The organism is Siphonobacter sp. SORGH_AS_1065, from assembly GCF_030818595.1.
Classification (GTDB): Bacteria; Bacteroidota; Bacteroidia; order Cytophagales; family Spirosomataceae; genus Siphonobacter.
In genome coordinates this window covers 57672-115342 of the sequence record NZ_JAUTAM010000008.1, presented here as the reverse complement: position 1 = coordinate 115342, position 57671 = coordinate 57672, and the positions used below count along the sequence as shown (strand labels likewise).

The following is a 57671-nucleotide window of genomic DNA, read 5'->3' as shown; positions in this document are numbered from 1 at the left end:
GCTCCGCCGTTGTTGGTGACACTTTTTCAAACACCAACAACGGCATAACACCTTCTATGTCTTACGATCCAACAACATCTAAGAGCTTATTACCAAAGCTTCACCAACGTTCTTCCTTCCGTTTGGCCTGCTAACATTTGGTCTATTTGCTCCGGCAGCTCCTCCAGCGTTAATTGTTTAGTAAAGCTCACTAGCTGTTCGGGTTTCCATTCGTTGGCTAGTAAGTTCCAAACCCGTTGCCGGACTAGCATGGATGCCTGAACCGAATCCACGCCTAATAAGCTCACGCCATTAAGGATAAAAGGGAAAACCGTCAGGTTTAAATCACCGGATTGAGCCATTCCGCAGGCAGCCACTACGCCATTATACTGAAGTGAGCGTACCAGCGTGGTTAATACACTTCCACCAACGGTATCAATGGCACCCGCAAAACGAGGTTTCAGCAAAGCCCGTTTACTTTCGTCCGTGAATTCCTGCCGATCCAACCACTCCGTTCCGTTTAATTGTTGTTGTAAATCAGTATTTTTCTTGCCTGAAATACCTACGGTCTGGTAGCCCAGCTTACTTAACAGTTGCAGACTGATACTTCCTACGCCACCCGTCGCTCCACTTACGGCGATTGGGCCATCGGAAGGCTTAATTCCAGCCTGAACAAGTTTGTCAACGCAAAGTCCGGCAGTAAAGCCCGCCGTTCCCAAAGCCATGGCTTCCTGAGGTTGTAAGTTTGGGGGTAAGGCTACTATCCACTCGCCCGGAACCCGGATGTACTGTCCGTACCCGCCCCAGGTATTCATTCCCAAATCAAAACCAGTTACTAAAACCTGATCTCCTTTTTTCCAGAGCTTTCCTGAAGATTCCTCTACCACGCCTACCGCATCAATGCCCGGAACGTGCGGAAAAGTACGGGTAACTCCCTTATTACCAGTCGCGGACAGGGCATCTTTATAGTTTAAAGAAGAATACGTTACCCGAATCAAGGTATCGTGATCAGGTAAGGAGCTTAGCGGTACTTGCTGAACTTGTTTCAAAAACTGGCCGTTTTCTTCCCTGATGAGTAGAGCTTTGAATGTATTTTCCATGAGCGTATGTCTGGTAATGAAGCCGAAACCTAGAAAAATCCGTTCTTGCAAGCAAGTTATTCCTCAGACTAGCCCTGATTACCTGCCTTTCTCTTATGCCAAGTAAGGAAAATCAATTAAGGAATGATTACGTATAAACAAAAGCCCGACTCGCGACTGGCAGGCGTAATTGATCACTTTTACGCCGTTCAGATTCCGATCCATTCAGAACCTATCATTCAGCATTTATCTCCCAATCTGGAGTTAATGCTGGTATTTAATTTCGGTGATCCCATCCGTTATTCCTTTGGGAATAAGGCATTAATAGAGCATTCATTTAGCCAGGTTACCCTGATTGGCCCCCTTCGACAAATGCTGAATTATGAACTAAAACCTGGTGATGATCTACTGGTTATTGGGTTTACGCTGGATGGATTTTTTCGCTTTTTATCCCTTGAAAAAATTACTATTGAAAGCTTAACCGAAAGCGAATCCGTTTTAGCTTTTCCGAGTTTGAATGCTCTCTACCTTTCGCTAGCGGATATTCCTGATTTTGACCCACGCGTAGCCTATCTTACCTCGCATATTTTACGCGAATTAAGTCCTTCGGAGGATGCAGCTTCAACGCTATTGGAACATGCTTCCCTGTTTCATCAAGACGTACTGAATCCCGTTAAGGTCATGGCCGATCAGCATTCACTTTCGGAGCGAACGGTTCAGTTACGTTTTAAGAAATACGTAGGCTATTCACCCAAAGAACTGCTTCGTTTTCTGCGATTCAAAAAAGTGATTCAACAGGTAATCAATCAACCCGATACCCCCTGGTTTGATCTCATCGAAGCGTTCGGGTATCATGACCAGAGTCATTTCATTAAAGACTTTAAACAGTATACGGGCCTGAGTCCAAAGGAGTTTCGCAAACTTCAGGAGAACGGCAATTTCTGTATTAGTTTTCCTGATCGACTCTATTAGAAAGCTTATTAATTCGTAATTACACTGCCCAGCCCTGTACTGAAAGACTTTAGCCGAGCATAGGCCGCTGACGTATTTTCTTTTTTATCAAACTGCAAATGAAGCTCTCCTTTGGAGGCTTCAATCCTGAATTTAGTGTGATCTGGCAGTGTTACTGCATAAGTAACGTCCGAAGAATTCAATGGGATTACCTGAACTGGTTTATAATAATCATTGACGTATTCCCTAACCTTCGCGGTTCGGGAATTGTCAAATTTTGCATCTAGTTTGTAACTAGTATCGTTTTCAATAACTGAAATTTTCGTTTCGTTAGAGCACGAAGAAAGGGCCGTCACGCCCACCAGTACTAAGATTGAAAGTGATTTCATAGATATATTGCATTACAAGGTACTATGTAATATAAATATACTTAATTACTTGATTGCTAATTTATTTACAAACGGTTATTATCCATCGATAAACGGAACTAGTACTTATAAAAGTAAAAAGCCTGGGCTAATAAATAACCCAGGCTTTTCCAGAAATGCCATTCTTATAGTTTTGGCTCCCAGCCTTTTTCGTAGTCCCGACTCCAAAGTTTCATGGCTTCTTTGTCCTGAATACGGCCATTTTTCGAATCCACTTTGAAAGATTTGTTGGTACGGTAGGCAATGTTAGCTAAGTGACAGAGTAAAGTACTTTTCGCTCCTTCGTCGATGGGTGAATTTTGTTTGGCTTTTCCCCGAATGGCTTCGAAGAAGTTAACCATATGGCCCGTTGTCATGTCGCCACCACCTCCTAATGCCGTACCCGCTTCAGAACCTTTGGCCTTGCTGTCTTTCAGCAATTTACCTTCGCGACTGTATAACTTATAGCCATCCCGATCTACGTATACACTACCCGTAGAGCCATAGATGATCGTTCCGCGATCAGTACCGTACGTTTTATACCCGCTGCGGCTTTTTCCATCCCACTTGATGATTTTATTACCACCAAATTTGAAAGTTGCATCCATCGTATCATATACCGCCCAACCATCGTCCAGGAAATGACGTTTGGCCGCCTCTACCTCTACAAATTCCGGGTATTCAACCTGCAAGGCCCAACGGGCTATGTCCAGTTCGTGGGTAGCGTTATTACCACTTTCTGCCGTACCGTACGTCCAACCGTACCAGTGCCAGTTATAGTCCCAGGTGTCGTGTGTATAGTCCGTGCGAGGAGCGGGCCCCTGAAATAAATCCCAGTCTAAGCCTTCTGGAATCGGTGCTTTCTTCGGAATGGGCACTTCCCCGCGAGTGGCTGAGTAAAAAGCCACCGCTTTATAAGGGGTTCCAATCGCTCCGTTATGAATTTGATGAATAATATCGATGGTTTCAGGAGACGAACGCTGCTGATTACCCATCTGAATTACCTTGTTATACTTCTTCTGAAAAGCAACCAGTAACTCGCCTTCATGGGGGTTATGACTGCAAGGTTTCTCCACATACACATGTTTACCCGCCTGAACGGCCATCCAGGTTCCCGGAGCATGCCAGTGGTCGGGCGTAGCATTGATTAATACGTCGATATTCTTGTCTTCAATCACTTTCCGAATATCATTTTCCAGCTTTGGGGTGTAATCAATGTGTTTGGAAAATTGCTTCACGGCGGATTCCCGCTGCTTTTTCATCACGTCACAAAGCGTAATGAGTTGCACATTACTGTCTTTACGGGCAATGGGATCAAAATAAGCTCCCAGTCGACGACCTAAACCGGCAATTGCCAGATTTAAACGGTCATTAGCACCTATAATGCGGGAATAACTTTTGGCAGACATGCCCTGGGCCAGACCACCGAAAGTGATACCAGCGGTTCCTAGTGCGGCTTTGACAATAAAATCTCTCCGTGATTTTTGCATGGAAATAGAAGGTTAATAGAGGCGTTTTCAGTAAGAAGTAAGTCATTATTTTCATTAAAGCTACTTCTTCTCTGAGTCATGTATTCTTTGCAAACTTTTCAGTATAAAGAATTCATGATTCAATTTATACCCAAACATTCCTAAAATTATCCTAAAAGTGAGATTTAAATAAAAGTGAGTTAACCTCTCCCTCCGTTCGAGCGAGCCGTGGGAAGAAGCCTTATTTCCGACCTGTCGTCCAGAGCGAAGCGAAGGATCTTTTGGGTTTTATTAACTTATCTCGGTCATGAGGAAACTTTAGCCGTGCCGTTTTACAGAAGGTCTTTCTTCGTTCGAGAGGACAGGTGAGGACAGTAGCTGCGAAGAAACGTCTTCTGGTTTTGAAAGGATAAAGACGCGACTTCCTCGTGGTTGGTGAGACACCAACCACGGCATAAATAGCAACCCTGTCCCCGGTTTCATCCCGGGAAGCAACCAAGTCAGCTCCTCCGCTTCGCTCTCGATGACAGATGGCAGCATAAATTCTCACCCTACGGTTCTCCCGAAGTGGAGAGGCTTACTTCTTTTTCACGCCATGGCTGGTGTCTCACCAGCCATATGTACGCAAATCGTGGTAGGTGAGACACCAACCACGGTTTGGAGAGGCTTACTTCTTTTTAACCAATCTCTTCACTATCACTTCATTTCCACCATCTTCTTCGCGGCTTTCATGTCTTCCATATTGCCTCTAATTCTCATGTTTAACTTGCTGTTTTTGAGCATATCGTTATCTGATATTATCTGCGAACGAAGATGGACGGTGAAAGGGAATTTTTTACCCTGAAACAGCATTTGTGTTCCTGCACTAATCATTTTTCCGAGTTCCACCTGCACCGGAATCTGGTACACTTTATCACTTTTGGCAGGAACACGGGTAACTCCCGGTGATTGACCATTGATTGTAGTTTTTTCTTTACCCAGGTCGATGGAATACCTCATGTTTTTAAACTGAATGGCGAAGTCATTTTTATTAATAAACCGAAGGTCTACATTCAGTTCAGATTTTTTGAGCTTGAATTTTTCCAGGTCAATGCCTACTACTTCAATTTCTGGAAGGTGATACAAAGGCAATCGTTTTTCCATTTCGATTCGAAGTGTATCGTGACCCAGCACTGGTTTCGCCAGTTTTAAGAAGACTTCAAACTGGTATAAAGCACTATCCTGACCCGCCGCTTCTCCTCTTTTTGCCACTTTAGAAAACGTATCAATCTTTAACTCCGTAGGAATATCAATCGTAACGCTGTCTCTGGGCTCAATCTTGAGCGGCTTCATGTAATCGCTTTCGATAATCTGAACCCCATCCACTTTTACCTGATAAACAAAATTTTCAATATCCATTCCCAAGGGTAAGGGATTGTCAATCAGCATTTTCATGGACATTTCCATCGTAGAATCGGTAATGGACGAAATTTCCGCCAAACTCATTTCTACGCGTGGCTTCAGACCAGAGACCGGATTCGCATTTTTACGTTCGTATCGCTTGAATAGAAACCAACCTGTTCCAGCCAGAATGATAAGAATTACCAGGGTAATAAAAACCTTTTTCATAAGGGTGTGTCTAAAAATAAGCCACAAAGCCTTAGAAAAGCATGCCTAGGGCAGGCTGGGCAAGGTCTGAATCATTTCCTTCAACCGGGGAGTCAGGTGTTCAGGATGGTAGGCAATGGCGTATTCAATTTCTAAAGGATGCTGATCTGCGTCCCACTGAATGTTTTTAACGAGAATGTCAGGGTAACGAGTCCAGTCGAAGAGGATGGGTACCAGAGCAATTCCCTGGTTCATACTTACCAGTTCACCCACTAAGTCCAGCGAAGAAACTTCCTGAGTTATAGAGGCTTTACGGTTAATTCCTGCTTGCTGAAAAATGGATTCTACCTGCGTATAAAAAGGATGAAGTGTAGCCGGAATTTCAATCCATTTTTCCTTTTTGAGCGAATTCAAATGAAGTTCAGAATCAGACGCAAGCCGATGGTTTTTAGGTAAAATCACACAAAGATGCCCTTTTCGATACACGTGTCCCTGCAAAGCATCCAGCCGAAGAGGCCAAAGGGTCATTCCTAATTGAATGGTCCCTTCCACCAGAGCCTCCTGTACGCTTATGTAGGTCGGTAACTCGACGAGCTGGATGTTCACTTCGGGAAAATGTTCGGAAAAGAGGGTTAGTATCTCCACTATCCGTTCGCGAAGTAACATTTTGTAGATACCCAACTTGACAAGCGTTCCTTTATGGGCCGTTTGACGAGTTGACTCTACTGCCCGTTGAGACGCCCGAATTACTTTATGAGCTTCATTGAGAAACACCTGTCCGGCGGGGGTCAATTCTGCCCTACGGAATTGCTTACGTCGGGTCGAGTCGAACAGCTCTACTCCCAGCTCACTTTCCAGCAATTGAATCTGCTGACTTAGTGCGGGTTGTGATACGAAAAGATTCTGAGCAGCTTTGCCAAAATGCAATTCTTTCGCGACTTCAATAAAATACCTTAGCTGACGTAATTCCACGAATACAGGCGTTCATAGGGATAATGCCCTACGAAGGTACTGGATTTGATTTTCAGGAACCGCTTACAGGCTGAAGATTTCTCCGGGCTAGTTTCGGAGAGATTAATAAAAAGTAACCTAAGGTCGAAGAAAGGGCCATTCCTACCACCATCGGCAGGGCGGTACCATTATGGAAGTAACTCACCAGACCCGAAGCCGCCGCCCCGATTAACATCTGAATACAACCTAATAACGCCGAGGCACTACCCGCGTAACGTTTGAAGGGAAACAAGGCCGTCGCGGCTGCATTGGGGCTAATAAATCCGTGGAAGAACAGATATATGAACATAATACTTAACAAACCCATGGCATTGAACAGGTTCAGCACGGTACCCATGATCAGTAACAGGGCCGTGATCCACTGAAATGCACTGATCTTCTTCAGGATCTCTTCACTTTTGGCACGTTTCAACCAAAAACGGTTCACCTGACTTCCCAGTATCATCCCGCAGGCATTAAATCCAAAAGCCCAGCCGTATTCGGTTTGAGAAAGGTTATGCAATTTCATGAACACAAAAGGCGAACCCGCAATGTAAGAAAACATGCTTCCCGAAGCCATACCCGCTACCAGGGAGTGAATGGAGAAAATCGGTTCTTTTAACACCGTTCCATAATCCTTTAAAATACGGGCAGGTTTTAGGGAAATACTGGGATCAGCGGGTTTACTTTCGGGTAAATAGCGAAGCACCAGCATAATCAACGTGACTCCAACCAAAGCCAGAAATCCGAATATATACCGCCAGCCAGCTACTTCTGAGATATAACCGCCAATGGTGGGTGCGATGATGGGAGAAACGCCCATAATCAGCATCAGAGTAGATAAAACGCCCGCCATTTCCTGCGGAGTAAACAAATCTCTAACCACCGCCCGACTCGCTACCATCCCTACGCAACCCCCTAAGGCCAGCAGAAAACGAATGGCAATCAGCCAGTTCACACTTTGTACACTGGCACAGGCTATAGCGGCAAGCACGTATAAGCTTAATCCAATCAACAGGGGTTTCTTTCTACCAAAGCGATCCAGTAAGGGACCGCACAGAGCCTGACCTAAAGAAATACCAATGAAAAAACTGGTTAGTGAATAGGCGACATAACTAATATCGGTCTGAAGATCCCGGGAAATAACGGTAAAGGCTGGTAAATAAGTATCAATTGAAAATGGAGCAACCGCAGTTAGTAATCCAAGTGTAATAATAAGTCCCTGCTTCTGTTTCATCGTTTCTAATTGTCTTATTTCCAGATTTAAATACAAAATTCGCTATATCTATTATCTTTTTCCAATATCTATTACTTATATTTTAATAAGATAAAATTATTGGAGGTAGTCTAAAACATAGGATTGTTGAACCTATGCTTAGAACTTGTATAGGATTTGAGATAACCTTTTCTGATTGAAGGTACCGTAAGTATCTTCGCTCTGGCTAACAGGCTCGGAGCATAACGGCAGGTGGGAACCTGCCTTATGAGTAGGAACGAGATGGAATCTCGCTCCAGTCGTGATCATCCGCATTTCCAACGCGGACTAACGGAGTTTCCTAGGGCCAAGCAACCTGTCAAAATCTATAAGGTCCTTCGCTTCGCTTGGGATGACAGATCTGGGGATAAATGACCACCTCCTAACTATTCTCCGCAGTCGCTCGGCTCTGCCGAGTGACCACATAACTGTAGGCCTCTGGCCGTCTCAGGCAAAGAAATACTACCAGAAAGCGAAAGGCTTGTCTAACCTAAACTGTTTTGGCTCCTATCGGCCAGAGGCCTGGACTCCATTTTGTCACTCGGCAGAGCCGAGCGACTGCGGGGGTAAAGCTTACTTTCAGTCTCTGTATTTTATTGAAAATGTCCTTCTTGAACCACTACTTTGGATCAGCAACAAAAAAAGCTGACCTAGATAGATCAGCTTTTCTTTGAAGTAATGCTCTATTTTACTAACTCAATACGCCAGTAGGGTCTTTCATCGCTAATTCAGAAGCGGCTTCTTTGTCGAGGAACCACATCAGAAAACCGTTGGACGGAACGATGAGCTGAGCCGGATATTCGGCAATATTAATGGGATCTTCAATGACATGCCGCACGGCTTCTGCTTTTCCTTTACCGTACACCAGAAAAGCCGTACGGCTCGCCTGATTAATTAAAGGAAACGTGAATGAAATGCGATACACTTTTTCTTCGGGCAGGAATACAGATTTTACTGATACACTATCGTCTTCCAAAATATCCGTATGGGGAAATAAAGAAGCCGTATGAGAGTTATCCCCCAAACCCAGTAGTATTAAATCAAAGCTGATTTTTTCTCCGTTAAAGAACTTCTCAATCGTCTGGGTATAAGCCGCAGCGGCAGCCGCTGGTTCCAGACTAGTATCCACGGCGTAAACCTGGCTGGGATGAATCGCTAATGGCGTGAAGAGTGTTTTCTTCGCCATTAAGTAATTACTATCGGCATGATCCTGAGGAACATAACGCTCATCGCCAAAAAAGAAATGAACCTTTTTCCAGTCTAAGGCCATTGCGTACTTTGAGGCCAGAATTTCATACACCTTTTTGGGAGAGCTTCCACCCGACAGGGCCACGGAAAAACTTCCTTTTTTGTCAATGTTCCGAACCGCCGTATCGACAAAATACCGGGCGGTGTTTTCCAGGGTTTCCTCTACGGTATCACCAATCGTAATTTTCATAAGGGTGTTCTAATATGCAATGGTTTACAGGCATTTAATCGCTTCATACCGGTGTAGCCCATTAGTTGCTAACCATATTCACAGTAACCATAGAATACGAAAATTCGTATTCTATGGTTTTAACAATCAGACAGCCTTTACTGTTTCTTTGTTTTCAACGGAAGAGAAAACCAGTGAAATCCATCACGAGCAATGAGTGCTTCAGCAGACTCAGGGCCCCAGGAATCAGCAGCGTAATTCGGGAAGCTCAGACTAGGTTTAGAAGCCCAGGTATTCAATACCGGCATCAATAAATCCCAGGCCGCTTCTACCTGATCGCCACGCATGAAGAGCGTTTGATCGCCCAGCATGGTGTCGAGTAATAACGTCTCGTACGCCTCGGGTGTCTGGTGCGTATACGTACCCTGATAGTCGAATACCATGTCTACCGTGTTCAGTACCATATCCAGCCCAGGGCGTTTCGCCTGCACTTGCAAACGGATGCTCATTTCAGGTTGAATACTGATAATCAGACGGTTTTGTGGAAGACTGTCTTTGATGCCCGAAGGAAAAATATCGTGAGGTACTTCCTTAAACTGAATCGAAATTACCGAAGCTGACTGGTGCATGCGTTTACCCGTTCTGAGGTAGAAAGGTACACCTTGCCAACGCCAGTTATCTACAAAAAACTTGATGGCCGCAAAGGTTTCCGTATTCGAGTTTTCCTCTACTTTAGGCTCTTCACGGTATCCGTTTACTTCTTTTCCTTCCATCCAGCCACCGCCGTATTGACCACGTACAGCCGACAAACGAACGTCTTCTGCCGAGAAACGACGCATGGCTTTCAGCACGTCTACTTTACGGTTACGAACTTCATCGGCATTGAAACTAACGGGGGGTTCCATTGCCACGAGGCAGAGTAACTGTAACAGGTGATTCTGAATCATATCCCGCAGAGCACCCGCTCCGTCGTAATAATCGCCACGTTCCCCTACCCCCAACTGTTCCGTTACCGAAATCTGAACGTGTTCGATGTGATTACGATTCCAGAGTGGTTCAAGAATGGAGTTCGCAAAGCGGAACGCCATGATGTTTTGTACCGTCTCCTTACCTAAGTAATGGTCAATGCGGTAAATCTGCTTCTCCTGGAAGATGCTCGCCAGCAGGTCATTTAGCTTCTTAGACGACTCCAGATCATGCCCGAATGGTTTTTCAATCACAATTCGAACGCGTTCAGTATCTGAAGCCAAACCTGCTTTGGAAATGTTTTCGGCAATGATAGGGAAGAAATTAGGCGAAACTGCCAGGTAATAAATTACATTGGCTTTCTCGCCCCAGGCTTGCTGGTATTCGTCAATCCGGCTACTGAATTCCTGATAGGTTTCTTCGGCATTCAGATCTGAAACCTGATAGACTACGTGTTTGGAAAACTCCGCCCATTTTTCTGGAGAAGCTTTTCCGCTACGGGAAAACGAATTAATTCCTTCAAGAATTTTATCGTTGAAAACCTTATCCGTCAGTTTAGTACGACCCGTGCCAATAATGGCAAATTGCTCGGGCAGGTACCCGTCCAGATACAGATTATATAATGCGGGGGCCAGTTTCCGGGAGTTCAAATCACCCGTACCACCAAATATCACAAAGATGGTTGGCCTTGTAGTTGATTCCATGGGGTTAATAGATAAAAGGTTTGACTTTTACGGACCGACAGTTAATGCCGCCGAGTTATTAATAAAAACAGACACAATCCCCTAATCCGTCTGAGTTTATTATTCTTTTGTCTGAGCTATCCTAGACCAGGTTTACGTCTTCCTTACTTACCCATTCAGTATGGAAAACACCCTCCTTGCCAATAAGCTCGTAGGTGTGTGCTCCGAAGTAATCCCGCTGGGCCTGAATCAGGTTGGAAGGCAGGCGTTTGGTGCGGAAGGCATCAAAGTAACTGATGGCTGAAGTATAAGCCGGAGCGGCAATACCGCTCTGAATTGCAGCCGTTACAACGGTACGCGTACCCGGAAGAGCGGCAATGATTTGTTGCTTAACGTTTTCGTCCAGTAGCAAATGCTCCAGCTCAGGATTTTTCTCGTAAGCGTTGGTAATATCCGTCAGGAATTCGGAACGGATAATACACCCACCCCGCCAGATTTGAGCAATAGCGGCCAGATTGAGGTTGTATCCGTAAGCAATCGAAGATTTGTACAGCATGTGCATCCCTTGAGCATAGGTAATTACCATGCTCGCAAAAAACGCCTGCTCTAGTGCATCAATGAATTCTTCTTTGACAGCATCAATTCCGTGAGCCTGAGTGCTGTACAGGTCCGAAGCCTGTTCGCGGAGTTTTTTATACTTCGACAAATCGCGTTGTTCAACGGCGGTATCAATCGTAGCAATGGGTACTTCCAGATCCATAGAAGCCTGGGAAGTCCACTTACCCGTACCTTTGGCTTTTGCTTCGTCCTTGATGTCGTCGAGTAACTCGCGATCCGTTCCTGGAATTTTATACGCAAAAATATCTTTGGTAATGTCAATCAGGAATGACTTCAGACGGCCTTCGTTCCACTTGGCAAAAATCTGTCCGATCGCCTCATTTTCAAGCTTCAGGCCGTTTTTCAGTAACCCGTAGGTTTCTGCAATTAACTGCATGATCCCGTATTCAATCCCGTTGTGAACCATTTTCACGAAGTGACCGGAAGCTCCGGGGCCAATGTACGTTACGCAAGGAACGCCGTCTACCTTCGCCGCAATGGCTTCGAAAACGGACTTCATAACTTCATAGGCATGCTTATCGCCACCGGGCATCATACTAGGACCGCGACGGGCACCAGATTCGCCCCCCGAAATACCCATTCCAAAGAAATGGATTCCTTTGGTTTGCAGGTAATCTACCCGGCGATTAGTATCCGTGAAATGCGAGTTACCTGAGTCAATCAGAATATCGCCTTCTGAAAGTAGAGGCGTAATGTTTTCAATAACGCTATCTACAGCCTTACCTGCTGGAACCAGCATGATAATCGTACGGGGGATCGTCAGGCTTTGTACGAATTCAGGCAGGGTTACGAAACCCTTCACTTTTTTGCCTTCGCCTTCTTTTTCCAGAAGGTCGGCTTTGGATTGATCGGTATCATGACCCGCTACAGACACGCCATGATCCGCCATATTTAACAGGAGGTTACGGCCCATCGTACCCAGACCGATCATCCCCATAGTATACTGCTCAGTGCTCATGAGTTTGAGTTTTGAGTTTAGGGTTTTGAGTTACGTGTTTGGGGTTTTGAGTTCGGGTTGTTAAATGTCTCCCAAACCCAACAGGAATGAGAACAATAACCCAAAACTCTAAACCCTAAACGCCAAACACATAACTTAAAACAGATTTAGAAAGAAGCCACTTTGTCGGCGATGGCTTTGAGGAGTTTTTGGTAAGGTGCGATGAATTTTTCGATACCCTCTTCTTCGAGTTTCATTGTAATTTCATCGAGGTTGATTCCTAAATCTTTCAGAGAATCAAGGGTTTGCGTTGCCTCATCCAGACCACTTTCCAGAGTAGATGCCGCATTACCATGATCGCGGAAAGCCACCAGCGTTTCCATCGGAACGGTATCAACCGTGTTAGGACCAATCAGGGCTTCTACGTAATACGTATCCGCGATAGCAGGATCTTTGCTGCTCGTGCTTGCCCATAACAGACGCTGAGGTTTCGCTCCTTTTTCTTCTAATTTCTTGAAGCGTTCGCTAGAGAAAATTTCTTTGTAGATTTCGTACGATTTCTTCGCTGAAGCAACGGCTACTTTCGCTTTCAGGTCGCTGCCTTCGGGTAATTTAGGATCAACGGCTACATCAATACGGCTCAGGAAGAAACTAGCTACCGAAGAAATATGATCTATAGGCTGACCAGCGGCCAGACGATCTTCCAATCCATCGATATATGCATTTGCAACGGCAGCGTAACGATCCAGGCTAAACAGCAGGGTAACGTTAATGTTAATACCTTCGCTGATGGCTTTGCGTATCGCAGGAAGACCTTCGGCTGTTCCTGGAATCTTGATCATTACGTTTTTACGATCTACCCGCTCCCAAAGATCCAGAGCCTGCTCAATCGTTCCTTCGGTATCACGAGCCAGTTCGGGAGAAACCTCCAGACTCACGTATCCGTCCGCACCTACAACTTTATCATTATAAACACCATCAAACAAGTCCGCAGCGTCCTGAATATCCTTGATTGCTAAGGCATAAAAAATATCTTCTTCGCTCTGGCCCACCAGCTCTTTCATTTGCTCATCATACTCGGAGCTGCCGCTGATGGCTTTTTCAAAAATGGCCGGATTGGAAGTAATACCCCGAACGCCATCTTCGTCAATTAATTTTTGTAATTCGCCAGATTTAATAAATTTCCGTTCAATGAAATCGAGCCAGATGCTCTGTCCGTGTTCATAAATTGCTTTTACACGATTGGTTGCCATAGGTGATAGTAACTGTTTAAATGAAAACTAAACGATATGTTCTAAAGAGTGAACCTTTTGAAGACGACGAAGGTGCCGCTCGGCCCCAGAAAATTTTGCATTTAAGAATGCATCGACATATTCCTGAGCTGCCATAAAGCCCGTAATGCGGCCTCCCAGGCATAAAAGATTGAGGTCGTCGTCCTCAACGCCCTGATGAGCCGAAAAATGATCATTAATTAAAGCCGCCCGAACGCCCGCGATTTTATTAGCCACTACGGAAGCTCCCACGCCACTACCGCAAACGGCAATACCCCGATCTACTTCCTGATTAGCAATTGCTTTGCCTAGGGGAATAACAAAATCAGGGTAATCATCCTGCGTGTCGAGCGAATGGGCTCCGAAATCAACTACTTCATATCCTTTCGCCAGCAAAAACTGGTAAAGGGTTTGTTTGAGGTCGTACCCTCCATGATCGGCTGCAATTCCTATTTTCATAGCGGTGTTAGTTAAAGAAAAGGCTGATACGTTGTGTACCAGCCCCCTCGTTCCTTACTTATTCAGCAAGGCCTTAGCCCGGCTTACAACATTATCAACGGTAAATCCAAACTCCTTAAAAAGATCTTTTGCCGGTGCGGACTCGCCAAAGGTAGTCATAGCAATGACATCTCCCTCATCGGAGACGTATTTATGCCAACCTACGGGTGAGGCGGCCTCTACCGCGAGTCGTTTTTTCAGAGATTTAGGCAAAACACTTTCTTTATAAGCCTCGTCCTGTTTCTCAAAAAACTCCCAGCAAGGCATACTCACTACCCGTGCCTGAATCGATTCTTCGGCTAATTTTTGCTGAGCTTCCAAAATTAAGGAAACTTCTGAACCCGTTGCTAATAAAATCACATCTGGTTCGCCTTCCGAATCAGAAAGGATGTAAGCTCCTTTACTCAGGTTCTCCGCCTTAGCGTATTTATTCTGATCTAAAATAGGAATATCCTGACGGGTCAAAACAATAATTACCGGTCCTGTGGTATGCTCGATGGCCGCTTTCCAGGCCTGAGCTGTTTCGTTGGCATCGGCTGGACGGATAACCACGATATTAGGCATCGCCCGTAAGGCAATCAATTGCTCAACCGGCTGGTGCGTAGTCCCATCTTCTCCCAAACCGATACTGTCGTGCGTATACACCAGTATGGTTCGTATTTTCATAATAGCCGCCATCCGAATGGGAGGACGCATGTATTCCGAGAAAATCAGGAAAGTAGCCCCGTACGGAATAATGCCTTTCGTCATGGCCATGCCATTCAAAATCGCCCCCATCGAATGCTCCCGAACGCCGAAATGGAAGTTTCGTCCCGAACGATCTTCCGCCGAAAAGGATGGATAATCCTTTAGCATAGTATCCGTAGACGGGGCAAGATCGGCAGCTCCACCCGTCAAACTAGGCAAGATCGGAGCCAGTGCATTTAACACCTTACCCGAAGCTTTACGAGTGGCCATTTTACCCTCTTCCGCACTAAACGTCGGGATAGCATCCTGCCAGTTTTCGGGTAATTTCAGCGTGCGTTCCTGTTCATACTGAGCAGCTAAATCGGGATATTTTTCTTTGTAGGCAGCAAACAACTCGTCCCAGCTTTTCTCTAAGTCTTCACCTTTGGCTCCGATGCTGCGGTAATAGTCAAGCACTTCATCGGGAACGTAGAATGATTTTTCCGGATCGAAGCCAAAATTCTGCTTCACTAATTTTACTTCCTCTTCTCCCAGCGGTGATCCGTGCGAACCGGCCGTATTTACCTTATTCGGACTTCCGTAGGCGATCTGCGTACGAACTTTAATGAGCGAAGGTCGCTCAGTTTCATTTTTGGCATTCTCCACGGCCTGAGAAATGGCCTGAATATCATTTCCATCTTCTATAGACTGTACATGCCAGCCATAGGCTTCGAAACGCTTGGCCACGTCTTCGTCAAAGGTCATCGCCGTATTCCCTTCAATCGAAATATTATTGTCGTCGTAGAGGTAAATCAAATTACCTAACTTCAGATGCCCAGCGATGGAAGCGGCTTCGGAGGTTACCCCTTCCATTAAATCACCATCGCTACAAATGGCGTAGATTTTATAATCAAATAACTCAAAATCAGGCTTATTATAGCGAGCCGCTAACTGTTTCTGGGCAATGGCAAAACCTACCCCATTGGCAAAGCCTTGACCCAGAGGCCCCGTGGTAATGTCTATACCATCCAGTAAGCCATATTCCGGGTGACCCGCCGTTTTGCTATGTAACTGACGAAAGCTCTTAATATCGTCCATCGTCAGGTTATATCCTGTTAAATATAGGTAACTATATTGAAGCATACACCCATGTCCGGCGGAAAGTAGAAAGCGGTCACGATTCGGCCATTCGGGATTTTTTGGATTATAATGCATATGATGAGCCCAAAGCACATGTCCCATCGGAGCGGCCCCCATCGGCATGCCGGGGTGACCAGAATTAGCTTTCTGAACCGCATCGGCGGACAGAACTCTGACGGTATTGATACCTAATTGCTCAATGTCGGTTGTTGTTACTGTCATCTTCTTAAAAATTTAGGTAAACACCGAGCAACAAACGCTTGCTGCGGTGAACTTTACACAGGTTTAAGTCTACCTTATCCGCAAAAGAATCATACAAGCCGAGAGATTTTGAGAGATAATTTCCTGATTTTAAGTGGAATTAATTTTTAATTAAAAGCAAAGTCATTTTTCATTAACTTCAGTTAACGATTATTTCGCCCTTACCGACCATGCCTTCTACCCAATTCGCCATTTATACTGCCCTGGCCGCCAATCTAGCCATTGCTGCCACCAAGTTTGTCGCCGCAAGCGTCAGCGGAAGTTCTGCCATGTTGTCGGAAGGAATCCATTCGCTGGTAGATACATTGAATGAATTTCTATTACTATTGGGCATCAAACGCAGCCAGAAACAACCCGATGAAAACCGACCTTTCGGGTATGGGAAAGAAGTCTACTTTTATTCCTATATCGTTTCGCTATTGATTTTTTCGGTGGGTGGCGGCGTTTCTTTTTACGAAGGCATCACGCACATTCAACATCCTCACGCCATTGAAGATCCGTTCTGGAATTATGTTGTTCTAGGAATTGCCTTTGCCCTCGACGGTTTTTCACTCCTTACCGCCTTTAAAGCCTTTAATGCCCAACGAGGAAGAACACCCTTTTGGAAAGCCGTAAAAGACAGCAAAGACCCTTCCACTTTCGTCGTTCTTTTTGAAGATGCTTCGGACGTATTAGGTTTACTAATTGCCTTTTTAGGAGTCTTTCTGGGGCACGAATTACAAAACCCGTACATCGACGGAGCCGCCTCAATCCTCATCGGTTGTATACTGATGGGCGTAGCCATTGTATTAGCCCGCGAAAGTAAAAGCTTATTATTAGGCGAAGGAGCAGATCCCGAGATTCGAAATCAGGTCAGGGCCGTTACGCAGGCATTAAAAGACTCGGAATCGCTAAAAAATCAGTTAACTTTTCAAATGGGGCCCGAACAAGTAGTCGTTATTCAACAAGTTTGCTTCAATTCAAACCTGAATAGTGAAGAATTAATCAAAGCCGTGGCCGATCTTAAAGAGAATATTATTACGCAAGTAACTCCCGTAACTCATGTGTTTATTGAACCAGTGAAAGAGTAATCAGTGAATCTTTCACTGGCTAAACAGCTGACTCTTGATTTGCCTACGCTTTGCAATACTAGGTAAATGGTAGCAGGTTCAAAGAGATTTGAAGATGTGTATACCTTGATTCGCATCGGAAAACGATACTATAATATCTATATTAGAAAAGGAATGACTACCTAATTGTTAATTAAATAGTCATTCCTTTTCTATAAATAACCTTATACTATTACCTAATTACTGAGAAATACTTAGGCCTAAGTAGATAATAGTTTTCCTTTTCGATGAATTCATTTTTATCAAATAACATGTTTATGGTTTGATAAGCAAAGTATAAATCTTTTTGTTTGATTTTTGCAAATTCATTATCGCTGGTAATAGCATCAGCGTATATAGGTAAGTAATACCATTTTGAGTAGTCTATATTAATTTCATCTTTACGATTCTTATTTATAAGATGAGAAGTTTCTGCTACTTTTTGTTTTATATAAACTAAAATTGAATCCATTGTACTACCTTCTATCAATAAGGAGTCAATTTGATAATTCTTTGAATATTTAAACTTAACTAATAGATAATCCTCATAATTATAGCTACCATGTTGTATATTGAAAGGTAGTTGTATATTTTGAAAATAATGTGATAAATGATTAACAGAACTAATTTTTGTAGGAGATTTTGGGTATTTCTGTGCCTGAGAAGTGCAGGAACAAGCTAGTATAAAAAAACAAGTGAATAGCAATGCTATCAATGAATGTTTAGGAGCAATAATGGCCATGTTGTTTTTTATAAGAATTTTTTTTGTTTTTGTATTGCTGATTCACTATTGCGATTGCTCTTGTTCTCATCAGATCTACTTTTTCAAATTCCTTCCAAGCAGTGGTTTCCTGCAACCCGCCCCAAGCTAATGCTTCAGCATCAGATTGACTTAAATTTGGGAATAATCCCCTTAACGCATCAGCCATAGGAATAACAAAATTATTTGCCATCAAATTATGATGTGTATCTCTTAATATACCGGTATCTCTTAAATATGAATGTAATACCTCATGGTAAATGGTAGCTGCAATATATTCTTCGGAAGCGTACGCCAAATCACTAGAATTAAGAGTAATTTGACTAGAAGTAGCATTGGTAGGAATTTCATCCGCATCTGTGCCATCTTCTAAAATCCCTTCGGCAAAAGTTATTTCCCTAGTTCCTGCTTCTTTAAAATTTCTTAATATTATTTGCACTTCACTTTTAAAGCTTGCATTAAGCATGTCGCCAAGTACACTTTTAAAACACTCATTGTTTAGATTGTTTATAATATCAAAAATAAATGCTCCTGGCTGCTCGTACCATTTCCAATTAGGTTGACTAGGATCATTGATATCACCTCCTCCTCCGTTATTTGGATCAGTAGGAGTTTCAGGTTCACTCCAACAAACAACATCCTCTCGAGGCCCCTCGATAATTTGAAAATTATCACATCGCATACCAGGTTCAAACGTCCATTGTGGAATTATTGGTTCATCACAATTACTGATATACTCCTTAGCAATAACTATCACCGAATTACCTAGTTGGCAGCCAGCAGAAAATACAGCTCGTCTTTTACATTCACACCCGCCACTATTAGCACGTCCTCCCCTATTATTACCAACAGAAAGTTTAGCAATAATTTTGCCATTCTCATATTTATAACCTTCTATGGCAGTTCCGTCACTATTTCTTAGGTACCATTCACCTGTAAAATCTTTTCGGTAAACACTACCACTGTGTTTCTTGTAAAAATTATATTCTGGTATTACTTCTAATATTCCAGATTTATACTCTTTTGCATGGTCATCAAAGTAGATGACTAATTGTGGTTGGGGTAATTTTACTACTTGAGTATCTTCATAGACACGGTATTGATCAACGGCTTGTATGAATGGTATTTGAAGAAGATATTTTTCCTGTTTTTCAAATCTTATTGATGCAGCATTTTTCCAGTCAGGCGTTAGTTTACTAAAAATGGATTTACTTCTCGTTCCCTTATTTATTTTATTATACCATTCCTTCACAGAGTTAACATCTAAAGGGCCTGAATGCTCAGAAAGCAAAGATTCAGAATTCTTACTACAGGATAAAAGTAAAATGATGCAGGAAATAAAAAAGTAATTAATATGTTTCATATGAATGGTAGGTTAAAAATCGCTCAATTATAAATACAATAAACTAAAATCACTAAAAATACTTATTAATAATTTTTTTAATAATTCTAATAACATTACTTTATAGTAGTTCAATTTAAAAATGTATAACATATGTATACAATTTAACTACTAATAGTACTTTTATAGTTATCCAAAACTCCTTACCTTTTACTATAAGGTTCCGTAGAGCCTGGCTCAATTAAATAGCCGTCTTTTATTTTCAAGAGTCCTTTTGAATTGTAAGGTAATCGAAATAATACATTATAGGTTAACTTAAGATTTGTTTGAGAAGCATTACCCCGAGTAAAGCATCCTGAGGCCTCCGGGTCAACAAACTGATAAAACGGATACGTAAACCAGTAGGATTTTAGATTTTCTTTTAAGTGAGTAAATTTCCACCGCCCAGAACTAGACCAAATACGATCACTTATTTTTTTAACAACGAATGGTCTTAGATTTCCATTTAAAATAAGAGAATCTACGATACCTTTTTCATTCACTCTAAATTTAAATTCGCCATATTGAGTCTCACAATTTTTAGCTATCTCTTCTGTCACAAATACGTATTTTCCCAAATAGTAGGATATAGGTTTTCTTAATTCACTTTGATGTAAGCTTTCTGTCAATGAAATCTCAAAATCTGGATAGAGATCATTGCTTTGAGGAAAAGCTTTAATACTCGTCAATAGAATGATACTTTGGATAAATACTATTCGTTTAACATTCATAATTGTCTTTATTCTAAGTAGTACTTAAAGATGTAAAATTTCTACCATTATCAATTTTATACTTTGGCTTAGTTAGAAATTATCTACAACTTACATACTACGAATCATAACTACTAAGATCTTTATTAGTTGAGAAGCGGAAGCGTTTCCCTAACTTCTTTGTACATAGCTATTTCTGGGTACCATCTGCCATTTATATTTATAACATAGTTACCAAACAGTGCTGTTCTCTGTGACGCCTAACATAGAATGCCTTACGTATCTTAACTCTAGAAGAATAGTGGTTTAATGATAGAAGAAGTAGTCTGATTATATAGCTCTGAGAATCCATCTCACGTAAAATTTCCGGCGTTAGTTTAATACAGCCCATTCTCAAGGCCGATTAGAATCTACTTTCAGATTGTAACATTTTACAAAGGTTCCTTTAAAAAACGTTATATTCGTCAGGAAATCACTACTTTTAGGGTTGTTAATCGATCAGTTTTGCTTATCACCCCATGCAATACGTTGCTTATTACCGCGTTTCGACGGTTTCTCAGGGAAAATCGGGATTAGGGCTTTCGGCTCAGCAGGAAATTGTTCGCCGCTTCGTGCGTGACGGCGAAACTATTTTAGAGGAGTTTACGGAAGTCGAATCAGGGAAAAAATCAGACAGACCTCAGTTAAAAGCAGCTATTGCCTTTGCCAAGGAAAAAAGAGCCCGTTTGTTAATTGCCAAACTTGACCGGCTTTCCAGAAATGCCGAATTCATTTTTACCCTCAGAAATGCCGAAGTAGATTTTGTGGCCTGCGACATTCCCGATGCCAATACGCTTACCATTGGCATCATGGCCGTGTTGGCCCAGCACGAACGCGAGTTGATTTCGGAACGAACCCGTAACGCCCTCCGGCAAAAGAAGCGGTTAGGCTTTACCTTGGGTAAACCCGAAAACCTAACGGAAGAAGCCATTAGCAAAGGCCGGGAGCTACGTATTGAAAATGCCAAAACCCATCAGGCGAACCGACAAGCCGCCGAATTAGCCCGACTCTACAGAGCCCAGGGACACACCTACACAGTCATTGCTGAAAAATTGAATAATAACGGTTTTCGCACTCGAAGGGGAAAATTGTTCCATGCCATGACGGTGCAGCGGCTGGTACTACGTTTTACATAAGGTATGAAACGTTTACACTATACGTAAGTTTCAACGCTAAACACCGTAAGCATATGAGTGTTCCACACAATGATCTTCACGGCAATGTACCCGATAGCTGCCCTGTCGCCCTAGTAATTATTGATATGATTAATGATCTGGAATTTCCTGAAGGCGAAGAGTTTGTAGGTACTTCTATACAGGTTGCAGAATGTATTCGGGATTTAAAGAAACAAGCCCGAAAGCTTAACATTCCCGTTATTTATGCAAATGATAATTTTGGTCGCTGGCGTTCTGATTTCAATGAGGTGATTGACCACGTTCTTCAAGATCAGGTAAGAGGGCAGGCACTGGCGGAAATTCTCAGGCCCGAAGCGGACGATTACTTCGTTCTTAAGCCTAAGCATTCCGCCTTTTTTGCTACAACACTGTCAACCTTGCTAAGTTACTTCAATGTGAAGCGTCTGATTTTGACGGGAATATCTACCGATTCCTGCATTGTGTTTACGGCAACAGATGCGTACATGCGGGATTATGAAATCTACGTTCCTTCGGATTGTACCACGGCCCGAAACGAAGACTATACGCAAAATTCACTCACGTTTTTAGAGCGAACGGTGCATGCTAACCTCACTCCTTCGTCGAAACTAAGTTTGCAACAATTAATGGAGTGATTATTCCATCGAATAAACATTAAAAGTATTGATTAGCTGGTGTAATCGGGTAGAACGAAATTTGAAATATCTATCAGCGGGTTGTCTATTTATAGTTTTGAGCTCCTCACCTAATACAGTTGAAGAGAATCTTAAGAAGCTCATGAGCCTTGCCGGATGAAACGGTTTTCCGGCAAGGCTCATGAACCATCCAGTTGTGACAGGCGATCATTAACATTTCTATTCATCAAAATCGTTCGCGTATACTCTACCACGTAATTTCCTTTCGCCGATGGTTGCCAAAGCATTTTAGGTTAGGCATGGCTTTCGCTCTCTATTCGTTTTCTTTGCCTCAGACGGCCAACGGCCTACATATTAGGTCGTCACTCGGCAAAGCCGAGCGACTGCGAAGAGAGGAATTCGCATATACCCTAAGTCTGTCATCCAGAGCAAAGCGAAGGACCTTATTACCTTTGCGAGCGTACTTGGCCTCGGGAAGGTTATGTTAATCACAGGCGTAAGACTTCTATCTCGTATCCGTTTATTTCTTTAACTATACTCGCTTCCCCGGATTTCATCCGGGGCTATTCGTATTAAACCCCTCCGGGGTTTTCTTTATAAATCTATTTTAATCATAACCCCAGCGGGGTTGAACATGGGTAGCCCCGGATGAAATCCGGGGAGTACTTATTTTACACCTAAAGGATATATCAATACTTTACCATCAAATCCGTCATTTTTCCAATAAGACTTCACTAGCCCGAAAAGCACACTTTTTCTATCTCTATTAAGGATTAGACAGAACCTTTCGGTTTTTAAGATCATATTTCTGACCTTCACTCAGCAAAATAAAACCACCATTGGAAGTGGTGAAATTCTCTTTCGCATTAGAGTCGTGCGAAGGGCTCTTTCCTAGTATCGTTTGATAATCATAAACCGCCACATACGATTTGCCTACCACTTCAAAAGTATCCTGCTGAACAACAATGGCGGTAGATTCATCCAGGCCAATGCCAATCAGTTCGGGAGCATTTTTGATGAAATCTATTAAATCAAATTGCCGATTTCTTTTCAGTAAATGCTGGTCAATGGCGGAGTTCTTTAAAAAGCCAAGTCCCTGCGTGTGATCGCCGACCAGAATCTGAGCCCCTTTGGTATCGCCCCGCCATAAAAATGATCCCTGAATACTCGCTCCCGCTGAACTTCCGGCAATAACCCCTCCCCGATTTAACACCTCAAAAAAGGCTTGATGAGTCAAGGTATTCAGGTACGAATCGGCTAGCCGCCATTGCCTTCCGCCAATGAAGTACACGCCCGTTGCTTCTTTCAAGGGAGCGATAAAAGCCTCACTATTTGCTTCCGTAAGCTTCTTGGTGTGCAATAACGTTACCTTCGCAACGCCCGATTGTTTCCTGATGCTTTCCACATGCTCAGGTTTTAACGCTTCTTCATCGCCAGCAGCAGCAGTAACCACCACAATCTTAGCCTTTTCCTTTCCACCCGCTAATGTCACAAATGTATTCCAGATTTCAGGGCCGACTTTGCCTCCGCCAATGATGAGGAGTGATCCTTTTTCGGGACCGTGTCTAGTGGTACTTTTTTCGTTGATAACAACAGGCGTCTGAGCCAAAGCAGACCAGGTGATGATAGTAAATAACAAAAAGTAAATCTGACGCATGGGTAAGGTATTCTGATTGATAAATAAATCTACCTTTCAATGGCAGTTCATCCAAGTAAAGAGCGATTCAATTGCTGTTAACCGCGACCAAAGGCATACTTCTACCTGCTTTCAGGCATCTGTTCCTACCTTTCACTTCCATCGTTAACTACTTTTAACGTCGCAATTACTTGGCTGACTTTTTATTCATGCTTAGTTTTCTAACCATTCAATCAATGCTCAAACGCCATGAAACACCTCAGCCTTTTTACACTTCTATTTTTCGTATTCACAATGACCTATGCTCAGGAGCGGCCTGATTATGACAACCTAAAGAAAGCCGAAATCGAGCAACATTTAAGTAAAGAGGGCTTTATCTCTAAAACAGGCTGGGTTTTAAAAGAAGGGGAAGAAATTACCCTTGGCAACGGAACCATGCCCAATAAATTTTTTGCATTTATTTACGAAACGCCCGCCTATCAGCACAGCGATGAACGGGAGCGGCTTACATCCTTCTCCAATGGAAAAAAGGCAAAAGTTAAATCTTTGTTAGTGAGAGGTTCTAAACGGACAGGTTATCAAGTCATTGCCCGAATTGGCATTGGTACCCTAACGAACTACTGGGTAGAACTCGACAATGCCATTGAGGCGGGCGAGGTAACGCTTCCCGAACCCTATGCTTCTCATCTGCAAACACCCGTGGCAAAGCCTTTTAGCGTAGCCGATGAAATACGAAAGTTTAAGGAACTGATGGACGAAGGGGTCCTGACGAAAGAAGAATTTGAAACGCAGAAAAAGAAACTACTGAATCAGTAGCCGATGAAAAATCATTTTTAGCTAGGCTGCAAGTACCTGGCTTTTACTTTTGTAATGATAATCATTCATGTTAAAAAAGAGTTATGGTTTTTTCAGTCATTGGCACCGGAGCAATTGGTGGATTTTACGGAGGAATGCTTGCCGGGGCCGGGCAGGACGTTCACTTTTTATTGAATACCGATTACGACTGGGTCAACGAACATGGTTTACAAATTAACTCCGCCCATCTGGGAGGGCTTCATCTTCCGAAAGTTCAGGCCTACCAGAAGGCCACGGATATGCCTCCATCGGATGTGATTTTGGTGGGTTTGAAAAGCATTCAGAACGAAAAACTATTACCCGATTTATTACCGCCCCTTTTGAAAAAAGATAGTCTTGTCATCTTGATTCAGAATGGGTTAGGCGTAGAAAAGGACGTGGCCGATCTCTTTCCGGGCGTTTCCATCGCCGGAGGCATTGCCCGGGTCTCGGCCAGCAAAGTAAGTCCCGGTGTAATCAGGCATTTTGATAACGGTCGATTGGAGTTAGGTTCCTATAACCTCCCGGATTTGAATCGTCTCGAGGAAGTCGTAAGCACTTTTCAAACTACGGGTTTACCCATCGTTACCATTCCTGATTTACAATTCATTCGCTGGCGTAAATTGGTTTGGAATATTCCATTCAATGGGCTTTCTGTCATTCTTAATACTACTACAGATCAGTTAGTGGGAAATCCGGAAACGGCTCAGCTATCGAAAGAAATCATGCGGGAGGTGATTGCCGGAGCTAATGCCTGCGGGATTCATCTTCCAGAAGCTTTCGCCGACGAAATGCTGGCGTACACCCAACGTATGCAACCGTATTCCCCTAGCATGAAACTCGATTTTGAGCAGGGTCGTCCGCTGGAGATTCGCTACATTTATGAAAACCCCGTTTCAGCGGCTCAGGCAGCGGGTTACTCCATGAGTCGGGTGGATACGCTGGCCCAACAGCTAACTTTTCTGGAACGTCAACGAAACTCTCAGGCTGAAATGTAATACCGTAAATGACTACTAAAAAAGGCGACGAATGCCTGATCCGCCGCCCCTTAGGAAGATGAATTCCCTACCTTTCTTCTTCGGTACCAACAAAAGATTGAGTCATGGATTTTTTTCGCGGCAGCATCCAGTAATAAATCGGAATACCGACGAGAATAATACCCAGCCCCGGAAGGGTGTATTCGCTTTCAAAGATTAATAAAAGTACAGCTAATGTACTGGCAATAATCAGGTATAGGGCAGGCAATACGGGGTAACCCCAGGCTTTATAAGGCCTTGGTATATCGGGCCTTTTGATACGCAGGATATAAATTCCGGCAATGGTTAATACGTAGAAAATTAACACCCCAAAAATTACCAGAGCCAGAAGTCGGTTGTATTCTCCACTTAGGCATAACAGACAAGCCCAGCCGCATTGAATCCATAAACTATACGCCGGCACCTGAGCTTTATTTAGTTTCCCAGCTTTGGGGAAAAATAAACCATCCTGAGCCATCGTGTAGTACACCCGTGCCCCGGCTAGAATCAGTCCGTTATTACAGCCAAAGGTGGAAATCATGATCAGGACCGCCATTACGGTCGTTCCTGCGGGACCAAAAATGTATTCTGCCGCAACGACTCCGACCCTTGCATTGGGAGCGAAAGCGATGTCTTTCAGAGGAATAACTGCCAGATACATGACGTTAGTCAAGACGTACAGAACCGTAACGATCAGCGTTCCTAAGATCAAACTCAGGCCAATATTCTTTTTAGGATTTTTCACTTCTCCGGCGATGGCGGTAATGGAATGCCAGGAATCGCTGGAAAATAAGGTTCCCTTCATGGCAATGGCAATGGCTCCCCAACTAGCCAATCCGGTTAGTAAGGTTCGTTGCAAGCCGCCGTCGCTTGACGGGCTTAACTGAGCCAGCGTCCAGGCTTGTTGCCAGTTTTGTTCCCAGATTTCGGCTTTTGCTCCCCAGATTAACCCAGCGGCAGTTAATCCCACCAACGATAGTATTTTGATACTCGTTAATCCCGTCTGAACGATGACACCATTTTTTACCCCGCGACTATTCAGATACGTTAATCCAACAATGATGGCGATGGACACCAACTGAGCCGCCGTTAGTTGAAAATGCGATCCTTGATAGAGGTAATTGGTTTCACTGAAAGCCGGAAACACATACGCCGCAAATTTGGCAAAAGCCACTCCCACCGCCGCAATAGTACCCGTCTGGATAACTGCGAAAAAAGCCCAGCCGTACAGAAACCCGACCAAAGGCCCGTAGGCTTCCCGAAGATACACGTATTGTCCGCCAGCTCGCGGAAACATCGCCGCTAACTCTCCATAACTAATAGCCGCAATGATGGTCACCAATCCGGCCAAAACCCACATCAGCAACATATAACCGGCCCCGCCAATGCTGGATGTAATTTCAGCACTGACGATAAAAATGCCCGAGCCAATCATTGACCCTGCTACCAGCATGGTGGCATCGAGCAGAGTTACGCGTGGTTTAAAACCCGGTTCGCTGAGATTTTCCATAGAATTAGATCATAGAAGTTTATACGGCAATTTTCAATAAAAGCCATAGAATATAAGTCTTAATAGACTATATATGTAAATAAAATAAGCTAAAATCAAATATTTACTTACACGTTAGAATAGTATTAATATTTGCGAATCAGCGTCGTAAAACCGCATCAGGTTTTATCCGAATTTTGTGGTGGACTTAAAAAGTATAGTATTTGATACTAAATCGGCTCTTATTCATTCAGAATTTAAGATCTAACCTATATCCATGAACGCTTACCATCAACTATCGAAGCTATTCCTGGCCCTTGTTCTGGTCAGTGGAAGTGCTTTGAGCCAATCACTGGCCCCCGAATGGAAAAATAGTAAAGTCAAAGTTTCGCCGGTAGTACCTGTGAAAGCCTATGTTTTTCCGTTAAGTCAGGTGGAGTTACTCGACAGTCCGTTTCGGCAGGCGATGCAGGCGGATGTTAACTTTTTGAAAGAACTTCAACCCGACCGCTTGTTATCCGAATTTCGGAGTCACTCGGGCCTGAAACCTAAAGCCGAAAAATACGGCGGCTGGGAGTCTTCGGGTTTGGCTGGGCATACGCTGGGGCATTACCTGTCGGCCTGTGCCATGCATTACGCCAACACGAAAGATCCAGAATTTCTGAAGCGAGTCAATTACATGATTGACGAATTGGATGAATGTCAGAAAGCTCGTAAAACGGGTTATATCGGGGCTATTCCAAAAGAGGATACCGTCTTTGCTGAAGTTTCAAAAGGCGATATTCGTTCGCGTGGCTTTGATTTGAACGGTGCCTGGTCGCCCTGGTATACGGTTCATAAAGTAATGGCCGGATTACTGGATGCTCACCTGTATTGTGATAACAAAAAAGCTCTGGACATCAACGTTCGGATGGCAAATTGGGTTGGCGAAACACTGAAAAACCTAACCGACGAGCAAATTCAGAAAATGCTTTTGTGTGAATACGGCGGGATGAATGAATTACTGGTAAATACCTACTCGCTGACCAAAAACAAAAAATTTCTGGATTTATCGTATAAATTTCACGACCGCTGGATTCTGGATTCGCTGGCTCATCATAAGGACATTTTACCAGGAAAACATTCAAACACTCAAATTCCTAAACTCATCGGAACGGTTCGTCGCTATGAATTGACGGGGAATAAAGAAGATTATGAAAGTGCGGCCTTTTTCTGGAATACCGTTGTCAATCACCACTCCTACGCCACGGGTGGAAATAGTAACTACGAATACCTGAGCACGCCAGATCAGTTGAACGAAAAACTGACCGAAAACACGATGGAGACCTGTAATACCTACAATATGCTGAAACTAACCCGGCATTTGTTCGCTTTACAGCCCTCTGCTCACTACATGGATTACTACGAACGCGGCTTGTATAACCACATCCTGGCTTCGCAAAATCATACGACGGGTATGATGTGTTACTTCGTACCGCTTCGCATGGGGGCCAAAAAACAGTTCAGCAGCCGTCTTCACGACTTTACCTGCTGTGTGGGATCAGGCATGGAAAACCACGTGAAGTACAACGAAAGCATTTATTTTAAAGGAGCGGATGGCAGTTTATACGTGAACCTCTTTATTCCTTCAAAACTGAATTGGGAAGAAAAAGGGCTACAGGTTAACATGGAAACGCAGTTACCCGCCGATTCTTCCATTCGATTAACCTTACATCCTAAAAAAGCTATTTCGTTACCCCTCCGCATTCGCAAGCCGCACTGGGCCGGGACCGTGCTGGTTTTACTCAACGGAAAACCCGTTTCTGACTTGAAAGAAGAGGAAGGTTATCTGGTGATTAACCGGAAATGGAACGCAGGTGATCTAGTGGAAGTGAGCTTGCCGAGCAAACTTTACACCGTCGCCATGCCCGATAATCCCGACCGTAAAGCGTATTTCTACGGTCCATTAATTTTGGCAGGAAATCTGGGGCCCCAAGAGACCGATCCGGCGGTGGGGATTCCGGTTGTGGTCAGTAATGATTCAGATCCTAACCGATACATCAAATCCACCGGAAAACCACTGGAATTTCAGACAAGTCGATTGGGTAACCCGGGAACGCTGACGCTGCAACCTTTTTATGCGTTACAGGATGATCATTATAGCGTGTATTGGGATGTATTTACCAGTAAAACCTGGCAGGAGCAGCAGAAACGCTACGAAGAGCAACGCCGACAAGCCCGCGAACTGGAACTTCGGACCGTTGATAACCTCCGCGTTGGTGAAATGCAACCCGAGCGGGATCATGACTTCTCAGGGGAAAATCTCGAAACGGGTGAATCACACACGCGTAAGTTCCGGGTAGCGAATGAGGGCGGATCTTTTCAATTTACGATGAAAACAGACCCTAATTCAAAAAATACGCTGGTTGCTACTTATTGGGGCATGGATAACCGGGGTCGGCAGTTTGATATTCTGGTGGACGGGAAAACCATTGCCAGCGAAGATGTTAATAAATACAAGGAAAGTCGCTTTTACGAAATTTCTTATGAGCTACCGAAGGAATTAACTACGGGAAAAAGGTCGGTTACGATCAAGTTTCAGGCGAAAAAAGGCAATCAGGCGGGGCCAGTCTACGGCATTCGAATGTTGAAAGATTAATAGCGAAAAGGGGTACTTCACAAAGTATCCCTTTTTTTATGCACTGGGGAACAACGGTTTACTTCATAAATTCCTCCTCCATACATTCCACTTTCCTACCCCCCAAAAAACACCTGTTTTGAAGAACACGTGTATACGGTCTGTTATTACCTTTTCTCATTTCAGACCTTTGTAAAAGAAACGCCTAGCAATTAAATGCCTCCCGGTTCATTTTACGCTTGTGTATTAGGATTAACCCACTGCCTTTAATTAAACCCGGCACAATTCCGGGAGCGAAATAAGGCTCTATTGTGTGTTGTGCAATCTGTGAAAGAAAAGACAGCTAGCGGCAGGCTCTTTAATGATGTGGATGGCGGTCCCAGAACTAAAGTCGTCGAACGTTAGCTGTCTTGATTTCCAGATTAATTCAGATTCCGGTTTTAATCTGCTCTATATATCACCGCTAAGTTTAATTCATTAAATCTTATCCCGGTACTATGAAACGTAACTCCCATTGCTCAAGATTCCTGTATTTACGAACCCAACATTTCATACCCAAACCCGTGTATCGCGAACGAGCGATGCCTAAACCACTGAAGGAAATAAAAGGAGACACGCGGTTTCCTTTTTCGTTGATACTGACGTAAAAGTTGTCGTCAAAAGAAGCGTTTGAGCTTTTCAAAAAGCTGCCTATTAAACGCATAGCCCGAAGAATTAACCCTCCCTTTAATAGATTAGGTTCAACAGTCGTTCTTCATTGAACGGCTGTTGGTTTTCAGAAGATCAATCCGGTTTTATACCGTCCAGAGTTTGTTTCTAATGGCATACACCACCAGACTTACGGAATTATTAGATCCCGTTTTTTCGAGTAAATTTTTCCGGTGCCCTTCTACGGTGCGGTAACTAATGAAGAGGCGGTCAGCGATTTCAGCGGTATTTAATCCCTGGCATAGCAATTCCAGTACTTCCATTTCCCGACCCGTCAAAAGCCCTTCGCCGGTCGTTTTTTTAGCGGAGTCTTCGGGATGCTGAAGCCCCTGACGCAATGCCTGAGCGGTATCGTCATTCATGTAATACCCCCGCGTACTGACGTCTTCGATGGCCTGTACGAGCGTATTGCGGTCAATATCCTTGGGTAAATATCCGTGAACGCCTACCCGCATGAGCTTCATAATGTGCTCCTGCGAGTAACTCATAGACAGAATAATGATTTTTATTTCGGGATAATCTTTCAGTAAAATCCGACTGATTTCTTCCCCATCCATCCCCTTCATGTGTAAATCCAGCAGGATTACATCGACAGGATTGGTAGGTAACTGATCAAATAAGTCTTTTCCGCTACTGGCCTGTAAGACAATTTCGTACTGCGGAAATTTCTTTAATATCTGGGCGACTCCCAACCGAAATAACTGATGATCATCAACTAGAGCTAGTCTACGATTTTCCATACATACTAACTAAGTTTCACGCCCTGCAAAGGTATGAGCATTTCTACACGAGTTCCTTGTCCGGGAGCAGAGTTGATGTCGAGTTTGGCATTCAAAAAATTGGCCCGGGCTCTAATTCCGCTTAGGCCAATGCCACTGGCGGGCGACTCTTTCGAGTGCTCGAATCCTTTCCCGTCGTCTTCCAGCCAAAGACGAAGCGTTCCGGATTCCTGAGTCAGACTCAGGGTTACCTGCTGAGCCTCAGCGTGCTTAATAATATTTACTGAAACTTCCTGTACAATGCGGTAAAGAGCCAACTGTTGTTCATGGGAAAGGGCCGCTTCCTGAAATTGAAATGAATGCGTGATTTGTAGTCCGTTGACTTCCAGTTGCTGGAATAAAGCTCGCAAAGCCCCGGTAAATCCCAGTTTTTCGACTACCAGCGGAGAAAGATGATGCGAAACTCGACGAACCTCCTGCACCAGCGTTCCCAGAACGCCATGAGCCTGTTCGGCAAGTTCGATCATATCCGGCAGGGTTTCTTCGTACTGAATCTGATTGATAAACAGCCGGGCGGCAGATAGCGAAGCCCCCACTTCGTCGTGCAAATCCTGAGCAATGCGTTCCCGCTCATTTTCCTGAGCCTGAACGATCCCTTCGGTAATTTCCTTCTGATGGCGAATTTCCTGCTGGTGCATCTCCCGTTGCTGCTGAAAGAATTTCCGCTGGTAAACCAGAACAAAAACAACGACGGTTAGTGCCAGTAAGAACATTACTCCAATCCCCGCCAGCAGAAGATAAGTAAACGCTACTTCCTGGGGAGCTTCCATAGGGCTACTGAGTAAGCTGAATACAACAAAACATTCAGGGCCGCATGAAGCACCCAGAACGATTGGTTAAATTCCTGAGAATACCTCCGAACGAAATTGGCGAATAGATACAGAATAATCGTACAGGAGAAATAAATGAGTAACCCACCAGAAACCCAGAAAGCGGGTTCCTGATGGATATAAGGAGTCTTTATTTCTCTGAATAACTTAAAAAAGTAAGCAATTACTAACGCGATAACGATTCCTCCCTCAACGACCCGACTTAAACCATCAATCAGGTTGTGATTGATAAAATCCTGAAAAGAGTTTAATTTAAGATATTTACTACCAACGACCACAGCTAGTAGCAGTATCAACCAGACTCTTGCCTTCTGTAACCAGGCAGATTCCAGCATCAAACTATACATCCAAATGAACAAGCCACCTTCAATGATCGTATAAATGGGATATAGAAATAGATTAGTTATTTTCCTATACCATAAAATATACGAATAGGTCTGGGTAGCAACTGCAAAAAACTGGATGCAACATAAAACTTTAACCCAACCACTTGCCCACTTGAATCGAATTCCAGCAGTAATGGCAGCTATCAAAATAGGTACAGATACAAATAAGATTACAATCTGTTGTACAGAATAATGCATTTTACAATATCCTATTTACAAGTCGGCGGACAGGGACTAACTAAATCAAAATACCCGTCATCATCGTCGTCATCACCTGTTTGCTGAATATCGGTTTCTGCACGTAATAGCAAACCAAACGTATATATGGCTGGATCTCCTTCCTGATAAGAAGCATTGAGGTGTTCATGAAGTCCGAAATTAATACGTACATCTGTCGCCTTTCGGTCAATCAGAAGGGCTTCCATGAATTCTTCCAGTTCATAGTTATACCCTTTCAAAAATCCATGGGGTACCTGGAAGTTACAAGCACTGATTAGATTATCATTCGCTTTGGTAAGCCAGTAAAACCGCCATTGCTTTTGTAACTCTGCCGGAACTTGTCCCCCATTAGATTGATCGGGACGCTTCTCAAAAATTGGGTCCTTCGCGTGGTAATAAGGGGTGATTCGTTGCTCTAACTCATCCGTTCCCCAGAGTATGACCTGAAAAAAGTTTTCCTCTTCTTTCGAGAACCCGAATCTGATTTTAATGGTACTCGTACCAGGCGTAGAAAGCAGATACTCCAGGGTTTTCTGATTCAGAACAACTCCCGTCTGGATGCTGGTTTCGTTGGCAAAAAAGGAGAAATGGTCGATTTCAGTTTCCAGGGTCTTCCAGTCGGACGTCCAGGTTTTGAATACTTGTTCGGTGATAGTGTGGACATTCATAATCTTATGAGTAAAACAGCGGATAATGGGCGAATATAAGTAATTATTTGAGTCCATTATCCGCTGTTTTACCTCAAGATTATTCTTTTGTTTAACAAGCAGATTTTGAATAGGTACAGACCTGGATAAGCTTCTGCTCTCGCAGCCATAGGTAATCTATTCATAACCAAATGTTAACGACTCATACAGTTATCTAATAAATCCGTGTTACTTCGGGTTTGGAATCAGTTCTAGCTCCAGTGCATTTTCCTTCAGAGGAATCGCAAAGGCTTCCCGTTCCTGAGGATAGGATTTCTGTAATTTATACCTCTGCGATTTTTTCTGGGCTGGATATTCCAGTCGCAGGTAGGCGGTTGGTGTAATTTCGGAAGCAGGTTGTAATCGAATTTTTACTGCTTTAGTTACTGAATTGTAGGCAACCTGCTCAATCATTCCGGCATCCAGACTAACCTGAAGTCCAATGGGTGAAAGATACACATTCGACCGGGCCGCCGTGGTGGGTTTGAGTATCACTTCATTCCCCTGCTGACTGACATTACCTCCAAAACTCAGCCATCCCAATTCGGGATGTTGCGTTAAGTACGATGTGGTGTTAACCGCATAGCCGAAGAATCCACAACCATAATCGCCGGACAAAGCATCTATTTCCAGCGTAGAGGGATAGGAATGAAACGCCGCCGGGCCGAACCCATCTTCGGTGATATTGGCAATAGCTCCCATCAATCCACCGTAGCCGACGCGTAGCAGGTAAAAATCATCCGGCTGATCGCGATACGCCATTAACACTGGAATGGCATTGAGTCCAGAACCATAATGGTGAATCTGCCGCTCCACGCGAGACAATTTTCCGCCGTATAAAAAGTCCCAATAGCGACGGGCATTTCCATTGTAAGCCCAGTGAGGAATGGTTGGCATGTACCCTAGAATCGCATTAAGGGTAACTTCCGCTTTGTCACGGTACCCAAAGTAATACGACCAAACGTAAACTTCTTCCTGACCCGTTGAATCCCAGGGCATTTCGCTACCAAACGGATACTCCAGCGAACGCCAGAGATCGGCCCGTTTTTTCATGGTGCTTTCCAGTTCGGCGGCCAGCTCCGTTAATCCTTCCCGTTTTAAATCTTTCAGAATCAGATAAAATACGGTTCCCTCCATTTGACCAAACTGAGCGTAATAAGGAGCAAGTTTCACCATGCCCAGAGCCGTTTGAGCGGCATTCTCCAGGTAACTTTTCCAGTTCCCCTGCTTTACCAGGTGCTGATGATTTCGCTGCAATCGGTATAATACCCAGTGAGCCGCCGCCACGTGCGGGTAGTTATACGAACGTCCCAGTGACTCGGCTTCTTTATGGGGCCAGGCCGACCAGCTTTTGTAGTTCACCGTCGGGCTGTAGGTATGGGGAGGCATAGAATCTGGCTGATAATAAAACAGACTCTTCCGAACGCCGTATTGGTAGGGGCCTTCTTTATGCTGAATGTTTCCCCACAGGGTTTCATTCACAAAACGTTCCAGCTTTTGTACTTCTTCAGGTTTGGGCAACACGAGTTGTTTCATGGTCGCTCCGAGCCAGCTTCCAGCTCCGCCTTCGTCGCTCAGGCCCGCTACCCAGGCTCGACTGTCCTGCGTTACCTGTTGCTTGGTTTCGTAATCATAGCTAATCACCGATGGGCTTCGATGAAATGTATCTTTAGGTACTTCGAACCACTGCTTTGTCGTTAGGAAATTCCCAAAATCGGCAATGGTTTCGCTTTCTGGTTTAATGATTTTATAATGGATCGTTTGCTTCAATCCATCCTGATACTGAATGGTTAAGCGAGCACGTCCCCATTTTTTACCCCGAATCAGGTAACTCTGAAGATTCTTCTTTTGAGAGGGAATGGATTGCCAGCTTAGAGCTTCGGCAGGCTCCACTTCCATTGATTTTACTTTACTTGAATGCTGCAAAAACAGCTTTGCTTCTACGTCTTGTGGGACCACATAACCCGGAATTCCTACCGCAACCGGACGTTTATGAGCAATCAACGTTTTTTCAATCTCCCGAATGCTGGGAGCCAGTACCAATTTCAGACCATAACTTTTCGTTTCGCCGGGTTTTAACGTAACGGAAGTTGCGGTATTCCAGGGTTGAGCCTTCGCCCAATCTTTTTCAGCGTGAGCTTTACTATGAATCATCCATTCATGAAAACCCTCAAAGACAATTCCTCGCGGCGTAGGATCATCAAGCAAAGGGTTATAGGCCTCAAATGGCGTGTTTCCTTCGGGTAGTACCAGTAATACCGACCCTTTGCCATGCAAACGAGCTACCTGTAAGTATCCGGCATCGGCCCCAATGTAGGGATCAAAAAAGACGTTTCGAGCATGAGCCTGCTCGAGCGTATTTCCTTCCAGAATGTTATTGAAAATCAGAGGAATACCTAACGAACCTAGTTCTATCGCTTCTTTACCGGGATTTTTGATCTGAAAGCGAAGGATTACGCCTCCATTCGTTGGCTCCCAGGAACGTTGAATTTCCAGGGGGAAATCAGAAGGAAAACTAGGCGAAAGATTCGCTAAAGCCCAGACCTGTTTAGACTTTGGCGTTAATGCTTTTACTGCTGAACGTTTGCTCGCTGAAGAGAACGATTTCCACTCATTCCCTACCTTCAGGCGAAGATTAATATCCCCCAGTTGATACAGTCCGTCACCACTACGCACTTTGAGTCGATCGCCTGGTGTAAAGTCGAAACTCTTCTCGCTGACCGGATGTAAACCTGCCACCGTCTGAGAAGACTTTACCAGCTTTAGTTCCAGCTCCGGCGTAGCAAAGGTTTGATACCCCTGCTCCAGATGAAGCGTGGACGGTTTTTCCTCCAGCTTTTTCCAAGGCGATTGCTGAGCCCAGCTCAGTTGAGTAATACTTAGTAACCCAGCGATCAACAGACCCCGGTGCTTTTTTAGGTAGGTAGCAGTAGTCATAAGGGGGGGAAGTCTTCCGGGTTAGGATTTCCCCGGAAGACCGTTTTTATTTTTGAAAGGCACCGTCCACTAAACGGAAGATATTCAGCGGATTACTGTCTTTTAATTCATCGGGTAAAAGTCCTTGCGGAAAACCCTGGTAACACACCGGACGGGCAAAACGCTTGATGGCATTCGTACCTACGGAAGTGCTCCGTGAATCCGTTGTAGCGGGGTAAGGCCCCCCGTGTTGCATGGCGTGGCTTACTTCTACGCCCGTTGGGAAGGCATTGATAATTAATCGACCTACTTTCTGTTCCAGCTCGGATAATAACTCGGCATTGGCCAGTAACTCCTCTTCAGTACCAAACACCGTAGCCGTCAGGTGACCTTCCAACGAACGTGCTACCTGTAGTAACTCTTCACTGGTTTCAGCCTGCACAATAATACTGCTCGGCCCAAACACTTCGTGAGCCAGTAAAGGATTAGCCAGCAAAGCCGTTACCGAACTTTTCAGTAACACCGGACGACCTGCCGCGAAGCCTTCCAGCTCCTGAGCTTCGGCAACAACCTCTACGTTAGCCTGCTCTTTTAATTTAGTGATTCCCTGAGCAAAAGCCTTTTGAATGCCCTGCGTTAGCATGGCCGTGGGCGAAAGTGTAGTTAGAGACTCCTGAGCGGCCTGAATAAACGCCTGCGAATCTTCTGATATAGGCAGAATACTTAAACCGGGATTGGTGCAAAACTGTCCCGTTCCCAGCGTTAGGGAAGATACGTAATTCTGGGCTAACGTTGCTCCCTGCTGTTTCAGGATTTGGGGTAAAAAGAACACAGGGTTCGTACTGCCCATTTCTGCGTATACCGGAATGGGTTCGGGGCGTTGATTGGCCGCATCGAACAGAGCTTTACCACCCTGAAACGATCCCGTAAAGCCAATGGCTTTGATGGAAGGATGACGAACCAGATCTAATCCAGTAGCCGTGGTACGGCCCTGAATCAACTGAAACGTATCTTTCGGAACACCCGTTACTTCAATCGCTTTATGAATGGCCTGAGCTACCAGTTCAGACGTGCCGGGATGGGCTGGATGAGCCTTCACTACGACGGGGCAACCCGCAGCCAGAGCCGAAACGGTATCGCCACCCGCTACAGAAAACGCCAGAGGGAAGTTACTAGCTCCGAAAATACCTACCGGGCCGAGTGGCCGCAGCATTTGCCGCAAATCAGGACGAGGCAGGGGCTGACGCTCAGGCAGGGCCGGATCAATGCGGGCTTCTACCCAGGAACCTTCCCGCAGGTAACTGGCAAACAGACGTAACTGCCCCGTTGTACGGCCTCTTTCTCCCGTCAGACGGGCTAGCGGTAAAGCCGTTTCGGCGTTTGCCCGTTGTAAGAGCTCATCGCCCAACGCTTCGATCTGCCGGGCAATTTCTTCTAAAAAATCAGCTTTCGCTGACCCGGAAAGTAATCGGTATTCGGCAAAAGCTTGTGCCGCCCGAAGTCCGGCTTCGTTTATTTCCTGAGACGTAGATTCCTGAAAAACGCCCGGTAATAATTCGCCCGTAGCGGGATTAATGGCCTGAAAACCAGATTCGTTCATAAGTTCAGATGATTACTTATTAATCGTATAAAACCGCCAGCTAGTTTTAAAATCCTGCTGAAGCGGTTGTTTTGTAAGCAAAGCCCGAATTAACTCAACGGGCAATTGATTGAGTTGCAATATAGAATCATGAAATTTTTTGTCCGTCATTTTTCCGCTGTCTACCAGCTCTTTTCGCAGGGCTACAAACTGCAAACCACCCACCATATAGGCCAATTGATACAGCGGTTCGTACCCTCCAATGAATGAACGACGAACTTCCCCCTCGGCATTCGCTCGCTCGTGCCCTACCCGATCTACCAGAAAGTTGATGCACTGTTGAGGCGTCCATTTGCCGAGGTGGTAATTAAGTGAAAAAATAATCCGGGCACAGCGGTGCATTCGCCAGAACAGCATCCCGATTTTGTCTTCGGGTGACTGCGGGAATCCCTTATCCCAAAGTACCATTTCCCAGTACAATGACCAGCCTTCAATCCAGAATGGCGAGTTAAAGCGACGGCGATGCGTCTCGAAGCGGTTATTCATAAACTGTTGCAGGTGATGACCTGCGATGAGTTCATGGTGAACCGTCGAACGGGAAAAATGGGGATTATTACCCCGCATACTCATCAGCTTATCGGCGTGTTCCATACTTGCCGTCGGGTACGAAATCAGGATTTGTTCTCCGCCCAGAAAGAAGGGATTCACCAGTTGACGCTCCGGCGTCATCATACCCATTCGCCAGGTTTCTTCGGCCAGCGGTGGAATGGTTACCAGGTCATGTTTTTTGAGAAAATCAACCGATTCGTTATACAATCGCAGAATTAACTCGGGTTGTTTACCCACAGGAACGTAGCTGTTCTTTACTTTCTCCTGAGCCGCCCGCCAGTTTTCGCCAAAGCCCATTTCCTTACTGGCTTTCAGTAACTCCTTGTCGCACCAGGCAAATTCCTGATTAGCGATGGCTAGTAACTCTTCGGGCGAATAAGGGATGTATTCAAGCTTTAACTGACGGATTAACTCATCACGACCTACCGCAACACCTTGAATACCGCTGCCATCATTAGCCATTGTACCTAGCTGGCCTTTGGGCTGAAAGAATTTCGTTAATTTCTCCAGTTGTTCATTCAATCGAGGATAGGGTTTTTCCATCCACCACGTGAACATCGGATCGTATTGATTGTAAAACTCAAAAACGCTTCTAATGGCTTGTTGTAGTCCCTTTGTTGTTTCCTCAGCCCGACTCGCCAGTAGAGGATTCATCGTTTTCATCTCCCCTAATTTCTTCTCAGCCTGGGCAACCTGAGTCGTCCAGCTTTCAAAATCACGGGCCAGTTCTTCTGAGTTCAGGTAAATGCCTCTCCGGCGTTTTTTCTCCAATGCATAAATCGGTTCGGCAAATGGAAACCAGTCTTTAATTTGCTCTGATTCTTTTTCTGCCGTAGCATATTCACGCAACTCGTCCTCCAGATCCCGGCGAAACAGTAAGTAATCCACCTGATTGTTAGGCGTTAACTGCTTAAAATTCAATGCATTTAACCGGGCGATATACTGCTGATTCAGTTCTTTCAGCCGTTGGCGGCGTTCAGGCGAATTCGCAATCACGTAAAAGCGACGCAAACTGCCTTTGTCAGCTTCATACTGGATAATATGTTGGCTCAACTGCGTAGGATCGGTCGGCATTTGAGCCTTACTTGAAAAACTTAGCAAAAGGCCAATCAGCAGAAGACAACGTGCCAGAGACATAGGTTATGGATGGTTAAGAGTAAAAAAAACTACCGCTGTTGACGAGTCGTTTTCGCGGATTTTTCAGGTGCTGGCACGGTGGTATCTTTCGCATTCCAGTGGGGAGGCTGCACGTGCAGCAAATGCTGCACAAAAAAGTCCCGGCGTTTACGTTCGCCGTATTCTCCACCCGAGGAATGGCCCATATTGGGCACTACTACCAACTGAAATTCTTTATTAGCCTTAATCAGAGCATCGGCCAACTGATAGGTTGACGAGGGATCGACGTTATCGTCCATTTCACCCAAAATCAGCATCAAATTTCCCTGCAATTGGTCAGCGTGAGTGACGTTTGAACAATCGGCATAATGCGGACCAATGGGATAACCCATCCACTGCTCATTCCACCAGATTTTATCCATCCGGTTGTCGTGGCAACCGCAGGACGAAACGGCAACTTTGTAGAATTCAGGGTGAAACAGAACTGCTCCTGTCGAACTCTGCCCGCCCGCCGAGGTGCCGTAAATACCCACCCGATCCAGGTCCATAAAAGAGTACTTTTTAGATGCCGCCTGCATCCACAGAATCCGATCTGGGAAACCGGCATCTTTCAGGTTTTGCCAGCACACATCATGGAAGGCTTTGGAACGATTGGACGTACCCATACCGTCAATCTGCACCACAATAAAACCTAATTCGGCCAGTTCATGCAAGGCCGTATTCGTCGTAAACGACTTAGGAACAAAGGAATCATGAGGGCCGGCATAGATCATTTCAATGACCGGATACTTGCGGGATGGATTGAAATTCGTCGGACGAATAATCATCCCATAAATGTCTGTTTGCTGGTCACGCCCTTTGGCCACAAAGGGCTCGGGTGCTTTCCAGCCCGATTTTTCCCAAACGGAAAGATCAGCTTTTTCTAAAGTCGAAATAATCGAGCCGTCTTTACTGCTCCGCAGCACAGTGACTGGAGCCTGATTAATTCGGGAATACGTGTCAATGAAGCTTTCGTAATCATCCGAAAAGGTAACTTCGTGATTAGCCAGTTCGGGCGTCAGACTTTTCAGTCCTGAACCATCAAAATTAATTTGGTAATAATGCAGGTAATAGGGATCTTCTCCGGCATTCATGCCGCTAGCAGCGAACAGAATGGTGCGGGTTTTATCATCCACATTCATTACTCTACGAACAACCCAGTCCCCTTTCGTAATCTGATTTTTAACCTGACCAGTGGCGGCATCGTAGAGGTATAAATGATTCCATCCATCCCGTTCGGAAGCCCAGATGATTTCTTTTTCGTCGGAAACATCCTGACGGAATCGTTTGCCACTGTAACTGAAAAAGGTTTTACATTTTTCTTCGATAACAGGCCGGATGGCTCCATTTTCTGCGTTCACATCCAGCACACGATACACCTGATGCCCCCGCTGATTGTATTCAAGCGTAAAACTCTTACTATCTTTTCGCCAGTGTGGACGCGATAAATCGTATTGCTGGGCAATCAAATCCATCGAAATCCGGTATTGTTTTTTTGACGCAATGTCGAAAAGAGCCGGCTCTGAAATAGCCAGATTATCACCGGGTTTGGGGTAATTCCGCGTTTCCAGTTTAGGCTGTAACTGATCGACAGGCGAAGAGCGAATCAGGTATAAGAGATGAGGGGTTGGTTTACGAATCTTCACTCCAGCCAGTTTCTTGCCGTCTGGCGACCAGCGAAGATCGCTGCTGTAGGCGTCCCCCGGCGAACCGTCGAAACTCAATGGCGTTTCCTTCTTTGTTTTTTCGTCCCGCAGGTAAACATTGCTGTTCTTTATTGCTGCGGATAAGCTACTGTCAGGGCTATACGTTCGGCGGGTTTCGTCTTCTTCCCATCGCTCGCCCCAGTAACGACCGGATGGAACCTCCCCTTTTTTATGTAATCGTCCGTCTTCAAGAGTCCAGCGGACATTTTCAGCCACGAAGGAATAACCCTTATCCGTGGGTTTTAAGTTTTGGAGTGAAAGCTCGTACGCGGAAATGGTTTTACCTACCTGAGCACTGAGTTGTTTAGCCAGTTCTTCCTGATTAAAAGCGGGTTCCCGCTTACCCGTTTTCCGGTTCACCTGAATATATTCCCGACCTTTGGGGGTCTGAATGGTGTAGACTAATCGCTGGCTATTATCCTGCCAGTTGGTCTGCCGGGGAATATAATAAGCTTTATCTGTCCACTGTTTTTTTAGGGACTGACTTCGCTGATAATCAGCCAATGTGCCCTGAGCACAGAGTTGCTGAACGGAAAATAAGGTCAGAAGAAGAAAGGTATAACGCATAGAGGCTCGGTAGGTAAAACGAAAATTTAATCAAATCGATTCGGGGCAAATGCAGTAAGGCTCATGCTAAGGGGCTGATCGGCAATTACTTCTGCCACCAGTTTTCCTGTAGCAGGGCCGAGGCTGAGTCCCATCATGCCATGCCCGGTCGCAATTACTACGTTTTCGTAGTTATTCAATCGACCGAGGTAGGGTAACCCATCAGGCGAACACGGACGTAATCCTTTCCAGACCTGATTTTTAGCGGGTAACTGAACCGGAATATCTGGATAATACTGATTAATAGATTCAGCAATACCCTGCACCCGATTCATATTGACACTCATGTCTGTTCCGGCAATTTCCATGGTTCCTGCGAAACGTAAATCTCCCCCCATCGGCGTGGCTGTGGCTCGAGCTTCCAGCATAATCGCCGGAACCCGTACGTTCTGCTTCACGTCTTTCAACATGAAACTATAGCCTTTGCCACCCTGCAAGGGTAAAGACAACTGTAATTGCTTGACGATTTCAGAAGACCAGGCTCCTCCGGCAATCACAACTTCATCCACCGGGAAAGCCCCTGCTGTCGTTTCAATAGCCGTCACCCGTGACCCCTGTCTCGTAAAACCTGTTACCTCTTTGGCTTCCTTAAACGTAACGCCCGATTGTTTCAGGTGGGTAATGAGCGAAGACATGACCTGCGTTGGAACAACCTGAGCATCACCGGGGTAATACACTGCACCCGCCACTGTCACCCGAACATCCGGCTCCAGTGACTGCACCTGATCGGGGTTTAGTAACTGAGCCTCAATACCGGCGGCATTTGCCACATCGGCTTCATGCTGCATTTCGTGAGCAGCCGAAGGCGTTTTGAAAAGCATTAATAAACCCCGCTCGTGCCAGCCCATGTCCAGTGTATCAGCCATTTGCTGATACAAAGTCTTGCTTAGCAGACTGATATCCCGCAGTGCCGGAATGGATGCTTCGACGTGCTTCTCGGTGGAGTGCTTGTAAAACAGCCAGCCCCATTTCATCAGATCGGCATTGAGCCGGGGTTTGACGTAAAAAGGACTTTTTGAATCCAGCATCCAGCGTAACCCCTTAGCAATCATGCCGGGCTGGGCCAGCGGAATAATATGGCTGGGAACGATCATCCCGGCATTGCCGTAGGAACATCCATCGGCAATGACCGTCTGATCGAAAATCGTTACCTGATAACCTGCCTGTTGCAGGTAGTAGGCCGAACTTAGACCAATGATGCCGCCTCCCACAATTCCAACGTGTTTCATACGCGTATGGCCTGATTTTGGTGGTTAAATAACCTGAAAACCAAATCCGTAAGGATCGTCTTCGTCAATAATGAGGTGATTGTATCCGTGAATTCTCGCCCAGCCTTCAATGCTCGGCACGATGGCCGGGTGATCGCCCAACTGGGTTTCGGCTTCGATACGTCCGTTAAAAATGGAACCAATGATGCTTTCATGCACGAAGACATCGCCAGACTTCAGCTTTCCTTTGGCATACCACTGAGCCATCCGGGCGGATGTACCCGTGCCACAGGGAGAGCGGTCAATGGCTTTATCGCCGTAAAAAACGGCATTGCGGGCGGTTGAGCTTTCCTGAATGGTTTTTCCCGTCCAGAGTAAATGGCTCAATCCGCGAATGGTATCATTTTCCGGATGAACGAAGCTATACTTTTCATTCAGTTGTTTCCGTAATACCCGCGACCAGCTCACGAGCTGATCGGCACTGAAGTGTTCGAGTCCGGGGAAGTTTTCCTGTACGTCCACAATGGCGTAGAAGTTTCCTCCGTAGGCTACATCAACGGTTAATTCTCCTAAATCCGGACAATCTACCGTTAGGTTTTCAGCCGCCAGATAAGACTTGATGTTGGTAATTTTCACTGAAGTTACCTTACGACCATCCATGACGTACTCGGCCCGTACGAGGCCAGCGGGTACTTCCAGATTGAGTACGCCGGGGGTTTTCGGCGTAATGAGATTCTGCTCAATGGCTACCGTTACCGTACCAATGGTTCCGTGACCGCACATGGGCAGGCAACCCGAAGTCTCAATGAAAAGTACGCCTGCGTCGTTGGCCGGATCGATGGGCGGATAAAGTATACTTCCCGACATCATATCATGGCCCCGGGGCTCAAACATCAGTCCTTTGCGAATCCAGTCGTACTCACGCAGAAAATGCTGCCGCTTTTCGCTCATGGAATTTCCCTGCAAAAAGGGAATACTTCCCCCTGTTACCACCCGAACCGGATTGCCGCAGGTGTGAGCATCAATACAAAAAAAATGATACGCTGTAGACATGAATTCACTCGATTAATAAACTCAGAAAAAGAAATTAGGCGGGGGTTAATACGGGGCGAGTTGCCAGTGCCTTGTCGATAATTGCCTGCACATGAGCACGCTCTTCACCGATTAAGGGTAAACGGGGAGCCCGAACGTATTCTGAAGCAATACCCGTTGCTGTAGCAGCTAATTTAATATTTTGAACCAGTTTGGGGTGAATGTCCAGTTCGAGTAATGGCATGAACCATTTGTAAATTTCCAGAGCTTCGGCCAGTTGTCCCTGTTGAGTCAGATTGAATAAGGCTACCGTTTCTTCAGGGAAGGCATCTACTAAACCTCCTACCAGACCATCCGCACCTAATACTACGGCTTCCATGATTAGGGTATCCACACCACCCATGATTTTGAAGCGATCACCGAAAGCATTACGCATCCGAACGATGTTCGTCAGGTCGCGAGTTGATTCTTTGACAGCCTGAATGTTAGGGCATTCTGACAATTCCTGGAACATCGCAATCGTCGTCATGATTTTGTAATCCACGGGATTGTTGTAAATCATGATGGGTAATGACGTTGCCTGAGCCACGGCTTTGAAATACTCAACTGTTTCGCGTGCGTCTGAGTAATAACGCATCGGAGGTAACAACATCAAACCGTCGGCTCCGTTTGCTTCTGCTTCTTTCGCCCGTGCTACGGCTTCGCGAGTAGCCTGCTCAGCAATGTTAACAATAACAGGAATTTGTCCCTGAGTTATTTCCAAAGCTGAAGCCAGTAATTCCAGCTTTTCTTCGGGAGTAAGCGTACTGGCTTCACCCAGCGATCCACCAATGATGATTCCGGTAATACCGGCTTTCATCTGAGCAATTATATTTTTCTGGAATAAAGGCAGGTCCAGGGTATCTTCAGCAGTGAATGGGGTAAGCATGGCTGGATACACACCTTGCCAGGTAACGATAGTGTTCATGAGCGTTAGTTTTTCTGGTGATTGATTTAGTCAAAGGTCGGAAACTTGAGGGAAAGGTTATTCTCAATATTTGATTGCCTTTAATACTTTTTTCACTAGTTTTATACCGTCAATAAGATTATATACCAAAAATGTATTATTCTTACCTCTATGAAACCACTACTGTTCCGGGTACCCAGCGTGGACCAGCGGTCATTCCGAGTTCAAATTGACGATGGTCCTACCTTTTATGCTCAGTTACACTTCCACCCCGAAGTTCAGTTAACCCTGATCGAACGAGGCGAAGGTACACTCATTGCCGGAGACCGAATTGACCGGTTCCAACCGCTCGATTTACTATTATTTGGGAGCAACCTGCCCCACGTGCTTCGCAGCAGTGACTCGCACGAGCGAGCTACCTCGACTACGATGTTTTTCATGAACGACTCGCTGGAACAGCACTGGCTGGAATTTCCCGAAGTAAGCCATTTACGGCAGTTACTTTCAGAGGCCAAACAGGGGGTTCGTCTGCGTTGTCAGGAAAATGATCCGATTATTGATGAATTCCGGCAGCTCTCGCAACAGCGGCCTTTTCACCAGTTCCTCTTTTTATTAAAAGTACTAGATAAACTTGTAAATGAAGAAGGTCGCGAGGTTTTATCGAGAACGGCTTACGAGCGTCCCAGTCGTCCAGACGACCATTACCGCCTTGAACGGGTATTTTCTTATTTATTACAAAACTACGCTTCGTCCATTTCGCTGGAAGATGTAGCCAATGTAGCCAATCTCACGCCGGGAGCTTTTTGTCGCTTTTTCCGTCAGCATACTCGCAAAACCTTTTCGCATTTACTGAATGAAATCCGAATCGAAAATGCCTGTCGCTTACTGCGGGAATCGAAGGACCCCATGAGTCAGATTGCGGAATCCTGTGGGTACACCAATATGTCCAATTTTAATCGTCAGTTCAAAGAAATCGTGGGCATGCCCCCAAGTCAGTATATCCGTACGTATCGGATGTAGACCCTGTGTCGTTGTTTACCCTATTGCTTAATAACAGACTTTTACGGAATTCAACGAGAGCGTACTTGTAATAAACTAGTCGCTCTTTTTGTTTAATGGACTTTCAGAAAGTTAATTTTGGGCGAGTAAAGGGCTGTATACTTGTCCGTACCCGCAAAATACGCATTCAATAGGACATTTAAGCATAACTATTTATAAACCCTATAGCGGTTCTGGATGTTAAGACTGAAATTCTTCCTACGAGGAAACTTTGGTAAAGGCATTTCATGCATCCCTTCGAATCGTTTGAAAAAGAAATTAACGTAACAACATATAAATGGATATTTCTCAAATTTTCAAAAACAACCAAGACTGGGTTCAGAAAAAGCTAAGTGTAGAGCCAAACTATTTCAGCGATCTGTCTAAAGGCCAAACGCCTGATATTCTGTATATCGGTTGTTCCGACAGTCGGGTAACGGCTGAAGAGTTGATGGGTATCGCACCGGGTCAAGCCTTTGTACACCGAAATATTGCTAACATGGTTCCCAACACCGACCTGAGTGCCATGTCGGTTATCAACTACGCCGTTCAGCACCTGAAAGTGAACCACATTGTTGTTTGTGGTCACTATTACTGCGGTGGCGTTCAGGCAGCCATGAAATCGCAGGATCTGGGAATTTTGAATCCGTGGTTAAGAAATATTCGTGACGTATACCGGACTCACCAGGCCGAATTAGATGCGATCAAAGATGAAGAATTGCGTTACAAAAGACTGGTAGAGCTGAACGTAGAAGAGCAATGCATCAATGTGATTAAAACGGCGGAAGTACAGAAAGCCCGCCGGGAACGAGACCTTACCGTTCATGGATGGGTGTTTGATGTACACACCGGAAAGCTGATTGATCTAAATATTGATTTTATCAAATTACTGGAAAACATCATGCAGATTTATCACCTGGATCCTAACGAGCCTGAAAAACCAGCCGATAAAAACGTGTAATTTTATAGGAGTAGCACTTTCCGAAAGTTTAAAACTTTCGGAAAGTGCCGCAGTCGCTCGGCTAGAGCCGAGCGACTGCTAGGAATCTCCCAAAAACTAAAAACTGACCCTACAGAGTCAAATAGAAAGGAACGCCAAAAGCTGGCGTTCCTTTCTATTTGACTCTTCTTTTTTAAGACCATTTTAAGCGTATTTATAAATCAATTTAAAGCTCTGGGAAGAGCTTTGCTTACACAAAGGCAGTATTAAAAACAAATTCAACACTATCAACTATGCATGTCAACCATGAAAACGCAATGGCTTTTTATGGGCTTTATTCTACTCTGGATGAGTGGATGTACAGCCGTTCAGGTACAGCAAAAAAGTGCCGTCAATTTTAATGACTTTCGCAAATTTACCTTTGTTAAACCAGATATTCAGGGTAATAAAAACCCCTTGTATCGAAGCGGCATTACCGATGACATGATTCAAAATGCGATTGCTGCCGAGCTTACAAAAAAAGGATTGGTTCGGGATGATAATCAACCTGATTTGTTAGTTTCGACGCACGAGTATTTTGAAAATAAAAGCCAGCAGGTAGCCAATCCTTCCTATCCTTATCCCTATTACGTTCCGTATAACATCTGGTACCAACGTCGCTGGATGCCCGTAGGCTTCGGTTATTATTACCAACCCTGGAATACCGGTTATCATACCGAACACTACACGGACGGTACATTGATCGTCGACGTCATTGATGCTAAAACCCAGCAATTACTCTGGCGTGGTTCACTGGAAAACCCAGTAAACGATCCGGCTGAACTGAGTAAACAGTTTGCCCACGAAGCCGAAAAAATTCTCGCTCGTTATCCTCAACATCTTCAACACTCATAACTAGTAAAATCATGAAATCTAACCTGTTAGCCATCGGCCTAATGATTGCACTGGCCTCTTGCCAGTCATCACCCAAAAAACAAGAAGCACAAACTTCCACTACGGATACTACCCTTATCGCGGCGGAAGAAACGCAAGTACTGGAAAATCCTTCGGATGCGTATTTCGATCAGGCTCTAGTGGCTTTGCAGACCAATGCTCCAGAGACCGCAGTAAAAGATTTACAATCGGGTATTGCTGCTCTCAAAGTGGAAGGCAAAAATCTGAAGGGTGAAAACCTGTCACTCTTTGATAATCACCTGAAAGACCTCGAAAAACTGGTAGAGCGGGCCAAAGAAAAGAAATTAACGGAAGCAGAACTGAATGAAGCCGTAACCGCAGCCGAACTAACGGTAGGCCACCAGGCAATTGAGGATATTCTTGTATTGCCAGAAGTAACGACCGACCCTCTCAAGGTTACGCTTAATGACCTGGAAAAACACGTGGGTAAAATGGATAAACCCAGTAAGGAAGAGGGTCTTAAACTTATAAACACCGCTCGTACTTCGCTCGATGCCAGAGAAAAAGCAGCGAAGCAAGACGCGAAAAAAATGGATGATCGCCTGCGTCAGGATTTGAAGAACATTCAGACCTACATCAAAAAACACGCGTAGTCCATAAAAGCCAGCATTCTCTGGCGGATCAACAAAATCTAGAGGCCACCTGTAGGGGTTATCCCTACAGGTGGCCTCTAGATTTTGCTATATTGTTAGTTAATAGTTTAATATTAAGCATTTTACAATCCATTTATCTATGTATTAAATTATTATAAGAACTTATCCTTAACTCCTTACATCACTTATTAGCCGCCGACTTTGAATACAAGTCCTCTAATTTGGCTCCTAACTCTTCCCCTCTTAAATTACGAGCAACAATTCGTCCTTCGGCATCGAGTAACACGTTTGATGGGATGGCCCGAACGCCGTATAACTGAGCGGGTTCGCTGTTCCAGTATTTCAGATCCGATACTTGATGCCAGGTCAGTTGGTCTTTGGCGATGGCTTTCAGCCAGGCTTCTTTGGTATGATCCAGTGATACGCCAAGAATAGTAAAGCCCTGCCCTTTGTATTTTTCATAGGTCTTTACCAGGTTCGGGTTTTCGTGCCGGCAGGGGCCACACCAGGCCGCCCAGAAATCTACCAGAATATAGCTCTTTCCGTACAGACTTGACAACCGCAGGGGCTTCCCTTCGGGTGTGTTGGCCTGAAAGTCTTTGGCTTTTTCTCCTACCTGCACACTTCGCAGGGTAGTCACCAGCTCTTTCAGCGTTTTTACATAAGGTGTTTTTTGAAGCGACGCGTCGAGTAAGGCTACGTTTTTCTCAATTTCTTCCGGTGTTAGTCGGTACGAATATTCCCGATAAAGAATATAGGTTGGAACAATGGACGCTGGATTCTTTTTAATGAAATCCTCAATCTTCCCTTCCTGCCCCTGACGGAAACTTGCCAGCAGCTCCTGCCCCTTGGAGCCCGTTACTTTTGTGTTCCGGTAGCGAGCTGCACTATCCAGACTGATCGTTACTTTAGTATCGGTAGCGTCCAGAAACAGAAACTGATTTCCACGGGTGGTATCGATTGTGATACCATATACTTCGGGTAACTGTAGCTTCCGCTGAATCTGAAACTTCCCATCTTTCACGGGTACGGCTTCAACCGTATAAAACATTTTATTGTGGAAGCGTTGCAAGTACACTTTTCCGGTGTTAATACCCACAACGGTTCCTGAAATATTCACGGGTGTTTGAGCCTGAGCCAGTGAGGTCAGACCTAGTCCAGCCACCAGCGTTAAAGATTTGAGCAGATTCATTGAGTGATTGGTTTGAATTGAAAAGAAAGTTTTCAGAACTCCTTCTGCGTATAGCGATGGGAGTGCGTTTAAAAACGGCTGCCATTAAAGCGGATACAGACTCTTATCGCCATAACGGCAGATTCTCGCTAGCAAATCGGCGTATTCTTTGGCTTTGGTCGAATCGCCTTTTTTTCGATATACTTTATACAAGCCCCAGAGTCCGTTGGCTGAATTGGGATGTTTATGCAATAACTCCGTATACGCTTTAATAGCCTGATCGTAATTTTTGGCCTGTAACTGCACTTCGCCGAGGCTAATCAATACCGGACGGGCATACGAAGGCGGTTCGCTGTATCCTAATTCTTCTTCCTTAACCTTTGCTTTTTCCAATAAGGCAATCGCTTCTTTGGTATGTCCCTGAGCGTTTTTGATCAGTCCCTGTAATTCCAGCGAAGCTACATTTAAGTCATTCACCCGCCGCGAATTGATAATATCTGCTTCGCTAAACTGGTTGACATTTCGCCAAAGCGTAGCATCCAGTGCATCAACCAACTTCTGAGCTTCCTCAATTTTATTTCGCTTGATGGCATCCATTCCTGCAGAAAAATAATATAGTCCATCTTTATACGCCATTGCTTTGACCGAATACAAACTGTCAGTGGGCAAAATGGCTTTAAGACGTTGGGCTGCCCGGTCGTAATGCCCAAAACAGATTTCCATTTTTACGGGAGCCAGAATGCCCTGATAAAAGAAACGACCTTCGTACTTGCGTTTGCGTTCTTTCGAAGCAGGCATATTCTGGAGCTTTTCGGCGTAGTACAATGCCGTTGCGTAACGTCCATCTTCGGCACAATTGGCCAATAAGTAATTGATGTTGTGAATGTAATTCCAAGCATCAACTTCCTGAATATTCTGCTTTTTCATATAAACGGAGTCCACCGCGACGGAAGCTTTGAATGTATCGAAGGCTTTCTGGTATTCGCCTAGCTTATAGTACACGTGACCCGGCATGTGCACCAGATGACTCGAAGCCGGGCCGAGTTTAGGTAATTTTTCACAGCTTTCAAGAGCCTCTTCCGGGCAACAATTTTCCTTCAGGTGAATCCAGTAATGATGAGCTCCGGCATTATTGGGATGCGATTTTAGTACGTCTCGCAGCAGGTATTCGGCATACATCGTTCCCTCTCTGGGATTCAGCTTGAGATCATAGCCACTCATTTTGCTTAACGCCAGAAAGAGCTTGGCATCTACATCGTCGGGGTATTCGTGAACCAGTAACTCCAGAATACGTTCATACTCCTTTTTTTGGTTTGCTCCCGATACCTCGCGGGCCAGAATGGCTTCCGCATAACGCCTTTCATGCGGAGGGGCCTTATCTTTCAACGCTTTAATTTTTGCCACAGCCCGAATCCGGTCTTCCGCAAAGTCATCCCCTTCCATGGAACCAATTGCACTATAAATACCCCAATAAGGCATGAGGGCGGTTGAATCCTGACGGGACGCTTCTTTAAAAGCCCGATACGCCTCAAAATCCCAGAAACCATGCAGTAAGGCAACGCCCTGATTGAAATAGGTTTGAGTTAAAGAAGATTTCGTTTGAATTTTCAGATCAGAAGTACCGATTCCCAACATTACTTGTGGAGCCGGAAGATGATGTACATAAACCGTTTCTTTACGATATTCCTGAATATGAGTAAGATGATCGTGATTCATCGCCCGACCTTCTGGATCGTGGTGATGATCATCGTGATACACCCGTTGACTCAGGGCAGGCAGGGAAAGTAAACTCAAAGCTAGTAAGCGAAGTTTCATAAGGGATTCAGACGGAAAGACTGTTTTTTATCCGATAGAAAAGAACAGACTGGCAACTCCTAAAACAAAATCTGAATCAAATATACACTTACTCTATATATTTAGTATGTTATTATATTAAAATATGCTATCCTGTCAATCCCCAGCGAAGGTGATTTCTGAATAACCTATACAGAAGCTTTAAAATAAAGTTTTTAAAAGCATTTGGAAAAGCATTTAAGTTTATCCTACTTTGCCTACCAATTTTATATACTTTAAATCTTCCCTAATGAAACAAGCTGTATATAATTTTCTCACCGAGTATTCTTCTGTCGCTCTCTTACACGATCTCTACTTCAAATCGTGTTGTTGCTAGGTATTCCATTATTCCATTGATCTCCGAAGTATTATTTCGGAAGATTCTCCGCCTTCTTTTTACGAATTCCCCTAGTGTCAGACTTAGCTATTGATTAGGTCTGAAGTTCTCCTATTGCTTTATCAGTCTCCTTTGAGTGCCTTATTCCCATCTTTTCATTGACAAGAGCATGAAAAAACCTATCATTCCCGCTCAGCAGATTCTGAGTTTGTTATTACTGAGTTATGCTTTATCGGGCACACCGCCAGCCGAAGCCGCTCCTCTCCATCAGCCCCTACTCATCTCATCAAAAGACTTAGTGATTCAGGGAAAAGTAACTGCTCAAAGCGATGGTACACCTCTACCTGGCGTGTCGGTCGCTATTAAGGGAACCACCGTCGGCACTACGACCGACGCCAACGGAAATTATCAGCTTCGCATAGCTGATGCAAAAGCGACATTAGTTTTTTCTTTCGTTGGCTTTATCTCACAGGAAGTAATCGTAGGTACTCGAACTCGCGTGGATATCCATTTGGAATCGCAGACCAGCCAGTTGAATGAAGTGGTTGTTGTGGGGTATGGTACCCAGCAGAAACGGGATTTAACGGGCTCGATCGCAACGATTTCGGGTAAAGACCTTGCCGCTGCTCCCGTGCAAAGTTTTGATCAGGCCCTACAGGGAAGAGCCGCTGGAGTTAACATTTCAACCCCCGGCGGAGCTCTGAACGCTACACCCGTCATTCGTATTCGCGGGATTAACTCAATTAACCTGAGTTCCTTCCCGCTGGTTGTGGTAGATGGCGTACCTACGTATACGGATAATATCTCTACCAATTCGGCTTCCAATAACCCATTATCTAATATTAATCCGGCTGATATTGAGAGCGTTGAGGTATTAAAAGATGCTTCGGCTACTGCTATTTACGGTTCACGGGCCAGTGCCGGGGTCATTCTGATTACCACGAAACAGGGCAAAAAGGGTAATGTAAAAGTAAGTCTGGATTCCTGGGTAAGCTGGTCGAATCCCTACCGACTTAACAAAATCCAAATGCTGGGGGCAGAAGATTTTGTTACCCTGAAAAATGAAGCCCTTGCCAATGCCGGACAAACGCCCGGTTACGCTTTAAATTATGACGCCAACGGCAACTTAATTGATACCGACTATAAGAAACTATTTTACCAGAATAATGGCTTTTCGCAGTCGCACGCTTTGAGTTTTTCAGGCGGTTCGGAGCGGACTAATTATTACGTTTCACTGGGATATACCGATCAGGCGGGGATTGTGAAGCATAACGAATTTGATCGTAAAAATGCTCGTGTTAAAATTGACCATAAGCTTTTCAAAACCTTTACGATTGGAGCTAATTTTGCTATCAGTAACACCAGCACCCTTTCCGTCAATTCAGGTTCAGTAAGTGGGGAAGTCTATTCCTACACCAACGGTCCGCGTTTAGCCTTAAGCCCTGACCCTAACCTGAGTCCGTACAATAGCGATGGCTCGTATAATATCGGTTCTGGTGGTTTGATCGGTCAGATGAATAACCGTATTCCGTCCATCTGGTCCAATCTGGCGGCGGTGATGGATAATGATCGCTATCGTTCGTCGGGTGCCGCCACGCAGGGAAGTTTATACGCCAATTGGGAAATCATCAAAGGGCTGAACATCCGTACTCAATATGGGATTGATCGGTTGAGTGTAGTCGATGAATCGTATGAAAGTCCGCTTACTCCTCCCGGCGTATTTGTGGGTGGCAGTGCGACCAGCCGTTATCGCAATAACTACCGTTGGAACTGGCAGAATACGGCTCAATACGATTTTTCACTGGCTGGAAAGCATAATATTTCTTTGTTGATCGGCAATGAACAGCAACTTTCTACAGTGGACCGTTGGGGTTTAAACCGAACGAACCAGTCCGATCCACTTTTCAGAAGTGTCAAGGGGAACTTTGTAAATACAGTTTCGGTGAGCATGGCTCAAACGGAAAACTTCCTGTTATCCTATTTCGGACGCTTGAATTATGATTTCGGTAAAAAATACTTCGCTACTCTTAACTTCCGTCGGGACGGCTATTCAGCTTTTGCGAGTGGTAAAAAGTTTGGTAACTTCTACGGTGCTTCGCTGGGGTACTCCATCTCAGATGAAACTTTCTGGGCGAATTCAGCCATCAGTCGAATCGTAAGTTACCTGAAATTCCGGGGTAGCTACGGTCTGGTTGGGAATAATCAGGGCATTAATGACTATGCTTCGCTGCAATCCTACGCGGCTGGTTTACAGGGCGATTCCCCTACGCTTTATTACGATCAGGCAGGAAACCGAAGTCTGTCCTGGGAAACCAGCAAGAAGACTGATTTTGGATTTGCTTTTGGCTTACTCAATGATCGCATTACCGGAGAAATCGCCTATTACCAAAACGATGTGGATGGCCTGATTCTCAATGTTCCGCAGGCATCTTCCAAAGGGATCCCCTCCAATTCTCTCTTACTTAATATTGGCTCGATGCAAAATACCGGGCTGGAGTTCAGCGTACAGGCCCATGCCGTTCGTACGGATGAGTTCAGCTGGAAAATCAATGCGAATGTAACGACGCTGAAAAATAAGGTCATTAGCCTGAATGGAGATAACCAGCGGATAATCAACGGTGAAAACGTAATTGAAATTGGGAAATCGGTTTCCAGTCTCTGGGCCGTTACTACGCTGGGGGTTAATCCTGAAAATGGTCGCCGTTTATTCCAGAAAGCCGACGGAACTGTGGTTCAATACGATCATTCGGCCTCCGCATCCCAACGATGGACGACGCTGGAAGGCACATCTGTATCTGCCGCAACGACGCTGGCCGACGGTAGAAATCAAGGCCCGGCTTTGCCAAAATGGTACGGCGGATTTGATAACACGTTTACCTACAAAAACTTCGATCTGGGTTTATTCCTGCAATTCTCGGGAGGTAATAAGGTTCTGAACGGCACCAAACCTGGAACTCGTGATCAACGCGGCTATAACAACAGCACGGATCTCCTCGACCGCTGGACACCGAATAATAAAGATGGGAAATTACCACGGGCGGTTTACGGAGATAACATTTCCAACGGCGGAGCGGCTATCTCCATTTCCGAAAATATTGAAAAAGGCGATTTTGCTCGCCTGCGGAATGTTTCGCTGGGGTACAAAATCAATCCAAATGTTCTGAACCGCCTTCATATATCGAGTGCCCGCGTGTACGCTCAGGTGCAGAATGCTCTGGTTTTTACGAAGTACAGCGGTTATGATCCCGAATCTACGGTGAATGGAAACAGCAATACGGGCCCCGGCGTGGACCGGAATGCATTGGGACAAACCCGTACAGTATCCCTCGGTATTACTATTGGCTTTTAACCCTTCCTGATTATGAATCACTTACTCAAACATACGTCCCGCGTACTAGGCCTTGGAATCGTACTTGCACTTTCTTCCTGCAACGAAGACAAACTAGAACCCACACCCACTACGTTTTTCACCGACATTGTCGTTTTCGATACACCTGCCCGCATTGCCCAGCAGGTGAACGGGTTATTCAGTTCTTCGTCCATTAAATCAGGAGCCTTTCTAGGAGGGCGTTATCACATTTATAGCGATATTCAGGGAGAAGAATTCCTGAATGTCAAGGCCAACCAGGGTACTGGTTTTAACGTGTGGAGCTTTACACAAAACGAATCGCAGACGGGTGGCATCTGGGACGCGGCTTATGCTTCTATTAATAAAGTTAACGTATTTCTAAAAGGTCTGGATGATAACGCCAGCAAATTCGTACCTCCTACGTTTCCGGCCAACTATGACCAGCAAGTGCTAAAATACAAAGCCGAAGCTCGGTTCGTGAGAGCGGTGGCTTATTTCTACGTACTGCAGTTTTATGCCCGGTCGTATGGGGCAACTTCTAATGGTTCCAGTCCGGGCTTGCCGCTTCGGCTTCAGGCTGAAACCAATGCAGCGAATAACGATCTGGCCCGGAGTACGGTGGCCGAAGTTTACGCTCAGATTATTGAGGATTTGAATTTCGCCGAGCAGAACCTTCCGTTAAATTATACCGATGAATTGACCAATGTCTCGCATCCGCATCGAAATTCGGCAATTGCGTTTAAAACGAAAGTTTATCTGGCTCAATCTAAATGGGATGACGTAATCCGGGAAGCCGACAAGATTGTCTCCGCTTCTGCTCCCTTTACGGCCACCACGGGCGTAAAGCATGCCTTGCAAGCCAATATTGCTTCGGTCTTTGCCGTACCGCAAACCACAACGGAAAGCATCTTCTCGCTCGTTTTCACCAATCAGGACAACCCAGGAACGCAGAATCAATTTGGCTTTTACTACCTGCCGACAGGTAACAGGGAGTATTACCTGAACCCGGCAGGAATTCTGGGCGAAAGCACCTGGAAATCGACCGATGCCCGCCGCCAGTTTGTGGTTACTTCGGGCGGGCAGCAGTGGTTATCGAAATACTCGAGTCCGTCGCCTTATACCGACAAAGCTCCGATTATTCGCTACGCGGAAGTGCTATTGAACCTTGCTGAGGCACGAACCCGCTCGACCAATTCAGTAGATGCCCGAGCCGTTCAGTTGCTGAGTGCCGTGCGATCAAGGTCGGATGCTTCCACGCAGTGGACTACCGCCAGCTTTCCTAATGCCAGTGCTTTGCTGGAAACGATTCTAAAAGAACGCCGCATTGAGTTTTTAGGCGAAGGCTTACGCTCTATTGACATTTACCGGCAGAATCTAACGTTTCCAGCAAAAGGCACTGTACCGGCCATCGTACCGAGCGATCCTACATATGTATGGCTCATTCCAGCCAGTGAGTTAACCGCTAATAAGCTAATGACCCGTAATTAATCACAGGCAGCAGGCATCTAGCTTGAATAAATGCCTGCTGCCTAATCTAACTTCAATTCTCAATCTACTGATTGACAAATGATTAATAGGTTTGGCTAAAAAAATAAACGTTATTAGTCTATAAAATCTATAGATTTATTTGGATAATGCATTTTCACGTATATATCTTTGCAGAGTCTTCAATTACTTCCCTGCAAAAGTAGTTGCGGCTTATAAAGAAAGGTGGAGAGACAGGCTCTTTGAATCCTTAGCAACTTTCCTGAACGGAATCAGTGCTAACCTGCCTATTGAATTAGGAACTATAAACCCAACAACCAACCATGAACGCTAAGCTATTCGCATGCAATGCTCGCTGCTGCACCTGCTGCTGCTGAGATCCGTCCAACCTCAACTAATCACGAAAGTCTTTTGCATCTGCCTGCCTGCACTGGTGTATATGCTTTCTTTCTCTGCACGCGTTTCAACGCGAGTGCATTTCCTAACTATTTCTAACACATCTATTTATGAAAATGAAAGCCATTTCATTCCTCAAAGGCACGGCCCTTACCTTGTCCGTACTCAGTGGTTTTTCTTCGCAGGCTCAGCAAACTCAATTCCCGAAAGAAGGCGTTTGGCGGGGCGTTTTCACCATTAACGAACAGAAGGTTCCCTTTAATTTTGAAGTAAAGGGTAATAAAGCCGAAGACGCTACTTTCACCCTCATCAATGGCACCCGTCAGGATCACTTCCACGTCAAACAAACGGCTTCTGATTCTTTATTTATTAAAATGAATACGTACGATGCCGCACTGGTAGCTAAGGTTCACCCCGACGGCCACCTAACGGGTGAATACCGCAGTCTGGTGCCCAGCTTCCGGGGTAACTCGCTGCCTTTTACGGCGGAATACGGTAAGTCTTACCGATTCGTTGAACCCGGTAAAGACATTGCCCCAGCGGCTAACCTGAGCGGTAAATGGGAAATCAAACTCATTAGTAAAGAACCGGTTGCGAATCAGGTCGCTTTACTCGAACAAAAGGGGAATAAACTGACGGGCGTGATCATGACGGTCGTGGGTGATTCCCGTGAACTG

Annotated in this window: 45 protein-coding genes and 1 riboswitch (1 of these 46 only partly in view); of the genes, 14 read left to right on the top strand and 31 right to left on the bottom strand. The window is 45.0% G+C overall.

Annotation, left to right across the window (positions count from 1 at the left end; all coding sequences use genetic code 11):
- Window positions 1-89: 89 nt before the first annotated feature.
- Complete coding sequence (locus QE390_RS23055; protein ID WP_307144084.1) at window positions 90-1079, bottom strand: YhdH/YhfP family quinone oxidoreductase; 990 nt, start codon at window positions 1077-1079, stop codon at window positions 90-92.
- A 123-nt stretch (window positions 1080-1202) separates the two neighbouring features.
- Here QE390_RS23055 and QE390_RS23050 point away from each other — a divergent pair, with 123 nt between their 5' ends.
- Entirely contained in the window at window positions 1203-2030 is an 828-nt protein-coding gene (locus tag QE390_RS23050) for a helix-turn-helix domain-containing protein (protein WP_307144083.1), read from the top strand.
- Window positions 2031-2038: 8 nt separating this feature from the next.
- On the opposite strand, the gene QE390_RS23045 is transcribed toward QE390_RS23050, so the two are convergent.
- The 11 genes from QE390_RS23045 to tkt all read right to left on the bottom strand — a co-directional run bounded on the left by QE390_RS23045 (window position 2039) and on the right by tkt (window position 16135).
- On the bottom strand, window positions 2039-2398 hold the full coding sequence (locus QE390_RS23045) for a hypothetical protein (protein ID WP_307144082.1): 360 nt from the start codon (window positions 2396-2398) through the stop codon (window positions 2039-2041).
- 164 nt (window positions 2399-2562) lie between these two features.
- Window positions 2563-3906 (bottom strand): Gfo/Idh/MocA family protein, encoded by a 1344-nt coding sequence (locus QE390_RS23040; protein ID WP_307144081.1) that lies wholly within the window; start codon window positions 3904-3906, stop codon window positions 2563-2565.
- 675 nt (window positions 3907-4581) lie between these two features.
- Window positions 4582-5493 carry an LEA type 2 family protein gene (locus QE390_RS23035; protein ID WP_307144080.1) on the bottom strand — a complete coding sequence of 304 codons (912 nt, stop codon included), beginning with the start codon at window positions 5491-5493 and terminating at the stop codon, window positions 4582-4584.
- Between the two features lie 45 nt (window positions 5494-5538).
- Complete coding sequence (locus QE390_RS23030; protein WP_307144079.1) at window positions 5539-6444, bottom strand: LysR family transcriptional regulator; 906 nt, start codon at window positions 6442-6444, stop codon at window positions 5539-5541.
- 52 nt (window positions 6445-6496) lie between these two features.
- Entirely contained in the window at window positions 6497-7699 is a 1203-nt protein-coding gene (locus tag QE390_RS23025; RefSeq protein WP_106636012.1) for a multidrug effflux MFS transporter, read from the bottom strand.
- 709 nt (window positions 7700-8408) lie between these two features.
- Window positions 8409-9155: a 6-phosphogluconolactonase gene (pgl, locus tag QE390_RS23020; RefSeq protein WP_307144078.1), complete on the bottom strand. Its 747-nt coding sequence runs from the start codon at window positions 9153-9155 to the stop codon at window positions 8409-8411.
- A 137-nt stretch (window positions 9156-9292) separates the two neighbouring features.
- Window positions 9293-10804, bottom strand: coding sequence for a glucose-6-phosphate dehydrogenase (gene zwf, locus QE390_RS23015; RefSeq protein ID WP_307144077.1), 1512 nt, complete (start codon window positions 10802-10804; stop codon window positions 9293-9295).
- Window positions 10805-10925: 121 nt separating this feature from the next.
- Entirely contained in the window at window positions 10926-12359 is a 1434-nt protein-coding gene (gene gndA / locus QE390_RS23010) for an NADP-dependent phosphogluconate dehydrogenase (RefSeq protein WP_307144076.1), read from the bottom strand.
- Window positions 12360-12505: 146 nt separating this feature from the next.
- Entirely contained in the window at window positions 12506-13591 is a 1086-nt protein-coding gene (gene tal, locus QE390_RS23005; RefSeq protein WP_307144075.1) for a transaldolase, read from the bottom strand.
- A gap of 27 nt (window positions 13592-13618) precedes the next feature.
- Window positions 13619-14068, bottom strand: coding sequence for an RpiB/LacA/LacB family sugar-phosphate isomerase (locus QE390_RS23000; RefSeq protein WP_106636158.1), 450 nt, complete (start codon window positions 14066-14068; stop codon window positions 13619-13621).
- A gap of 54 nt (window positions 14069-14122) precedes the next feature.
- Window positions 14123-16135: a transketolase gene (tkt, locus tag QE390_RS22995; protein ID WP_307144074.1), complete on the bottom strand. Its 2013-nt coding sequence runs from the start codon at window positions 16133-16135 to the stop codon at window positions 14123-14125.
- 209 nt (window positions 16136-16344) lie between these two features.
- On the opposite strand from tkt, the gene QE390_RS22990 reads away from it, so the two are divergent.
- Window positions 16345-17244 carry a cation diffusion facilitator family transporter gene (locus QE390_RS22990; RefSeq protein WP_307144073.1) on the top strand — a complete coding sequence of 300 codons (900 nt, stop codon included), beginning with the start codon at window positions 16345-16347 and terminating at the stop codon, window positions 17242-17244.
- A gap of 211 nt (window positions 17245-17455) precedes the next feature.
- Here the strand turns inward: QE390_RS22990 and QE390_RS22985 are convergent, their stop codons facing one another.
- The 3 genes from QE390_RS22985 to QE390_RS22975 form a co-directional block, all read right to left on the bottom strand.
- Window positions 17456-18004, bottom strand: coding sequence for a hypothetical protein (locus QE390_RS22985; protein ID WP_307144072.1), 549 nt, complete (start codon window positions 18002-18004; stop codon window positions 17456-17458).
- Window positions 17985-19385 carry a hypothetical protein gene (locus QE390_RS22980; RefSeq protein WP_307144071.1) on the bottom strand — a complete coding sequence of 467 codons (1401 nt, stop codon included), beginning with the start codon at window positions 19383-19385 and terminating at the stop codon, window positions 17985-17987. Before QE390_RS22980 ends, QE390_RS22985 begins: the two co-directional genes overlap by 20 nt.
- Before the next feature lie 182 nt (window positions 19386-19567).
- Window positions 19568-20134 (bottom strand): hypothetical protein, encoded by a 567-nt coding sequence (locus tag QE390_RS22975; protein WP_307144070.1) that lies wholly within the window; start codon window positions 20132-20134, stop codon window positions 19568-19570.
- A 497-nt stretch (window positions 20135-20631) separates the two neighbouring features.
- On the opposite strand from QE390_RS22975, the gene QE390_RS22970 reads away from it, so the two are divergent.
- Together QE390_RS22970 and QE390_RS22965 are read left to right on the top strand one after the other, a co-directional pair.
- Window positions 20632-21288, top strand: coding sequence for a recombinase family protein (locus tag QE390_RS22970; protein WP_307144069.1), 657 nt, complete (start codon window positions 20632-20634; stop codon window positions 21286-21288).
- Between the two features lie 53 nt (window positions 21289-21341).
- Complete coding sequence (locus tag QE390_RS22965) at window positions 21342-21941, top strand: cysteine hydrolase family protein (RefSeq protein ID WP_307144068.1); 600 nt, start codon at window positions 21342-21344, stop codon at window positions 21939-21941.
- A gap of 766 nt (window positions 21942-22707) precedes the next feature.
- On the opposite strand, the gene QE390_RS22960 is transcribed toward QE390_RS22965, so the two are convergent.
- Window positions 22708-23598: a cyanophycinase gene (locus QE390_RS22960; RefSeq protein WP_106636151.1), complete on the bottom strand. Its 891-nt coding sequence runs from the start codon at window positions 23596-23598 to the stop codon at window positions 22708-22710.
- A 228-nt stretch (window positions 23599-23826) separates the two neighbouring features.
- Here QE390_RS22960 and QE390_RS22955 point away from each other — a divergent pair, with 228 nt between their 5' ends.
- Window positions 23827-24393 (top strand): SHOCT domain-containing protein, encoded by a 567-nt coding sequence (locus QE390_RS22955; protein WP_198555187.1) that lies wholly within the window; start codon window positions 23827-23829, stop codon window positions 24391-24393.
- A gap of 83 nt (window positions 24394-24476) precedes the next feature.
- Entirely contained in the window at window positions 24477-25409 is a 933-nt protein-coding gene (locus QE390_RS22950) for a putative 2-dehydropantoate 2-reductase (protein WP_307144067.1), read from the top strand.
- Between the two features lie 67 nt (window positions 25410-25476).
- Here the strand turns inward: QE390_RS22950 and QE390_RS22945 are convergent, their stop codons facing one another.
- Complete coding sequence (locus tag QE390_RS22945; protein ID WP_307144066.1) at window positions 25477-26937, bottom strand: APC family permease; 1461 nt, start codon at window positions 26935-26937, stop codon at window positions 25477-25479.
- Between the two features lie 256 nt (window positions 26938-27193).
- Here QE390_RS22945 and QE390_RS22940 point away from each other — a divergent pair, with 256 nt between their 5' ends.
- Window positions 27194-29554, top strand: coding sequence for a glycoside hydrolase family 127 protein (locus tag QE390_RS22940; protein ID WP_307144065.1), 2361 nt, complete (start codon window positions 27194-27196; stop codon window positions 29552-29554).
- A gap of 463 nt (window positions 29555-30017) precedes the next feature.
- On the opposite strand, the gene QE390_RS22935 is transcribed toward QE390_RS22940, so the two are convergent.
- From QE390_RS22935 to QE390_RS22880, 12 genes are all read right to left on the bottom strand, one after another.
- Window positions 30018-30236, bottom strand: a complete 219-nt coding sequence (locus QE390_RS22935) for a hypothetical protein (RefSeq protein WP_307144064.1) — start codon at window positions 30234-30236, stop codon at window positions 30018-30020.
- Window positions 30237-30327: 91 nt separating this feature from the next.
- Complete coding sequence (locus tag QE390_RS22930) at window positions 30328-30981, bottom strand: response regulator transcription factor (RefSeq protein ID WP_307144063.1); 654 nt, start codon at window positions 30979-30981, stop codon at window positions 30328-30330.
- 5 nt (window positions 30982-30986) lie between these two features.
- Window positions 30987-31790, bottom strand: a complete 804-nt coding sequence (locus QE390_RS22925) for a sensor histidine kinase (RefSeq protein WP_307144062.1) — start codon at window positions 31788-31790, stop codon at window positions 30987-30989.
- The gene (locus tag QE390_RS22920) at window positions 31769-32434 is read right to left on the bottom strand and encodes a hypothetical protein (RefSeq protein WP_307144061.1); all 666 of its coding nucleotides are present in this window, start codon (window positions 32432-32434) and stop codon (window positions 31769-31771) included. The genes QE390_RS22925 and QE390_RS22920 overlap by 22 nt, the downstream gene beginning before the upstream one ends.
- A gap of 11 nt (window positions 32435-32445) precedes the next feature.
- A complete protein-coding gene (locus QE390_RS22915) occupies window positions 32446-33123 on the bottom strand; it encodes a hypothetical protein (protein WP_307144060.1) in 678 nt (225 codons plus the stop codon).
- Window positions 33124-33330: 207 nt separating this feature from the next.
- On the bottom strand, window positions 33331-36078 hold the full coding sequence (locus tag QE390_RS22910) for a DUF5695 domain-containing protein (RefSeq protein ID WP_307144059.1): 2748 nt from the start codon (window positions 36076-36078) through the stop codon (window positions 33331-33333).
- A gap of 46 nt (window positions 36079-36124) precedes the next feature.
- Window positions 36125-37657, bottom strand: coding sequence for an aldehyde dehydrogenase (NADP(+)) (locus QE390_RS22905; protein ID WP_307144058.1), 1533 nt, complete (start codon window positions 37655-37657; stop codon window positions 36125-36127).
- Window positions 37658-37669: 12 nt separating this feature from the next.
- Window positions 37670-39382, bottom strand: a complete 1713-nt coding sequence (locus QE390_RS22900; protein WP_307144057.1) for a DUF885 family protein — start codon at window positions 39380-39382, stop codon at window positions 37670-37672.
- Between the two features lie 29 nt (window positions 39383-39411).
- The gene (locus QE390_RS22895) at window positions 39412-41673 is read right to left on the bottom strand and encodes a S9 family peptidase (protein ID WP_307144056.1); all 2262 of its coding nucleotides are present in this window, start codon (window positions 41671-41673) and stop codon (window positions 39412-39414) included.
- A 26-nt stretch (window positions 41674-41699) separates the two neighbouring features.
- The gene (locus QE390_RS22890; protein WP_106636140.1) at window positions 41700-42941 is read right to left on the bottom strand and encodes an FAD-binding oxidoreductase; all 1242 of its coding nucleotides are present in this window, start codon (window positions 42939-42941) and stop codon (window positions 41700-41702) included.
- A 24-nt stretch (window positions 42942-42965) separates the two neighbouring features.
- On the bottom strand, window positions 42966-43973 hold the full coding sequence (locus QE390_RS22885; RefSeq protein WP_307144055.1) for a 4-hydroxyproline epimerase: 1008 nt from the start codon (window positions 43971-43973) through the stop codon (window positions 42966-42968).
- A 34-nt stretch (window positions 43974-44007) separates the two neighbouring features.
- Window positions 44008-44919 carry a dihydrodipicolinate synthase family protein gene (locus QE390_RS22880; protein WP_106636138.1) on the bottom strand — a complete coding sequence of 304 codons (912 nt, stop codon included), beginning with the start codon at window positions 44917-44919 and terminating at the stop codon, window positions 44008-44010.
- A gap of 150 nt (window positions 44920-45069) precedes the next feature.
- Here QE390_RS22880 and QE390_RS22875 point away from each other — a divergent pair, with 150 nt between their 5' ends.
- From QE390_RS22875 to QE390_RS22860, 4 genes are all read left to right on the top strand, one after another.
- Complete coding sequence (locus tag QE390_RS22875; RefSeq protein ID WP_106636137.1) at window positions 45070-45918, top strand: AraC family transcriptional regulator; 849 nt, start codon at window positions 45070-45072, stop codon at window positions 45916-45918.
- A gap of 316 nt (window positions 45919-46234) precedes the next feature.
- Complete coding sequence (locus QE390_RS22870; RefSeq protein ID WP_106636136.1) at window positions 46235-46897, top strand: carbonic anhydrase; 663 nt, start codon at window positions 46235-46237, stop codon at window positions 46895-46897.
- Between the two features lie 285 nt (window positions 46898-47182).
- Window positions 47183-47770: a DUF4136 domain-containing protein gene (locus QE390_RS22865; RefSeq protein ID WP_307144054.1), complete on the top strand. Its 588-nt coding sequence runs from the start codon at window positions 47183-47185 to the stop codon at window positions 47768-47770.
- A gap of 11 nt (window positions 47771-47781) precedes the next feature.
- The gene (locus QE390_RS22860) at window positions 47782-48423 is read left to right on the top strand and encodes a hypothetical protein (RefSeq protein ID WP_307144053.1); all 642 of its coding nucleotides are present in this window, start codon (window positions 47782-47784) and stop codon (window positions 48421-48423) included.
- A 181-nt stretch (window positions 48424-48604) separates the two neighbouring features.
- Here QE390_RS22860 and QE390_RS22855 read toward each other — a convergent pair whose 3' ends face one another.
- Together QE390_RS22855 and QE390_RS22850 are read right to left on the bottom strand one after the other, a co-directional pair.
- Window positions 48605-49615 carry a TlpA disulfide reductase family protein gene (locus QE390_RS22855; RefSeq protein ID WP_307144052.1) on the bottom strand — a complete coding sequence of 337 codons (1011 nt, stop codon included), beginning with the start codon at window positions 49613-49615 and terminating at the stop codon, window positions 48605-48607.
- An 84-nt stretch (window positions 49616-49699) separates the two neighbouring features.
- Window positions 49700-51409 (bottom strand): tetratricopeptide repeat protein, encoded by a 1710-nt coding sequence (locus QE390_RS22850; RefSeq protein WP_307144051.1) that lies wholly within the window; start codon window positions 51407-51409, stop codon window positions 49700-49702.
- A gap of 524 nt (window positions 51410-51933) precedes the next feature.
- Between QE390_RS22850 and QE390_RS22845 the strand changes: the two genes are divergently transcribed.
- The 3 genes from QE390_RS22845 to QE390_RS22835 all read left to right on the top strand — a co-directional run.
- Window positions 51934-55113 carry a TonB-dependent receptor gene (locus QE390_RS22845; RefSeq protein WP_307144050.1) on the top strand — a complete coding sequence of 1060 codons (3180 nt, stop codon included), beginning with the start codon at window positions 51934-51936 and terminating at the stop codon, window positions 55111-55113.
- Between the two features lie 12 nt (window positions 55114-55125).
- Window positions 55126-56601 (top strand): RagB/SusD family nutrient uptake outer membrane protein, encoded by a 1476-nt coding sequence (locus tag QE390_RS22840; RefSeq protein WP_106636129.1) that lies wholly within the window; start codon window positions 55126-55128, stop codon window positions 56599-56601.
- A 207-nt stretch (window positions 56602-56808) separates the two neighbouring features.
- Window positions 56809-56909, top strand: a riboswitch (SAM riboswitch).
- 195 nt (window positions 56910-57104) lie between these two features.
- A protein-coding gene (locus QE390_RS22835) for a peroxiredoxin (RefSeq protein WP_307144049.1) crosses the window boundary here: on the top strand, window positions 57105-57671 show its start. 723 nt of this gene lie beyond the right edge of the window; the window shows 567 of its 1290 coding nt (coding positions 1-567); it begins with the start codon at window positions 57105-57107; the stop codon falls past the right edge of the window.

Bases quoted from the DNA above. Each gene is read 5' to 3' on its own strand.
- QE390_RS23035 (WP_307144080.1), bottom strand. From the start codon at position 5,493: ATGAAAAAGGTTTTTATTACCCTGGTAATTCTTATCATTCTGGCTGGA.
- tal (WP_307144075.1), bottom strand. From the start codon at position 13,591: ATGGCAACCAATCGTGTAAAAGCAATTTATGAACACGGACAGAGCATC.
- QE390_RS22915 (WP_307144060.1), bottom strand. From the start codon at position 33,123: ATGAATGTCCACACTATCACCGAACAAGTATTCAAAACCTGGACGTCC.
- QE390_RS22940 (WP_307144065.1), top strand. From the start codon at position 27,194: ATGAACGCTTACCATCAACTATCGAAGCTATTCCTGGCCCTTGTTCTG.
- QE390_RS23025 (WP_106636012.1), bottom strand. From the start codon at position 7,699: ATGAAACAGAAGCAGGGACTTATTATTACACTTGGATTACTAACTGCG.
- QE390_RS22870 (WP_106636136.1), top strand. From the start codon at position 46,235: ATGGATATTTCTCAAATTTTCAAAAACAACCAAGACTGGGTTCAGAAA.
- QE390_RS22885 (WP_307144055.1), bottom strand. From the start codon at position 43,973: ATGTCTACAGCGTATCATTTTTTTTGTATTGATGCTCACACCTGCGGC.
- gndA (WP_307144076.1), bottom strand. From the start codon at position 12,359: ATGAGCACTGAGCAGTATACTATGGGGATGATCGGTCTGGGTACGATG.
- QE390_RS22895 (WP_307144056.1), bottom strand. From the start codon at position 41,673: ATGCGTTATACCTTTCTTCTTCTGACCTTATTTTCCGTTCAGCAACTC.
- tkt (WP_307144074.1), bottom strand. From the start codon at position 16,135: ATGACAGTAACAACAACCGACATTGAGCAATTAGGTATCAATACCGTC.
- zwf (WP_307144077.1), bottom strand. From the start codon at position 10,804: ATGGAATCAACTACAAGGCCAACCATCTTTGTGATATTTGGTGGTACG.
- QE390_RS22845 (WP_307144050.1), top strand. From the start codon at position 51,934: ATGAAAAAACCTATCATTCCCGCTCAGCAGATTCTGAGTTTGTTATTA.
- QE390_RS23040 (WP_307144081.1), bottom strand. From the start codon at position 3,906: ATGCAAAAATCACGGAGAGATTTTATTGTCAAAGCCGCACTAGGAACC.
- QE390_RS22930 (WP_307144063.1), bottom strand. From the start codon at position 30,981: ATGGAAAATCGTAGACTAGCTCTAGTTGATGATCATCAGTTATTTCGG.
- QE390_RS22900 (WP_307144057.1), bottom strand. From the start codon at position 39,382: ATGTCTCTGGCACGTTGTCTTCTGCTGATTGGCCTTTTGCTAAGTTTT.
- QE390_RS23000 (WP_106636158.1), bottom strand. From the start codon at position 14,068: ATGAAAATAGGAATTGCAGCCGATCATGGAGGGTACGACCTCAAACAA.
- QE390_RS22965 (WP_307144068.1), top strand. From the start codon at position 21,342: ATGAGTGTTCCACACAATGATCTTCACGGCAATGTACCCGATAGCTGC.
- QE390_RS22910 (WP_307144059.1), bottom strand. From the start codon at position 36,078: ATGACTACTGCTACCTACCTAAAAAAGCACCGGGGTCTGTTGATCGCT.
- QE390_RS22875 (WP_106636137.1), top strand. From the start codon at position 45,070: ATGAAACCACTACTGTTCCGGGTACCCAGCGTGGACCAGCGGTCATTC.
- QE390_RS22925 (WP_307144062.1), bottom strand. From the start codon at position 31,790: ATGGAAGCTCCCCAGGAAGTAGCGTTTACTTATCTTCTGCTGGCGGGG.
- pgl (WP_307144078.1), bottom strand. From the start codon at position 9,155: ATGAAAATTACGATTGGTGATACCGTAGAGGAAACCCTGGAAAACACC.
- QE390_RS22970 (WP_307144069.1), top strand. From the start codon at position 20,632: ATGCAATACGTTGCTTATTACCGCGTTTCGACGGTTTCTCAGGGAAAA.
- QE390_RS22855 (WP_307144052.1), bottom strand. From the start codon at position 49,615: ATGAATCTGCTCAAATCTTTAACGCTGGTGGCTGGACTAGGTCTGACC.
- QE390_RS22980 (WP_307144071.1), bottom strand. From the start codon at position 19,385: ATGAAACATATTAATTACTTTTTTATTTCCTGCATCATTTTACTTTTA.
- QE390_RS22850 (WP_307144051.1), bottom strand. From the start codon at position 51,409: ATGAAACTTCGCTTACTAGCTTTGAGTTTACTTTCCCTGCCTGCCCTG.
- QE390_RS23045 (WP_307144082.1), bottom strand. From the start codon at position 2,398: ATGAAATCACTTTCAATCTTAGTACTGGTGGGCGTGACGGCCCTTTCT.
- QE390_RS22985 (WP_307144072.1), bottom strand. From the start codon at position 18,004: ATGGCCATTATTGCTCCTAAACATTCATTGATAGCATTGCTATTCACT.
- QE390_RS22990 (WP_307144073.1), top strand. From the start codon at position 16,345: ATGCCTTCTACCCAATTCGCCATTTATACTGCCCTGGCCGCCAATCTA.
- QE390_RS22945 (WP_307144066.1), bottom strand. From the start codon at position 26,937: ATGGAAAATCTCAGCGAACCGGGTTTTAAACCACGCGTAACTCTGCTC.
- QE390_RS23050 (WP_307144083.1), top strand. From the start codon at position 1,203: ATGATTACGTATAAACAAAAGCCCGACTCGCGACTGGCAGGCGTAATT.
- QE390_RS22975 (WP_307144070.1), bottom strand. From the start codon at position 20,134: ATGAATGTTAAACGAATAGTATTTATCCAAAGTATCATTCTATTGACG.
- QE390_RS22955 (WP_198555187.1), top strand. From the start codon at position 23,827: ATGAAACACCTCAGCCTTTTTACACTTCTATTTTTCGTATTCACAATG.
- QE390_RS22865 (WP_307144054.1), top strand. From the start codon at position 47,183: ATGAAAACGCAATGGCTTTTTATGGGCTTTATTCTACTCTGGATGAGT.
- QE390_RS22860 (WP_307144053.1), top strand. From the start codon at position 47,782: ATGAAATCTAACCTGTTAGCCATCGGCCTAATGATTGCACTGGCCTCT.
- QE390_RS22880 (WP_106636138.1), bottom strand. From the start codon at position 44,919: ATGAACACTATCGTTACCTGGCAAGGTGTGTATCCAGCCATGCTTACC.
- QE390_RS22960 (WP_106636151.1), bottom strand. From the start codon at position 23,598: ATGCGTCAGATTTACTTTTTGTTATTTACTATCATCACCTGGTCTGCT.
- QE390_RS22950 (WP_307144067.1), top strand. From the start codon at position 24,477: ATGGTTTTTTCAGTCATTGGCACCGGAGCAATTGGTGGATTTTACGGA.
- QE390_RS22840 (WP_106636129.1), top strand. From the start codon at position 55,126: ATGAATCACTTACTCAAACATACGTCCCGCGTACTAGGCCTTGGAATC.
- QE390_RS23055 (WP_307144084.1), bottom strand. From the start codon at position 1,079: ATGGAAAATACATTCAAAGCTCTACTCATCAGGGAAGAAAACGGCCAG.
- QE390_RS22905 (WP_307144058.1), bottom strand. From the start codon at position 37,657: ATGAACGAATCTGGTTTTCAGGCCATTAATCCCGCTACGGGCGAATTA.
- QE390_RS22935 (WP_307144064.1), bottom strand. From the start codon at position 30,236: ATGCGTTTAATAGGCAGCTTTTTGAAAAGCTCAAACGCTTCTTTTGAC.
- QE390_RS22890 (WP_106636140.1), bottom strand. From the start codon at position 42,941: ATGAAACACGTTGGAATTGTGGGAGGCGGCATCATTGGTCTAAGTTCG.
- QE390_RS22920 (WP_307144061.1), bottom strand. From the start codon at position 32,434: ATGCATTATTCTGTACAACAGATTGTAATCTTATTTGTATCTGTACCT.